The sequence below is a fragment of the Vibrio sinus genome (assembly GCF_023634645.1).
Taxonomy (GTDB): domain Bacteria; phylum Pseudomonadota; class Gammaproteobacteria; order Enterobacterales; family Vibrionaceae; genus Vibrio; species Vibrio sinus.
On sequence record NZ_JAMKMR010000023.1, the window covers coordinates 1 to 57671 of the forward strand.

General features: G+C 43.1%; 56 protein-coding genes and 4 tRNA genes (1 of these 60 running past the window's edge). 36 read left to right on the forward strand and 24 right to left on the reverse strand.

All coding sequences use genetic code 11. The annotated features are described in order from the left end of the window. The 3 genes from sigZ to M9194_RS18375 all read right to left on the reverse strand — a co-directional run. Window positions 1–546, reverse strand: a 546-nt coding sequence (gene sigZ, locus M9194_RS18365) for an RNA polymerase sigma factor SigZ (RefSeq protein ID WP_250614158.1), incomplete at its 3' end; no start/stop codon positions are given. Between the two features lie 128 nt (window positions 547–674). Continuing rightward, entirely contained in the window at window positions 675–1370 is a 696-nt protein-coding gene (locus tag M9194_RS18370) for a glutathione S-transferase family protein (protein WP_250614159.1), read from the reverse strand. Window positions 1371–1695: 325 nt separating this feature from the next. Then, the gene (locus tag M9194_RS18375; RefSeq protein ID WP_250614160.1) at window positions 1696–2022 is read right to left on the reverse strand and encodes a hypothetical protein; all 327 of its coding nucleotides are present in this window, start codon (window positions 2020–2022) and stop codon (window positions 1696–1698) included. Between the two features lie 4 nt (window positions 2023–2026). Here M9194_RS18375 and M9194_RS18380 point away from each other — a divergent pair, with 4 nt between their 5' ends. Continuing rightward, window positions 2027–3199 carry a PrnB family protein gene (locus M9194_RS18380; RefSeq protein WP_250614161.1) on the forward strand — a complete coding sequence of 391 codons (1173 nt, stop codon included), beginning with the start codon at window positions 2027–2029 and terminating at the stop codon, window positions 3197–3199. Window positions 3200–3210: 11 nt separating this feature from the next. Beyond that, entirely contained in the window at window positions 3211–4329 is a 1119-nt protein-coding gene (locus M9194_RS18385) for an aminotransferase class V-fold PLP-dependent enzyme (protein ID WP_250614162.1), read from the forward strand. An 82-nt stretch (window positions 4330–4411) separates the two neighbouring features. Here the strand turns inward: M9194_RS18385 and M9194_RS18390 are convergent, their stop codons facing one another. The 3 genes from M9194_RS18390 to M9194_RS18400 are packed head-to-tail and all read right to left on the reverse strand — an operon-like array spanning window position 4412 to window position 6708. Beyond that, entirely contained in the window at window positions 4412–4732 is a 321-nt protein-coding gene (locus M9194_RS18390) for an HI1450 family dsDNA-mimic protein (RefSeq protein WP_250614163.1), read from the reverse strand. Between the two features lie 4 nt (window positions 4733–4736). Next, window positions 4737–5303 carry an elongation factor P-like protein EfpL gene (gene efpL, locus M9194_RS18395; RefSeq protein WP_250614164.1) on the reverse strand — a complete coding sequence of 189 codons (567 nt, stop codon included), beginning with the start codon at window positions 5301–5303 and terminating at the stop codon, window positions 4737–4739. A gap of 22 nt (window positions 5304–5325) precedes the next feature. Next, entirely contained in the window at window positions 5326–6708 is a 1383-nt protein-coding gene (locus M9194_RS18400; protein WP_250614165.1) for a D-alanyl-D-alanine carboxypeptidase family protein, read from the reverse strand. 360 nt (window positions 6709–7068) lie between these two features. Here M9194_RS18400 and M9194_RS18405 point away from each other — a divergent pair, with 360 nt between their 5' ends. Beyond that, window positions 7069–7836, forward strand: coding sequence for a nucleotidyltransferase domain-containing protein (locus tag M9194_RS18405; RefSeq protein ID WP_250614166.1), 768 nt, complete (start codon window positions 7069–7071; stop codon window positions 7834–7836). Window positions 7837–7840: 4 nt separating this feature from the next. Here the strand turns inward: M9194_RS18405 and M9194_RS18410 are convergent, their stop codons facing one another. From M9194_RS18410 to M9194_RS18420, 3 genes are all read right to left on the reverse strand, one after another. Further along, window positions 7841–10204 carry a DNA polymerase II gene (locus M9194_RS18410; protein WP_250614167.1) on the reverse strand — a complete coding sequence of 788 codons (2364 nt, stop codon included), beginning with the start codon at window positions 10202–10204 and terminating at the stop codon, window positions 7841–7843. 101 nt (window positions 10205–10305) lie between these two features. Beyond that, window positions 10306–12159 (reverse strand): Lnb N-terminal periplasmic domain-containing protein, encoded by a 1854-nt coding sequence (locus M9194_RS18415; protein WP_250614168.1) that lies wholly within the window; start codon window positions 12157–12159, stop codon window positions 10306–10308. 159 nt (window positions 12160–12318) lie between these two features. After that, entirely contained in the window at window positions 12319–12804 is a 486-nt protein-coding gene (locus tag M9194_RS18420) for a DUF3015 domain-containing protein (RefSeq protein WP_250614169.1), read from the reverse strand. A gap of 359 nt (window positions 12805–13163) precedes the next feature. Between M9194_RS18420 and uvrY the strand changes: the two genes are divergently transcribed. From uvrY to M9194_RS18455, 7 genes are all read left to right on the forward strand, one after another. Further along, window positions 13164–13808, forward strand: a complete 645-nt coding sequence (gene uvrY / locus M9194_RS18425) for a UvrY/SirA/GacA family response regulator transcription factor (RefSeq protein WP_250614170.1) — start codon at window positions 13164–13166, stop codon at window positions 13806–13808. 16 nt (window positions 13809–13824) lie between these two features. Further along, entirely contained in the window at window positions 13825–15657 is a 1833-nt protein-coding gene (gene uvrC, locus M9194_RS18430) for an excinuclease ABC subunit UvrC (protein WP_250614171.1), read from the forward strand. A 48-nt stretch (window positions 15658–15705) separates the two neighbouring features. Then, complete coding sequence (pgsA, locus tag M9194_RS18435; RefSeq protein WP_250614172.1) at window positions 15706–16263, forward strand: CDP-diacylglycerol--glycerol-3-phosphate 3-phosphatidyltransferase; 558 nt, start codon at window positions 15706–15708, stop codon at window positions 16261–16263. 238 nt (window positions 16264–16501) lie between these two features. Then, window positions 16502–16575, forward strand: a tRNA-Cys gene (locus M9194_RS18440). 20 nt (window positions 16576–16595) lie between these two features. Next, window positions 16596–16671, forward strand: a tRNA-Gly gene (locus M9194_RS18445). A gap of 78 nt (window positions 16672–16749) precedes the next feature. Then, window positions 16750–16836, forward strand: a tRNA-Leu gene (locus M9194_RS18450). Window positions 16837–16869: 33 nt separating this feature from the next. Then, window positions 16870–16945 (forward strand) — tRNA-Gly (locus M9194_RS18455). A gap of 57 nt (window positions 16946–17002) precedes the next feature. Here M9194_RS18455 and M9194_RS18460 read toward each other — a convergent pair. Then, window positions 17003–18082, reverse strand: coding sequence for a PQQ-dependent sugar dehydrogenase (locus M9194_RS18460; RefSeq protein WP_250614173.1), 1080 nt, complete (start codon window positions 18080–18082; stop codon window positions 17003–17005). A 125-nt stretch (window positions 18083–18207) separates the two neighbouring features. Beyond that, window positions 18208–18723, reverse strand: a complete 516-nt coding sequence (locus tag M9194_RS18465) for a hypothetical protein (protein ID WP_250614174.1) — start codon at window positions 18721–18723, stop codon at window positions 18208–18210. A 201-nt stretch (window positions 18724–18924) separates the two neighbouring features. On the opposite strand from M9194_RS18465, the gene M9194_RS18470 reads away from it, so the two are divergent. The 6 genes from M9194_RS18470 to M9194_RS18495 all read left to right on the forward strand — a co-directional run bounded on the left by M9194_RS18470 (window position 18925) and on the right by M9194_RS18495 (window position 25302). Further along, window positions 18925–19383 (forward strand): helix-turn-helix domain-containing protein, encoded by a 459-nt coding sequence (locus M9194_RS18470; protein ID WP_250614175.1) that lies wholly within the window; start codon window positions 18925–18927, stop codon window positions 19381–19383. A gap of 246 nt (window positions 19384–19629) precedes the next feature. Continuing rightward, window positions 19630–22131, forward strand: coding sequence for an MIX and LysM peptidoglycan-binding domain-containing protein (locus tag M9194_RS18475; protein ID WP_250614215.1), 2502 nt, complete (start codon window positions 19630–19632; stop codon window positions 22129–22131). Continuing rightward, window positions 22124–22537, forward strand: a complete 414-nt coding sequence (locus tag M9194_RS18480; RefSeq protein WP_250614176.1) for a hypothetical protein — start codon at window positions 22124–22126, stop codon at window positions 22535–22537. Before M9194_RS18475 ends, M9194_RS18480 begins: the two co-directional genes overlap by 8 nt. Before the next feature lie 974 nt (window positions 22538–23511). After that, window positions 23512–24105 carry an SMI1/KNR4 family protein gene (locus tag M9194_RS18485; protein WP_250614177.1) on the forward strand — a complete coding sequence of 198 codons (594 nt, stop codon included), beginning with the start codon at window positions 23512–23514 and terminating at the stop codon, window positions 24103–24105. 14 nt (window positions 24106–24119) lie between these two features. After that, window positions 24120–24695 carry an SMI1/KNR4 family protein gene (locus M9194_RS18490; RefSeq protein ID WP_250614178.1) on the forward strand — a complete coding sequence of 192 codons (576 nt, stop codon included), beginning with the start codon at window positions 24120–24122 and terminating at the stop codon, window positions 24693–24695. Between the two features lie 133 nt (window positions 24696–24828). Further along, window positions 24829–25302, forward strand: a complete 474-nt coding sequence (locus M9194_RS18495) for a GNAT family N-acetyltransferase (protein ID WP_250614179.1) — start codon at window positions 24829–24831, stop codon at window positions 25300–25302. A gap of 30 nt (window positions 25303–25332) precedes the next feature. On the opposite strand, the gene M9194_RS18500 is transcribed toward M9194_RS18495, so the two are convergent. Next, complete coding sequence (locus M9194_RS18500; protein ID WP_250614180.1) at window positions 25333–25815, reverse strand: GNAT family N-acetyltransferase; 483 nt, start codon at window positions 25813–25815, stop codon at window positions 25333–25335. A gap of 208 nt (window positions 25816–26023) precedes the next feature. On the opposite strand from M9194_RS18500, the gene pheS reads away from it, so the two are divergent. The 3 genes from pheS to ihfA all read left to right on the forward strand — a co-directional run bounded on the left by pheS (window position 26024) and on the right by ihfA (window position 30223). Further along, entirely contained in the window at window positions 26024–27007 is a 984-nt protein-coding gene (pheS, locus tag M9194_RS18505; RefSeq protein WP_250614181.1) for a phenylalanine--tRNA ligase subunit alpha, read from the forward strand. Window positions 27008–27025: 18 nt separating this feature from the next. After that, the gene (pheT, locus tag M9194_RS18510) at window positions 27026–29428 is read left to right on the forward strand and encodes a phenylalanine--tRNA ligase subunit beta (protein WP_250614182.1); all 2403 of its coding nucleotides are present in this window, start codon (window positions 27026–27028) and stop codon (window positions 29426–29428) included. A gap of 501 nt (window positions 29429–29929) precedes the next feature. Further along, entirely contained in the window at window positions 29930–30223 is a 294-nt protein-coding gene (gene ihfA, locus M9194_RS18515; protein ID WP_250614183.1) for an integration host factor subunit alpha, read from the forward strand. 99 nt (window positions 30224–30322) lie between these two features. On the opposite strand, the gene M9194_RS18520 is transcribed toward ihfA, so the two are convergent. Further along, window positions 30323–31102, reverse strand: coding sequence for a RelA/SpoT domain-containing protein (locus tag M9194_RS18520; RefSeq protein ID WP_250614184.1), 780 nt, complete (start codon window positions 31100–31102; stop codon window positions 30323–30325). 407 nt (window positions 31103–31509) lie between these two features. On the opposite strand from M9194_RS18520, the gene M9194_RS18525 reads away from it, so the two are divergent. Beyond that, entirely contained in the window at window positions 31510–32157 is a 648-nt protein-coding gene (locus M9194_RS18525; protein WP_250614185.1) for a thiopurine S-methyltransferase, read from the forward strand. A 182-nt stretch (window positions 32158–32339) separates the two neighbouring features. After that, entirely contained in the window at window positions 32340–33554 is a 1215-nt protein-coding gene (locus tag M9194_RS18530) for a cyclic di-GMP phosphodiesterase (RefSeq protein ID WP_431769425.1), read from the forward strand. A 27-nt stretch (window positions 33555–33581) separates the two neighbouring features. Here the strand turns inward: M9194_RS18530 and cdd are convergent, their stop codons facing one another. The 4 genes from cdd to sbcB all read right to left on the reverse strand — a co-directional run bounded on the left by cdd (window position 33582) and on the right by sbcB (window position 37231). Then, window positions 33582–34481: a cytidine deaminase gene (gene cdd, locus M9194_RS18535; protein ID WP_250614187.1), complete on the reverse strand. Its 900-nt coding sequence runs from the start codon at window positions 34479–34481 to the stop codon at window positions 33582–33584. A gap of 165 nt (window positions 34482–34646) precedes the next feature. Further along, a complete protein-coding gene (locus M9194_RS18540; protein WP_250614188.1) occupies window positions 34647–35336 on the reverse strand; it encodes a CidB/LrgB family autolysis modulator in 690 nt (229 codons plus the stop codon). Continuing rightward, complete coding sequence (locus tag M9194_RS18545) at window positions 35337–35702, reverse strand: CidA/LrgA family protein (protein ID WP_250614189.1); 366 nt, start codon at window positions 35700–35702, stop codon at window positions 35337–35339. Window positions 35703–35806: 104 nt separating this feature from the next. Continuing rightward, a complete protein-coding gene (gene sbcB / locus M9194_RS18550; RefSeq protein ID WP_250614190.1) occupies window positions 35807–37231 on the reverse strand; it encodes an exodeoxyribonuclease I in 1425 nt (474 codons plus the stop codon). Window positions 37232–37524: 293 nt separating this feature from the next. Between sbcB and M9194_RS18555 the strand changes: the two genes are divergently transcribed. From M9194_RS18555 to M9194_RS18570, 4 genes are all read left to right on the forward strand, one after another. Beyond that, window positions 37525–37890 carry a hypothetical protein gene (locus tag M9194_RS18555; protein ID WP_250614191.1) on the forward strand — a complete coding sequence of 122 codons (366 nt, stop codon included), beginning with the start codon at window positions 37525–37527 and terminating at the stop codon, window positions 37888–37890. A 93-nt stretch (window positions 37891–37983) separates the two neighbouring features. Beyond that, entirely contained in the window at window positions 37984–40080 is a 2097-nt protein-coding gene (locus M9194_RS18560; RefSeq protein WP_250614192.1) for a protein-disulfide reductase DsbD family protein, read from the forward strand. Next, window positions 40080–40577, forward strand: coding sequence for a protein disulfide oxidoreductase (locus tag M9194_RS18565; protein WP_250614193.1), 498 nt, complete (start codon window positions 40080–40082; stop codon window positions 40575–40577). Before M9194_RS18560 ends, M9194_RS18565 begins: the two co-directional genes overlap by 1 nt. Window positions 40578–40590: 13 nt before the next feature. Beyond that, a complete protein-coding gene (locus M9194_RS18570; protein ID WP_250614194.1) occupies window positions 40591–41292 on the forward strand; it encodes a DsbA family protein in 702 nt (233 codons plus the stop codon). Window positions 41293–41360: 68 nt separating this feature from the next. On the opposite strand, the gene M9194_RS18575 is transcribed toward M9194_RS18570, so the two are convergent. Both M9194_RS18575 and M9194_RS18580 read right to left on the reverse strand, forming a co-directional pair. Then, window positions 41361–42731: an L-cystine transporter gene (locus tag M9194_RS18575; RefSeq protein WP_250614195.1), complete on the reverse strand. Its 1371-nt coding sequence runs from the start codon at window positions 42729–42731 to the stop codon at window positions 41361–41363. Window positions 42732–42873: 142 nt separating this feature from the next. After that, a complete protein-coding gene (locus M9194_RS18580; protein WP_250614196.1) occupies window positions 42874–43569 on the reverse strand; it encodes a Rossmann-fold NAD(P)-binding domain-containing protein in 696 nt (231 codons plus the stop codon). Window positions 43570–44080: 511 nt separating this feature from the next. Here M9194_RS18580 and M9194_RS18585 point away from each other — a divergent pair. Both M9194_RS18585 and M9194_RS18590 read left to right on the forward strand, forming a co-directional pair. After that, the gene (locus M9194_RS18585; RefSeq protein WP_250614197.1) at window positions 44081–44851 is read left to right on the forward strand and encodes a class II aldolase/adducin family protein; all 771 of its coding nucleotides are present in this window, start codon (window positions 44081–44083) and stop codon (window positions 44849–44851) included. Between the two features lie 72 nt (window positions 44852–44923). Next, complete coding sequence (locus tag M9194_RS18590; protein ID WP_250614198.1) at window positions 44924–46099, forward strand: mandelate racemase/muconate lactonizing enzyme family protein; 1176 nt, start codon at window positions 44924–44926, stop codon at window positions 46097–46099. Here M9194_RS18590 and M9194_RS18595 read toward each other — a convergent pair whose 3' ends face one another. Beyond that, complete coding sequence (locus M9194_RS18595; RefSeq protein WP_250614199.1) at window positions 46100–46951, reverse strand: amidohydrolase family protein; 852 nt, start codon at window positions 46949–46951, stop codon at window positions 46100–46102. Window positions 46952–46953: 2 nt separating this feature from the next. After that, window positions 46954–47679: an SDR family NAD(P)-dependent oxidoreductase gene (locus M9194_RS18600; protein WP_250614200.1), complete on the reverse strand. Its 726-nt coding sequence runs from the start codon at window positions 47677–47679 to the stop codon at window positions 46954–46956. A 428-nt stretch (window positions 47680–48107) separates the two neighbouring features. Here M9194_RS18600 and M9194_RS18605 point away from each other — a divergent pair, with 428 nt between their 5' ends. From M9194_RS18605 to btuD, 3 genes are all read left to right on the forward strand, one after another. After that, window positions 48108–49136, forward strand: a complete 1029-nt coding sequence (locus tag M9194_RS18605; RefSeq protein ID WP_250614201.1) for a succinylglutamate desuccinylase — start codon at window positions 48108–48110, stop codon at window positions 49134–49136. A gap of 97 nt (window positions 49137–49233) precedes the next feature. After that, window positions 49234–50229 carry a vitamin B12 ABC transporter permease BtuC gene (gene btuC, locus M9194_RS18610; protein ID WP_250614202.1) on the forward strand — a complete coding sequence of 332 codons (996 nt, stop codon included), beginning with the start codon at window positions 49234–49236 and terminating at the stop codon, window positions 50227–50229. Then, the gene (gene btuD / locus M9194_RS18615) at window positions 50216–50971 is read left to right on the forward strand and encodes a vitamin B12 ABC transporter ATP-binding protein BtuD (protein WP_250614203.1); all 756 of its coding nucleotides are present in this window, start codon (window positions 50216–50218) and stop codon (window positions 50969–50971) included. Before btuC ends, btuD begins: the two co-directional genes overlap by 14 nt. Window positions 50972–51207: 236 nt before the next feature. On the opposite strand, the gene M9194_RS18620 is transcribed toward btuD, so the two are convergent. Further along, entirely contained in the window at window positions 51208–51783 is a 576-nt protein-coding gene (locus tag M9194_RS18620; RefSeq protein ID WP_250614204.1) for a nucleoside triphosphate pyrophosphohydrolase family protein, read from the reverse strand. A gap of 200 nt (window positions 51784–51983) precedes the next feature. On the opposite strand from M9194_RS18620, the gene M9194_RS18625 reads away from it, so the two are divergent. Continuing rightward, entirely contained in the window at window positions 51984–53048 is a 1065-nt protein-coding gene (locus M9194_RS18625) for a sensor domain-containing diguanylate cyclase (RefSeq protein ID WP_250614205.1), read from the forward strand. Between the two features lie 88 nt (window positions 53049–53136). Here M9194_RS18625 and M9194_RS18630 read toward each other — a convergent pair whose 3' ends face one another. Further along, on the reverse strand, window positions 53137–53517 hold the full coding sequence (locus M9194_RS18630; protein WP_250614206.1) for a hypothetical protein: 381 nt from the start codon (window positions 53515–53517) through the stop codon (window positions 53137–53139). Window positions 53518–53577: 60 nt separating this feature from the next. Continuing rightward, a complete protein-coding gene (locus M9194_RS18635; RefSeq protein WP_250614207.1) occupies window positions 53578–54567 on the reverse strand; it encodes a sensor domain-containing diguanylate cyclase in 990 nt (329 codons plus the stop codon). Window positions 54568–54794: 227 nt separating this feature from the next. Between M9194_RS18635 and M9194_RS18640 the strand changes: the two genes are divergently transcribed. The 5 genes from M9194_RS18640 to M9194_RS18660 all read left to right on the forward strand — a co-directional run. Then, window positions 54795–55508, forward strand: coding sequence for a helix-turn-helix domain-containing protein (locus tag M9194_RS18640; protein WP_250614208.1), 714 nt, complete (start codon window positions 54795–54797; stop codon window positions 55506–55508). A gap of 98 nt (window positions 55509–55606) precedes the next feature. Next, window positions 55607–56524: a DMT family transporter gene (locus M9194_RS18645; protein WP_250614209.1), complete on the forward strand. Its 918-nt coding sequence runs from the start codon at window positions 55607–55609 to the stop codon at window positions 56522–56524. A 29-nt stretch (window positions 56525–56553) separates the two neighbouring features. After that, window positions 56554–57042, forward strand: coding sequence for a P-loop nucleotide/nucleoside kinase family protein (locus M9194_RS18650; RefSeq protein WP_250614210.1), 489 nt, complete (start codon window positions 56554–56556; stop codon window positions 57040–57042). Between the two features lie 212 nt (window positions 57043–57254). Next, window positions 57255–57608, forward strand: coding sequence for a VOC family protein (locus M9194_RS18655; RefSeq protein WP_250614216.1), 354 nt, complete (start codon window positions 57255–57257; stop codon window positions 57606–57608). Further along, on the forward strand, window positions 57605–57671 hold the start of the coding sequence (locus M9194_RS18660; RefSeq protein ID WP_250614211.1) for an SH3 domain-containing protein. Its footprint extends 278 nt past the window's final position; the window shows 67 of its 345 coding nt (coding positions 1–67); the start codon lies at window positions 57605–57607; its stop codon lies beyond the right edge, outside the window. The genes M9194_RS18655 and M9194_RS18660 overlap by 4 nt, the downstream gene beginning before the upstream one ends.

The window sequence follows — 57671 nt, forward strand, 5'->3', positions numbered from 1 at the left end:
GCAACCAGTGCAATTTTTCCTTTTAGGCTGATAGCTGATAATATTACCGCGTCTATCAATATTATATTCACAACATTGGTTAAATAGTTTGGCCAGCGATTGTCTGCTTTTTTGTACTCGTGACTTAACGGTTGAGTAATTGACGCCTGTCTTTCGGGCATACTCTTTTTGCGAGACACCATCCAATTCTATTGCTGTGAGCAATTGTGCTTGCTCTTTTGGCAGCCTATCAATAAAAGGCCTGACACATTGCGCTATTTCACGCTCAAACTTGTGTTGCTCATTAGGGTTATGTGTCAGCCATACGTCTAATTCGGGAACAGTCGTGGTTTTACGTTTGCGATAGAAATCGATAATGGCGTTGTTAGCGATTTGAAAAAGCCATGATTTGACTTTCTTATGATCTTTTACGCTAGGCAAGTTTTGATAGGATCGAATGAGTATCTCTTGTAACAAATCATCGACATCATCTTGATTTTGAATGTGCTTGCGCAAAAAATTTTTTAGGCTTTGCTGATAGTCAGCCCAGACAATCTCGATATTCATCTAATACTTTCTTCTCTTAGTCTCTCATGACTGAGTAGTTATTCCGGTTTTATACCCAAATGACATTTTGCAGTCACTTGGGTACAAACTAGATTAAATTGGCATCTAGACCAGCGTAAGAATTAACCTTACTCGCAACAGCTGGCTTGGCAACAGGTAGCATCTTTTATGCTGTTGTTATTGGCGATAAAAGTCCCAGTCAGATAGTAAGCACTGAATTTGTCTATAAAGTCATCAGCCACAGACTTCTCGCCAAGCTCTGTTTCCAATAACGCTTCACTCCATGCTTTAACTTTAGGCAAGCCCGTCAAAAAATCACAGCCAGTGCGACTTAGTACCAGATCTGCGCGATATAAGAGCGGTAGCCAAGCGATATCGACTTTTCCAACGTCATCTGAACTAAAATATTGATGCTTTGCAGAAAGTTGCTTTTCTGCTCTTTCAAATGCTTTTCTTAAAGTCGCAAAGCGTGGTTCAAACGTTTCCATCTCTTTAGCACTCATTGCGCCACATTGAGTAAGGTAGTGCTTTGACGCTTGATAACTCCATGAGCGTTCAAACGCCTTTTTCTCGTGCGAGAGACCTTGTTGAAGTGGTCCATAAGCGTCTTCAATATATTCGACAATGGCATCGGACTCAAATAGAGCCATACCTGCTTCTGTAATCAGCACAGGCACTTGCCCATTGGGAGATATAGCGAGGAACCAATCAGGTTTGTTGCTTAAGCTGATGTATTCAATCTGATAGGGGATGTGTTTGGCTTCCAGTGTGGCCGTGACGCGTTGTACAAAAGGACAGATGGTAAAACTTACGACTTTAATCATTATTCGTCTCCAGTTATTTGACTCAACTAATAAGACGGACTCGACATAAAAAAGACGAAATTATTTCATCGGTTCAACCTCCAAAGTTTAAATTTTGATGACCATATACCCAAATTACTTCGAGATGCGAGTTTCAGCGAGATAGATAAGGCTTCAATGCTAGGCAGGGATGTGAGGCATAGTCATTCTACGTCGAGCAGCCCTAACAACGCAGTGAAGCCTTATCTACTCGCCCTTTGGGAGCGGTGTGAGTGGCCCACTTTCGCGTCAAAGGCCTTTGAAATGGAGGGCCATTCCTGCAGACCTTTTCCTTAAATTGGGGCACTCACATCGCTCTGAATCCTGCATCTTGAAGTAACTTGGGTATAAGCAAAATAGTAGGATTAATAGTATTTCGCGTTATGAAAATGTCAGTCACTGTAATCGTGTGTGGTTTTCTCATCAATCTTTTCTCAATAATGTTGTACTTTTTGATGCCGATAAAACATTGCTCGTCGATGAGACGCCACAGAACTGCTTGACTTAATCGCTCGATAAGTTCAACGTTTAATGAGTCGATGATGAGAGATTTGGCTCTCTCAATATACGAGTTTCGGGAAGTTTCTGCCTGAACATAAAAGAAACTTTCCGGCAGAACTAACACTGGGTTCATTGATATGACAGATAACACATGGAAGTTCGACGAGTGGATTAGGAACGAATTTGTTCAGCAAAACAATGAATTGGAGTCGCTGTATTGGCAACAATGTGACAAAGCCAATGTGGAAGGAATAGGTGAAGAGATAAAGGAGTCGTTAGTTCGTGAAGGCAACATATTTATCTCTAAACTTCTTCAGGAAGGTAATACTGATGAGGGTTTTGATGCCGATTTCGATTTACTAGGTAACGTGGGTTTGTTTATGGCCGCATGTCGCCGCCACGAAATCACTGAGCCATCAAGAGAAAAAACATCACCTTTACATGAAGCATCCGCACTCTCAATGCAAATAGGGGCTTCTATTGGTGTAACACCTAGATTTGCCACAGCACATTTGACTACCCATAACTTTGCAGTAAACGGCCAATATAAACGTTTTACTGATCTTAAAGCGGAAAAGTTGTTTGTTGATTACAACACACGAGGGATTTTAGCGTACAAACGCGCGGCAGATGCTTTATTAAAAATCAAACCTTTGGGGCTTTCGCATCCCATCACGGCGGATTTATTAAAAGTGGCCTATCAGGCTTTATCCGACGTCTATCATTCCAATCAAATTTTGTTTTCTGAATTGGAAGCCGACGCCTTTTTTTATCAAGTACGACCATACTACAAGCCTTATCGAGTTGGGCTACATGTTTATCGCGGTGCGAATGCGGGTGACTTTGCTGGTATCAATGTGATCGATCTTTTGTTGGGACTTTGCCTAGCTAACGAGTCGTCATACTCGCAGCTTCTAGTTGATAAGTTCCTGTATATGATGCCTGAAGATCAAAAAATCCTTCGTGATTGCATGCGTATGACTTCATTTATGGATGAGTTTCTTCAAGCTCGTGATGCGTATGTTAAAGAAGCTTGGTATCAAGAGCACCTCGCCTTGTTTTTGGATGTCTGTGAGATGCATGGGAAAACAGCCGTACAACATCATAACCAGCTGGTTGAAAAATATATTGCCAATCCTGCAAATAATCTGAATGACGTCCATATGGATAAGTTAACAGCGAGTGGCCCTCCATTGCCAGTTTTACTCGGAGCATTGGAAAAGCTGAGAGATAAGAGGAACGCCGCTGAGCGCAAAGACATATTGACTCGATTCTCTGATATTCAGCAGCTACGAAGCTCACTTAACTAAGGAGAATGGCCATGCGCTCCGTACTGACCAAAAACGATTTCCATTGCCCAAACGGGTCTTACCTATTAAGCCATTCGGTTGGGCGACCGTTTAAGTCGCTGGCAGAAAACGTCCAAAATAGCTTCTACGGTCCATGGGAGGGTAGGGGGGCGGAGCCTTGGGGCGCATGGTTAGATGCTATTTCTGACTTTCGTTCCGAGTTAGCAACATTGTTTTCTGGAGATATCAGAGATTTTTGTCCTCAAATTAACCTGTCTTCCTCGCTCACAAAATTAGTCCAATCACACGAGCGTCTCGCTCGCAAGCCCACGATTTTGATGAGTGAGTATGATTTTCCGAGTATGGGATTTGTACTCGATAGAGCCCCTTTGGATGGAGCAACAATCAAGTATATCCCAGAGGAGCGTGACATTACCGATCCCAATGTTTGGCAAGAATACTTGTGTTCTGGCATTGATCTTGTTTTTGTTAGCCACGTTTATTCGAACACAGGACAAAAGGCTCCTGTCTCTCATATTATTAATCAGGCGAGAGAACTTAATATCATTTCTGTGGTTGATGTTGCGCAGTCTGCCGGAGTCATTAATGTTAATTTGAATGAATTGAGGCCTGATTTTCTGATTGGATCTTGCGTTAAGTGGCTGTGTGGGGGGCCTGGTGCCGGGTATTTATGGGTGAACCCGGATATCCTAAGTGAGTGTCAGCCAAAAGATGTAGGGTGGTTTAGTCATGAGAATCCTTTTGAGTTTGATCTTCATGACTTTCGTTATCATGATTCGGCGTTAAGGTTTTGGGGAGGGACCCCTTCGGTTACGCCCTATGCGATAGCGTCGCACAGTATTCGTCAATTCAACAAAGCCAATGTTCATCATGTGATTAAGCACAATGATGATTTGGTCGATTATCTTATCAACCAGATTGGTGATGTAGTGATTTCACCTCACGAAGTGGAAAGACGGAGCGGCACCGCAATCATTTCCTTGGACCATAACCCAAATCTTTTAGAAAGCCTAAAATCGAACCATATTTGGGTTGATCAACGAAGTTTAGGATTACGGGTTTCCCCCCATATATACAATACCAAGCAAGATATCGATCTTTTTGTGAAGCACTGTATGGAGGTGCGTTAGGAGAAGAGTAGAGTCGGCAGGAAATATAACGCCCAAGTAAAAATGCCAGCCTTTTAAGGCTGGCATTAAGCTAAGAATAGGCTTAACTTCGTTTCCAAAGTATATGGCAGAACTTATGTTCGGGATCTCTGCTGACAAGTAAACGAGCGTACACATCATCGAGGACATCATCATCTTCGTTAACGAGACCGACGCGAACTTCGGCATACACCTCTTTATCAACATCAAAGCCAACATGCTTTGCCCAATCATCGCCTGTTTCGACGAGCTCCGCAGCACCTCTGTCTTCAAACTGAGCGGTAAAGATCAATACGTCTGCGGCTTCCAAGTTATCGGGCGCCATTTCCAAAAAGATATCGTATGCGGTTTCGATAGCATCGTCGTAGGACATCAGTTCAGTCATAGTGTTACGCTCGGTTCATGTATTTACGTTCAGATGTGTTGATAACGACTCTGTCACCCGTTGCAATGTACTCAGGTACTTGTACCGTCAGGCCTGTTGCAAAACGAGCTGGCTTCGTTCTCGCTGACGCTGAAGCCCCTTTGATTGAAGGATCGGTTTCTTCAATCACAAGTTCAACTGAAGCAGGAAGCTCTAGTGCTGCTGCTTTGTCGTTCACTAGAACTACTTGTAGCCCTTGAGTATCTTCACTGATAAACAGGAGCTCGTCAGAGATTTCGTCTTGCTTGAAGGTATATTGTGAGTAATCTTCATTGTCCATGAAGATATACTCATCACCGTCAATATAAGAAAACGTCACTTTACGCTTATGCATATCGACAGTGTCTAACATGTCATCAGACTTAAAGCGCTCGTCAACTTTTCCACCCGTTGCAAGGTCGGTAAATCGAAAACGATAGATGGTTGAAGCACCTCTAGCGCTGGGCTTGGTGACCTCAATATCTTTGACCATTAGGATTTTGCCGTTAAGCTCAACGGCAAACCCCTTCTTAATTTCACTCGCCTTTGGCATTTATAATTTCCTAACTATTTGATTACAGGTGATATGATGCAAACAATTTATGGAAATATAAAGTAATGCTAGCAATAATGCGAGTAAACCAGCTGCCTTCATCAACTTTGTTTAGTGCGACAAGCGGCTCAGTTTGAATCACTTTACCTTGATAGCTGACGGACATTTCACCAAGCTTTTCACCTTTGCTTACTGGCGCTTTGATATCAGCGTCGTAAGTGATCTTGCTTTCCAGTTCTTTCTCGTTAACACCAGATGGCAATACAAGCGTTAGGTTTTTGTCTAAGCCAACAGCGACGTTATCTTGCTGTCCACCCCATACTTTTTGATCGGAGATTTTCTGATCTGCTTGATACATAGTGTCTTGTTTGAAGAAGCGGAAGCCATAGGTCAGTAAGGCTTTACTTTCTGCTGCGACATCGTTGAGTGATTTAGTACCAAGAACGACAGCGACAAGCTTCATTGGGTTACCAGGCATTGCTGCAGAGCTCACCAGTGAGTAACCAGCCGCTTTTGTGCTACCGGTTTTCATGCCAGTTGCGTACTTATACGTGAACAACAAACGGTTGAAGTTTGGTTGGCGAATATGGTTGTATTCGAATTCTTTTTGACCGTACCAGTGGAAATATTGCGGGAAGTCATTCATCACGTGCTGGCCTAGGACACCTAGGTCATACGCTGTTGAGAAATGTGCTGGCGCAGGTAATCCCATTACTGTGGTGAAATGGGTATTGTGCATTTTCAGTTGTACAGCGGTCGCGTTCATCATAGAGACGAATGACGATTGAGATCCTGCTACGTAGTTGGCTAGAGTGACAGCTGCGTCATTACCAGACTCAACAATCACACCTTGGATAAGGTCTTTCACAGTAACGAATGAACCAGGTTTCAAGAACATTCTTGAACCACCTGTGTGCCATGCCACTTGAGGGACTTCCACTTTTGAATCAAGTGAAATGGAGCCATCAGCCAACTTCTGCTCGACGATATAAAGCAGCATTAATTTGGTTGTACTCGCTGGCGCCATACGTTTGTTTGCATCATGTGAAGCGATCACTTGGCCTGTGGACGCATCAAAAAGAATATACGACTCAGCTTTTATGTTTGGCAGGAAAGTGCCTTCTTGCTTCCACTTCTGTGCTAAGGCTTCCGGTACGCCGTTTACACCACCGGCTTCTTCTGGTGCTTTTGGAACCTGAATACTTTCTGGGACGTTTTTCTGAACATCGATTGCCCCATAGCTATTTAGCGGCGCTTTTGCATCTTTATACTGAGTAGCCGCAAAGTAGTTGCTATCAGGTTGAGCGAGGTCTGCTGTGTCATTCGCTGGCGCTGCAAAAGCAACATTCGTCGAAAGAAGGGCTGCGATTGTTGCAGCTAAAGAGAGCTGTTTTATTTTAATCATACGAGTTTTAATTTTTACAGTTGTTGGCTAGGTCAACAGACCCTAAGGCATTACGATTTTGGGCCACTAAATTCAAGTTCAAAAAACATGCTAATCAGGTTTTCAGAATCTTTCCGGCTGGAATGCTACTCTATTCTGGCAAAGAACACTATTTTCAATCTGACAGTAACTGGTACGATCTTTAGTGTGCTTCCATCATAAGTCTATATTATTCAGTTAGTTAATTTGAACTTGAATAATGTAAATTGACACATATTTGACAGAGCTATGGGTAGACGTATCAGGATTTTCTTGAATCCTCCTAGACTCTAAGCGAATATGGATAAAGTGTCTTCAATATCAATTGACTAGCAAACATCAATGCCGCTATCCACGTTAGACCCAAATGAGCCATACCAACTGGAATACCAACCTGTAGTCGCTGATCTTAAAAAATGTTTAGTGAGTGGAGTAGGGAGCAACCTCCATAGCTTGTACATCTACGGAAGTGTTGCGCAAAAGTGCGCTAAGCCAAACCAATCCAATATTGATGTGATTGTCATTACTCATCGACCAGTAGATGAGAACTGGTCAACGATATTTAATACCATTAAGTGGCGTTTCCAAAAAGAGTTTCCTTTTATCACGGAAGTCAGTTTGAAAAAGGCTTTGGCTCATGAGGTGGCGAGCTTAGAGAGCCTGTTTTCTTGGGGGTTTATGCTAAAACACTTGTCAGTCTGCATTCATGGTGAGGATTTATCAGAGTGCTTTGGTGAGTATGTACCAAGTTGGGAAATCGCCAAATATTGGAATATGGATATTGAAGAGTGGTTAACTTTGTATCGGCAGCGCATTGTCACGACCGAGAACAAAGAAGCCTTGGTAAAAGTTCAGCAGGCGATAGCCAAAAAGCTATTGAGGGCGAGCTACACATTAGTTATGCATAAAGATAAGCAATGGTTTGATGACCCTCAGCTGTGTGGTCAACATTTCCTTAACTATCATCCGGATAAGAAAGTGGATATTGAACGTCTTGGCATTTTGCTGTCTGGGCGACTGATCGCAAAACGTTCGGTAGTGGGCATTCTTGACAGTTATGGTAGTTGGTTAGTTAAGCAGTATAAAAAGACCGAATTCAAGATTGGGTAATGTTTTAAAATAGCCCAAGTTGTGGTGCACATAAGGTATCAAAATCTAGCCCAATAAAGGGGAGAATGGCGTCGCCAATAGGCTTTAACTGCTTGTCAATGTAATGCTGATAGTCGATTGGGCTTTTTACATACTCTTGTGGCTCCGGGCCATTGACCGTGATGACATATTCTATCACTCCTTTATTTTGGTACTGTAGGGGCCTGCCTAATTGCGCATTGATTTCGTCCGCCATTCTCGCCGCTCGAACCTGAGGGGGGATATTTTTTTGGTATTCGTGAAGTTTCCGTCTTAGTCTTTTTCGATACACAAGCTCCGTATCGAATACGCCATCTTTAGTTTGTTCGACGAAATGCCGAACGTAATCTTCCGGCGGTTTATCGTGAAAAATGAGATCATAAAGTCGTTGCTGAAACCGTTGTGAGAGGGGAGTCCAATCGGTGCGTGCACTTTCTAGTCCTTTAAAAATGATCGTTTCGTTTGTGCCCTCACCAATTAAACCGGCGTAGCGTTTTTTAGAGCCTGTTTCAGAGCCACGTATGGTCGGCATAAGAAACTTCCTATAATGGGTTTCGTATTCCACTTCTAGGTATGAGGTTAGGCCAAATTCGTTGAGCAGGTGTTCTTTCCACCATTGATTAATGTGAGTGACTAACTCGGTACCAATTTTGTCTGCATTTTGTTTGGAATAAGTGCCGTTAAGTGAGATAAACGTCGAATCAGTATCGCCATAGATGACTTGATAGCCTTTATTCTCCACCAACACTTTGGTTTGTTTCATGATTTCGTGGCCGCGCATCGTGATGCTAGAGGCAAGACGAGTATCGAAAAAGCGACAACCTGACGATCCCAACACACCATAAAACGAGTTCATTATGATTTTTATCGCTTGGGAGAACGCTTGCTCATTGTTTTGTTTAGCGACATCTCTTGCTTGCCACAAATGCTCAATCATCGCTGGCAAAAAGTGTTTCTCTCGGTGGAATTGCCCACCGCGAAATCCTGCCACCGCTTGTGTTGACTCTTTGCCTACTTCCAGCTTTAACCCTTCAATCATTCCCATAGGGTCAATTAGAAACGTTCGAATAATGGAAGGGTAAAGGCTTTTGAAATCTAACACCAACACCGAGCCGTAGAGATCTGGAATCGAATCCATGACATAACCACCTGGACTCGCCAACCAGTTTTCTGAATGCAAGTTCGGTGCGACATACCCTGCTCGATGCAGCTGAGGCAAATATAAATTGGTAAAGGCCGCCACCGAGCCACCAATTCTATCCAGTGCTAATCCAGTGAGGCGGGAGCGCTCAATCAGAAAGTCCAGTAGATGAGTATGTTTAAAGATTCGGCTAACCAGAGCGCAATCTTGCAGGTTGTATTTCGCCAGCGCTGGTTTGTCTTTCTTAAACATGAAATTAATTTCATCCATTCGGCTGTGTACGTTATGGATGGCTTTTCCTTCACCCAGTAATGTTTGAGAGACCGACTCTAACGACCAAGAAGGAAAACTGAACGTTGCGGTTTTCAGTCCATCGATACCGTCAATCACCACGCGCCCGGGAATATTAACAAAGGATTGCTGCGATTGTTTGGCGGTGCGAAATGAACTCGCTTGGCTTGCTCGTCCAAGATGAAGAGGGCGGTTGTGGAATTCAGCACGTCGGTGGAGGAGCTTAAAGTCGAAATCGATAACGCTCCAGCCAATAATCACATCGGGATCAAAGGTGGCAAACCACTCACACAATGCGCTGAGCAACGCGTTTTCATCCTTCACCCACTGGATGGCTGTTTCAGCGGGCTCGTTTTCACCAATCATTATGACCCGGCTATCCATCGGGCTATCCAGCCCTATCGAATACAGCACTCCCTTTTCAGAGCACTCTATATCGAGTGACACGACCTTCAGCTCTGGTATGTAGTTGCCTGGGCGACATTTAACTTGGGTGTATTGTCTGTATGATGTGTGATTCGACTCTACACCAATAAATTCGATGCTGCCTTTGAGGTAGCGTTCCATCAAATAACGTTCAGTAAGCTTGATATCAGATTCTAGTACCAGAATGTTTGCAGCACTGAGTCGTTCGGATATTAGCTGTGACGTTCTGATTGTTGGGCTATAGCAGGCCGCCACTGGTTGATCGTCAAAGGTTGTAAGGTCGAGCGAAGAAAACGTTACCAATAAGTTGGATGAGGAGGCAATGCGAGTCGCCGCATCTATGTCTTCCGCAAGAATGAAAAAAACGGGCTTCTCTTTATCTATGGTAAGTTTGGCAGGGCCTGACTCTGTGGACGCCCAAATGTCGATTTGGGTCATCCCAGATCGATCTTTTGTCGAGCAGGAGAGAATAAAACCTTGAGTGACTGACAATTCGTTTACCTATTCGATTAAAGCAATTTGGTTATATGAGGGGGCATACCTCAAAGTAGTCAGGTCACTTGGGTATAACTCTCCTGAAATTCTAGCAAAAGTTAGTAATAAAAATAAGCCGTCACTTTAGAAGTGACATTTTCGCCATTCCAATGCTGATACTCTGCTTGGCTTCGTATTGCCCAAGATGAATTGATTGACCAGTTCCAACTGGCGCTAAACGTAACATTTTGATCTGCAGCGCTATCTATCAAAAATAGATATTGGCCTTGTAGACCCACTCGGTGGTTGCCAACTAATTGGTATAGAAGGCCAGCTTCCACACCAACACCTGGCGTGAAATCGTAGTCGGTAAGTTGACCATGACTTGCCTCAACGGATAGTAGCGAATAGAAATGCGCGCCGTCAGATTTTCCCCAAGCTTTTCCGACGCCTCCTTGACCAAACCATCGACTGGCCTCCTTGTTGTCGTCAGGACGTCTATCAAAACCGGTTCGAATATTCCACGCAAAACTATCATACGTACGGTTGCTAGGTGCTAAGGCCATGGCATCGATAAAGTAAAAGTGCTCTAGGCGTGTATTGTTATCTTTGTTTGTACTGACTTGCGTATCTAAGAAACTGATTTTTGCGCCAGGAATAAAACCTGCTTGGGAGTCGAGCAGATCGTGGTACGCGATACGGCTTTCGACGCTTACTCTCGAAGAGTAGTTCTCATTGTGTAAATAACTCAATCCAAGTCGCGCAGATCCGTGTCCTTGTTCTGGGGAAACACTAGGTTCTGGGACAGGCGTAAATGGTGAATCAACATTTAACTGGCTACGTTGGTACAAAAGGTTGGTAAGACGCTTTGCCGTTGGGTCTCGTTCACGCTGGCCATCGTATAGATCAAAATTGAGCCACTCATAAGCAAACTCCAGCACTGCCGCATTGTCGGATTCACTGAGCTGATCACGTAGTGGGTAGTTTTCTTCCTTAGTGTAAGCAGCAACCAAAAACAGCTCACTGTCGATTTCGTTGGACTGGTGTAATAAACGCGTGCCAAAAGCAGGGCGGTATGTCGGTTTGGATAGGAGATGGTTATTGTTTAATGTTGCCACTGTGTCAGACGGGATGGCGTGCATTGGGAAATCGGCAATGAGAGATAAATCTTCGTTTGCGAGTTCTATCAAGGCCAACAGCTGATAAGAGCAGTTTTCATCCAGGAAATAGTAATCGAACTCGGCATGTTGTAGCTCCCACAAATGTAGAAGGATATTGTTGACCTCATCTGGGGAAAGCTTGAGTTTGTATTCCCAAATATCACGCGATTCAATGTCATTGTATTCGCGCACTTTTCGATAATAGGGCATCAAAGTGAATCGTCCCGGGTAACTACCAATAAGCCCCTTTAGCGCGTATAAGGCAGCGTTGTCATCTGTATCTGGCTCTGCGGCAAAATTAATAGCAAACGCCACCAGTTCTTTATGCCGCGTTTGTTCTTTTGCATCCACGCGCAACAAGGTGTGTCCAAACATGGAAGAAGGGTTGTTCATATAGGCGGTTGGAAAGACGAGCGTCATTCCCATTGGGTCAATGACCTTGCGCCACTGCTCAAGATCAGAGCAGTTCAGTTGTGCGCTTCGTCCTCGTTTTTTTTCAAGCCAAGTGAATCTAGCGGGATAGCGGCAACGCATTTCATTTGCGTATTGTTTATCCTCGCTATAAAGCGCTGAAATCGTGGCAACTAATTCTGCTTTGGGTGTGTTTCGGCCATCAGGAGATAAGAAAAATTCCTCTGAAACAATATTGCTTTTTATTCCGCCCAAAAGCTTATCTTGATAGTGACCGAGCTTAAGCCAATATGAATCGTTCGATAGCTTATCGACATCGAGTTTTGGGGTTGTAGCGTAACTAAAAGGTGAGAAAAGCAACAAACCCATGATGTAAACGATACTAACTTTGTAAAACGTCATAGATATCTACAGCACATAACGTTAATTGAGAGGTATATCCAACTCGACACATTTCTGTCTGGAGGTGGAAATGGAGTGTTTTACGTAAAGACAAGTAGCGATGTACTTCAAATGTTCGCCGCACCGCTACCTATTTACGTTTTTGGTTTAGTAAAGATGCTAAATGGTATATTGCGCTAGCGTTTCATCCTTAGCTAACAACGTGTTTAGGTTTGAAAACACTTCGCTAGATGTGACATTTTCAGACTCGAATACGTCAGCAAAGTGTTGTTGTGTCATTTGATTGAAGGCTTTTTTATCCTCAGGTTGTATACCCCATACTTCAGATAATGTTGCCAGTGTTTCCCCATCCCCTTTCGCGATATCACGCGCCAAGTTATCCATATTGCCATCAATAAACATGGCTACTTTTTGCGAAGAAGTAACTGGACCATGTCCATCACAGCCTAGTGTTCCGAAGGTAATACCGAACGTTTGGTTACCAGAGGTGCCATTGGTAGTAGCGCCGAGAACTTTAGAGACTTTGCCTTTTTCGCCGTCGAAAATCATGGTTCCTAGTCCACAACCAATATCTGGATCGGCAAATGCGAAATTAGATAATGGGAGAGCGGTTGCAAGGATCGCCGTCGCCAGGACTTTTTTCATAATATTTCCTTATATTGATAGTTTTTTAATTAATAAAAAGTGAGAACCGATATCCGTACAACATTTCCCACAAAATAATTACTAGTCGTATTTTTGCGCAATATCAATTGAGTAGAGACATTTATTGAGTAAAAGTGATCTGCATGGAAAACTGGGTAAACCCAAGTAAGATCAATAAAGTTGGTTATATTTCCAGCTAAGTTACAGAAGTCGTAAATAAGTACTTGCTAAAGTTTGCGTTTCGGCACATATTCAGTGTAAGTAATTTAAATTTAGATGAGTTAAACTAGCAGCAATGTTGCTGACCACCTTGATGTGAAGGTGGGTGTTGAGCCAAATGAAAACGTGGAGATACAAGTTTGATTAGTGTTTTCCTTGTAGATGATCACGAGCTGGTTCGCACAGGGATACGACGTATAATTGAAGACGTCCGTGGAATGAACGTAGCAGAGGAAGCTGAAAGCGGTGAAGATGCAGTAAAATGGTGTCGCAACAATCATGTCGATGTCATTTTAATGGATATGAATATGCCGGGAATTGGTGGGCTGGAAGCCACAAAAAAGATCTTGCGATTCAATCCTGATATCAAAATCATCGTTTTAACTGTTCATACGGAAAATCCGTTTCCAACTAAAGTGATGCAAGCTGGGGCAGCTGGCTACTTAACGAAAGGTGCAGGACCAGACGAAATGGTCAATGCGATTCGTGTAGTGCACAGTGGGCAGAGGTATATTTCGCCAGAAATCGCGCAGCAAATGGCGCTAAGTCAGTTTAGCTCCAATGCAGAGAATCCATTTGCGGATTTGTCTGAGCGCGAACTTCAGATAATGATGATGATAACAAAAGGGCAAAAAGTAACGGATATATCCGAACAACTGAACTTAAGCCCTAAAACCGTCAATAGTTATCGCTACAGGTTGTTTAATAAACTGGATATAAGTGGTGACGTAGAGTTAACGCACTTGGCGATTCGTCATGGCATGCTCGATACAGAATCACTGTAGTTAAAGATAGACCTTAGTGAATACACCTTTCGATTCAACCTCTTTTTTAAAATCAGTCACGAGTCAGCCAGGCGTATACAGAATGTATAACGCAGAGGCTGACGTGATCTATGTCGGTAAAGCCAAAGATCTCAAAAAACGTTTATCTAGCTATTTCCGAAGCAAAATCGATAGTGAAAAAACCAAAGCCTTAGTCAGTCATATCGATAAAATTGATGTCACTGTCACGCATACAGAAACCGAGGCTTTGATTCTTGAGCACAACTATATTAAGCAGTATCAGCCCAAATATAATGTGTTGCTTAGGGACGATAAATCCTATCCGTATATTTTTTTGAGTAAGCAAAAGCATCCCCGTTTGTCTTTGCATCGCGGTGCAAAACGCAAAAAAGGAGAGTACTACGGTCCTTACCCAAACTCTGGAGCAGTGCGTGAAACACTCCATCTTTTGCAGAAAATTTTTCCTGTTCGTCAATGTGAAGATACGGTCTACAGTAACCGAACACGGCCTTGTTTGATGTATCAAATAGGGCGCTGTGCTGGCCCTTGTGCGCCCGGTATTATTGGGCTCGAGGCTTATCAAGAACTGGTTGAATTGGTGCGGTTGTTTTTGCAAGGCAAGGATAACCAAGTGCTAGAGTCTCTTGTGGCTAAGATGGAATCTGCCAGCAAGGCGCTCAAGTTTGAAGATGCGGCGAAGTTTCGCGATCAAATTCAAGCGATTCGCCGAGTGCAAGAGCAACAGTTTGTCTCTGAAGATACCTCTGATGATATGGATGTGTTGGGCTTTGCTCATGAAAATGGTATTGCCTGTATTCACATTTTAATGATTCGACAAGGCAAGATACTGGGAAGTCGCAGTCATTTTCCCAAAATACCAAGAAATACTAGCCGCGAAGAAGTCTTTTACAGCTTCTTGAGTCAGTACTATCTCAGCCACCAAGAAGGACGGACGATTCCATTTAGGGTGATTTTGAACAAAGGGTTGCTTGAAGACGTGAGACCTATCCAGGATGCGTTGACAGAGCTTGCAGGCCGACTAGTGCATTTTCACTTAGAGCCTAAAGGAAGCCGTGGAAAATACCTTAAACTTTCCAACACTAATGCGTTGACTGCCATTACCAGTAAAATCAACCATAAGATGACAATTTCACAACGCGTGAAAGAGCTACGCAGTTTGCTGGGGCTATCCAATATTGATCGAATGGAATGTTTTGATATCTCCCATACTATGGGCGAACAAACGATAGCTTCTTGTGTGGTGTTCAACCAAGAAGGCCCGGTTAAGCAAGAGTATCGTCGATATAATATTGCTGGCATCACTAAGGGTGATGATTATGCAGCAATGGCACAAGTCCTAGAGCGTCGTTATTCAAAACAATTAGATGTCGACAAAATCCCCGATATTATTTTCATCGATGGCGGTAAAGGCCAGTTAAATCGAGCGATTGATGTCATTTCTAAATACTGGTCAGATTGGCCAAAGCGGCCTCAATTGATCGGTATAGCGAAAGGAGTGACTCGCAAGCCTGGCTTAGAAACCTTGATTACCCAAGTTGGTGACGAGTTTAATCTGCCAAGTGACGCGCCTGCTTTACACCTGATTCAGCATATACGAGATGAGAGCCATAACCATGCTATTTCGGGTCACAGAGCCAAAAGAGCAAAAATTAAGAAAACCAGTGCTTTGGAAGGCATAGAAGGGGTTGGCCCTAAACGTCGTCAAGCGTTATTGAAATATATGGGCGGGCTGCAAGAGCTAAAAAGAGCGACTGTAGAAGAATTAGCCAAAGTGCCCGGTATAAGTCACTCTTTAGCTGAAAATATCTATCAAGCATTGAAACAATAAGTAAAATGCCGCAACATTAACGCGCAATCTATCAGAGCCTAAAAATATATGCGTCTTAACATTCCAAACATTCTATCTCTACTACGCCTTTTCCTTATTCCGGTTTTTGTTGTCGCTTTCTATCTTCCATATAGTTGGGGGCCATTTTTGGCGGCGATGATCTTTTGGGTAGCAGGATTTACCGATTGGTTAGATGGAATGTTAGCTCGAAAGTTAGGGCAGATGTCACGGTTTGGTGCCTTTATTGACCCAGTTGCAGACAAGGTCTTGGTGGCTTCAGCGCTGATACTAATCACCGAGCACTATCACACTATTTGGATTACGATTCCTGCCGTTACTATGATTGCTCGAGAAATTATTATTTCTGCACTACGAGAGTGGATGGCGGAGATTGGTAAAAGAGCCAGTGTTGCGGTTTCTTGGATTGGCAAGTGGAAAACGTTAAGCCAAATGTTCGCCATTTGGGTATTGGTGTGGCGCTACGATAACTGGATGATTTGGCTGGGCTATATCGCGTTGTATTTGGCTACCTTTTTGACATATTGGTCGATGGCTCAGTATTTGCTCGCTGCAAAAGATGACTTGCTTAGTGAAGAGCACCAGTAGTCTTAGTTGTTAGATTGTTCGTAAGCAATTAAATGAAGTTATTTACTCAAATACGTAAGGATTCTTGGTAGAAAAATAGTCAATTTATTCGTTTTTGAGCGTAAAGTAGTCAAACGATTCAAAAATTTAAAATTACTGTTGACTCAATCGTACGAATCCGTAGAATGCATTTCCGTACTCGAGAGGGACGAAAGAAAAGTTAGCCCCAAAGGTTAACAAGTTTCCTATTGAAAACAATGGCGCGTTGGCAGAGTGGCTATGCAGCGGATTGCAAATCCGTGGACCTCGGTTCGACTCCGGGACGCGCCTCCATTCTCATTAAGAGAATCGATGCGACACTAGCTCAGTTGGTAGAGCGCAACCTTGCCAAGGTTGAGGTCACGAGTTCGAACCTCGTGTGTCGCTCCAAGTTTTAATAATGTGGCAATGCGACATTATAAAGATGGTGTCTGACAATATCGTTGGAAGCATCGCAAAGAATTGCGTGCCCTGGTGGTGGAATTGGTAGACACAAGGGATTTAAAATCCCTCGGCGTTCGCGCTGTGCCGGTTCAAGTCCGGCCCGGGGCACCATCTACAAATGTTGTTACTCTAGTAACAACACATGCGACACTAGCTCAGTTGGTAGAGCGCAACCTTGCCAAGGTTGAGGTCACGAGTTCGAACCTCGTGTGTCGCTCCAAATAGAAAACCCCGAACTTTTGTTCGGGGTTTTTGCTTTCTATACCCAAATTCCTGTTTAATCTCGTTGTAACTGATAAATATTGCCGTTGTCGGTACTAAAGTAGATGCTTTGGTCATTTGCGATGACAAGATCTCTAATGCGCTCACCAAAATTCTCCAAGATCCTTTCTTCATGATTGGCTTTGTTCTCACTATTGATCGAGACAACGTTGATATGTTGTAGTTTGAGAGCGCCAGCCAGTAATTTCCCTTTTAATTCGGGGTATTTTTCACCGCGATACAGAATTAAACTGCTCGGTGCTATTGAGGGTATATACACTTTAATCGGCGGCTCTATCCCTTCCATCTCTGTTGCTGAGCCTACATCGATAGGGCCCCAGTATTCTTGCCCATACGAGACGATTGGCCAGCCGTAATTGGCCCCTTTCTTGATCAAGTTAATCTCATCACCACCTCGAGGGCCATGCTCAATCGCCCATAGATTGTTGGTCTTCAAATCAAAAAATATCCCTTGTGGGTTCCTGTGCCCAATGCTCCAAATCTCGTCAGCGAACTCAGGTTTTGTTTCAGAAGGGTTGTGAGTGGCCGCTTGACCTTGTGGGGTTAATCTTAGAATCGCACCAGAATGGGTTTGGGTATTTTGACCGTTACTGCGTTCTCCTCTATCACCAATTGTCATAAATATATATTGCCCAGAAAAGGCCAATCGACTGCCGAAGTGGCGGCCAGTGTCAGACACCGAATTGGTGACAAGTAAATCTTTCCAATCTTGAAGCTTGTTATCTTTATACATGGCTGTAGCTAGCGTGGTCGCTGCACCGTTTGGCGTATTTTTACTGTAGGTTATATAGACTCTATTTTTATCGAACGGTGAAACGGCTATATCCATTAGCCCGCCTTGACCCGCCGCGAAAACATCACTGGGTGCACGAGCCGCTAACGTATGTTGACCAGTTGCAATATCGAGCAAGCGTATATCACCATTTCGTTCAGTGACTAACATCTTGCTGGGAGAAACGAAAGTGATACCCCAAGGCACAGCAAAGCCTGATGCGATTTTCTTAGCGAAGTAGTGATCTGCCCACACTGAGTATGACAGCAAGCTTGCGATAACAGCTAGCACCCATTTACACATGAACCTATCCTTGTTTACTTATCTACTCATGTTCATTATGTCTGGTGAAATGGGTTCTCGCTTGGTTTCGTCGTAAATTCTTACACAATGCCACAGTCAGTATCACTGATCTTGCGATATGTCGTTTACTTCTCTGATACCTGATTGTTGTTGGTGCTAATGCAAAAGTGTTTGGTTGACCATGCCAATATATAGGTGTAGTAACCATGTCGGCCCACACAATATCCGGCTAATAAACCTGTAAAGGCAATGACAACGGTTTCAAAATATGCAGCATGTGAAATGGCTAAGTGTGCACCTAACGAATAACCTACGGCATACTTAAATAAAAAGATGAACACCAAGTACAACACCATTTCTGGCTCTTTTGGAATGCCAATGGTCATACGTTGCCGATTAATTCTGACATCTTTGTTTCGCACATTGAGATAACCGAAACTCGCACCGACCAAAAATAGAACAACAAATTGGGCCATACTCGCTGCCGCTGACAAGGGTAGAGTCGTAACAGCAAAGTATAATACGACAGCTGGTATCAGAAGCAGTTTCCTTATGGTAACCTCTCTTGGCCGTAAGTAGTTGGTTGCAAAGTAGGTGAGTACTGGTACCGCAATGATGACTTCGGTAGGAACGTGAATCATAATGAGTTTCCTGGTCAATTAATTTGATTGCGACATTACCGATACGCCTTGGATATTGCCATGTCACAAAGGCGGCACTAGTCTGACAGTAAGGCGACAGTTGTTAAATATCAATGAGATAGCTGCATGCTCCTTCGTACTTCTATACTTAAAGGCACTCGTGTTTTTATTATTTTTTAGCTTTCGTTAGTGTAATTTGAGATGAGTAGTAACAAAAAAGAGTTGGAAATTTTAGCTGAAAATGTCAAAAGCCATCGCCTTAAACGAGCTTGGACGCAAGAACACTTAGCTGAGATATGTGCATTGAACGTTAGAACGATTCAACGAGTGGAAAAACTGGGCCAAGCGAGCTTAGAAACAAAAAAGGCGTTAGCGAGTGCATTCAATATCCCGGTAGACATATTGTCAAAAAAAGAGCAGTTGGAGTCGCATTCGGAGGTCTCCCCAAATAACAACAAGAAAAGTTTTTTGAAATCCAGACTCCACAGTTTTGCGAAAAATTTATGTACTTTAATTCTTGCTTCTTTCGGTGTGTACATGGTCAACACGGTATTCTACCCGGGTCAGGATTGGCAATATCATTGGATCGCCGTATGGGGAGTCGCGATTTTGGTGATAGAAGCTCGCGCCTTTATCTTGCATAAGTTTAATTTGCAGTAAAAAAGCCTGCTCTATATAGACCAGTTTAGCCATCACTTTTTATCATGTAAAAAATAAAAACTGCTTATGATATAAATAAAAGTAATGCGCATAAATCCGTGAATCAGATTCACACTTTGAAAACTTAGTGAGCTAAGGGCCATCCAAAACAAACTTTAAATCAGCTAATTAGATACAATCCACTCTGTTTTCTTTCGTGGGCGGAGATCTAGAGTGGGTTACAAGAGTGTACGATTAGCCGAATTAATGGCGGATGAGTTCGGTCAAGTGGAAGGTGATTTCGATAGGTTAGATGAGCGTTCTTTGAGCTCTGCCATTCCACAAGGCATGAGTTTTCAACACTTCATGGAAAAACTAAAAAGTGGCGAACTGGCTTTACTGACCGATACCCCCTCTAGCCCTGTCATGAATCGTGATGCGATGAGTCAATCATGGAACTTGTCGATTGAAGGGCAAGAAGCCCTCTCACCAGAAGCGAAACGTGCATTTCTTGCCAGAAGTCAGATGTTTGGCACTGCTAGTGGAAGCTCTATAAATCATAGCGCGGCTTATGCGCCGAAACTCGAAGAAGCCTACACCCCAGAGCCAGTAAAGCCTGATACCTCCGATAGCCCACCTAAGCTTAAATACGAATATTGCTTCGAAATTGCTTGCTCTGATGAGACGTTTAAAAGAAGAGTTGGGTGTTCATTTCAGATCGCCAAGACGAAACAGGAAGCGCTAGTAGAACGTTGGCAGACAGCACCGACAGACCATGGAACAAAGTACACCGCGCAGTTGGCATTCAATGAGCCTAAAAAGCTAGTTGCAAGAGTTGCTTCCAGCGCTATGGGGATTAGTGTTCCCGAAAGTGTTCAAGTCAACCCAATTGGGTCCGGTGTTATCCGCGAAGCCTTTATTCCTGTCGTTCCTTCAGTTCAATTAGGTGAACGGTTAGGCCTACCTACTGAGGGTTACTATTACCATTTTTACAGTGGAAGGTTAATTCAAGAGTACAAGCTATTAGGCAACAAAAAGTGGGCTTTCTATGCCACACGTTCTACCCATGAACAGCTCGACGATGAACAAGGTTACAACACTTGCCAAAGCGCCATTTTGCTCTTTTGGAAGTTGGGCGGTAAGGAAATTGTAGATCAAAACTTAGTATACCTTGAGAAGCAAATCACCCGAGAGGAGTTAGATAATTTAAGTGAGGAATGGCTATCAGAAAATGGTGTTCAACTCGATATCCATGCGTTACTTAACGCCCCTAAACAGCCAGTCTTGGAACGATCACAAGTTCAGCAAACCCAAAATGTTGAAGAAAAAAGCAAGCCTGAAACACATACCGTTAAGATAGATCCGAAAACTAGCCAACGCGAAACTTGGAGCGCAATCGCAGAGCTTCATAACTTATCAGCGAAACAATTGTTGGAATATAACCCGCATTACAATGACGATCCGATGTCACTAAAAGTAAATGATATTTTGGCAATACAAAAGCCTGTTGAACATAACACAATAGAGCGAGTTGAACGTGACTTCCCGCCCATAGAGCCTGAAACCTATAATCATGCCGCGAACTCTCACTATACGTATACAGGTGATTTTCAAGGAACATCCATCACACCCATCAACAGCCAAGGAATGCTAACCAATGACTTAACCGTGGTTAACTTGGCCTCAATTTCTCCCCAAGATGTTGACGATGTGTATCTTGTATTCGCTGATAAAGAAATGAGCATAGAAGATTTTGCACAAGAAACCTATTTGTCGACAGACAAAATAATCGTCGAGCATGTTTTATCGTCGAACCCTCACCTTAAACGTAGTTTTAGCCAGATCATTGAAGGTATGCCACTTGTTGTCTCTCCTTGGGTTGAAAAGCACCCGGAAGAAGAGTCTGCCGTGAGACAAGCCAATGAACTTATGGACGAGTTTCTAAAACTCTCCAGTGAAGAGAAAAAATGGTTTGCTAAACACCATGAGACGGCAACCAATGCTTTGCTTATGTCGGCCACATCAGGACTGGATATCTATCAAGGCACTGCAACTTCAAATGAGTTGAGTGAGTTCAACCTCAATCATGTTATTGCCGGTGCGGGTGCTGTGGTGGCAGGAGCGCAAGTTCAAGGGGATAAAATAAGCAAGCGAATGAAATCATTTGCTGAATACTCACGCTACATTGCAGAGAAGACCAAAGGTTTGTCTGGGCAGGCTCTTTATTCGAACCCCGATTACAAAGCATGGAGAAAAGAATCGAGAGCGTTTCAAAGCGAGATGAAGTCAATCCTTTCTGAGGTTGGAAAACCCGGTTACATCAAGAACATTCAAGCAAAACGCATCAACAACTATCTCAATGTTGGCAAGCGTCAGTTATATCGTGCTAAAGACTTCTCTAAAGCTGTATCGGGCATTGAGATGACTGCACTATATAAGCAGGCTATGTCGTTTAGTAAAATGACCACGACAACAAGCTGGTTGGTTGTCGGTGTTGGCTTATATGGAAATGCGAAAGATATTTATCAAACTTGTGATATGAACGGAGTAATAAGTGAAGCATGTGGTCGCTCAACAACTAGGAATGTCATCTCTGGTGGAATAAATGCGGCGGCTGGATATGCTATAGGCTACGGTTTGAGCCTGATACCAGTCACTGGAGGCTTATCCATTGTTTTGGTTGGTGCTGGAGCATTTTTGTGGGGAATGCAAGGAAGCGAAATGTCTAATCAAATTGGTTCTACTATAGAGGAGCTATTCTTTGATTGATGTAGTTACTAAATATGCTGCGCTTACTGCCGGAATTTGCGTAATTCCGTTTTTTATAACAAATGCTTACTTAACTATTAAGCTAAGACCAAGAAAATATGAATTAATGCAATTAATTCATCAAAGTGCTCCTAAGAAGTTTAAGAGTAGGGCTTTATTGCTTATGGAAGCACATATGTCTTGGGTTGCTGGTAGTGCTTGTAGCTATATATGGTTTGTGTACCCAATGTTGCGATACGCATGGGGTATCCCCGCAGCAGACATATCGAAGTGGCAAACAGCTATTAAAAATGCAATTGGTTCAAGTTATACCCTCTACTGGCTATCCACAATGTTGCTCAATTTAATTTTTGCTTCTCTGGCCGTGTTTATCGTTAACGAATACGTTATTGGTAAGCTTGTATGATTCTGAAAGCTAACTGCATCTGTGAGTGAAGTGACTGAAGCGGCTTTATGTATATTTTTACCAACGATTTTTCCATGGCTCGTTCTGCTCATTTATTTATCGATAAAGCTTAGGTCGAAGAAATATACACTTATAGATAACATTTCAGATTGCGCCCCGACTCGATTTCGTGAGCGCTCAAAAATGATGATGGAAAGTAATCTCTCCTGGCTTGCGGCAAGCTGTTTCGCCTTCGAATGGCTTGGGTATGCCATGCTCAGGTACGCTTGGAAAGTTCCTCATTCAGATATATGCCTCTGGAAAATGAACATCAAATCTCTTTTGGGTAAAGACTTTCCGCTGTACTTCATCATGGCATGTTTAATGAACGTATCTCTAACAAGCCTGTCAATCGTGCTAGTAAGCCTACCTTTTACCGGAAAGTGAAATGAAGTGCAAAAGCGGAGGACCTTTTTCTTGATTGAAATGCTCATTAAGTTTGGGTTTGTTTTGTTCTTGCCTAGTGTTTTTCCTTGGATGGTTATATGTGTGTATCTATCGGTAAAGTACAGACGGCAGAAGTGCCAAATGATAACCGCCATATCGGAAAGTGCCCCTGATAAATTCCAAGAGAGGGCTAGGCTGCTTATGGAAAGTAATGCATCATGGGTGTTCGCTAGCTCTGCAAGCCATATATGGTATGGATACCTTATGTTACGGTTTGGTTGGCGAATACCTAAACATGAAATCCAACAGTGGCATATCAGCATAAAATCAATTTATGGCTCAGATTATCGTATATACCGACTTTCAACTATTTTAGCAAACGCATGGTTTACGGGGCTGGTAGCTTTGATATCTATCGCTTTTCAAGACTAGTGCTGTGATAAAGCGTTCTTTAATGGCCTGCAAAACATTAAACATTTGGTGTGTGTCCGAATAATTTGTACCATCGCACGGTGCGCATTGTATGATGTTTTAAAAAGGGTATAAGAATGAAAGCTATGTTTGATAAGTTAGCTAAACTGGGTATCGAGACTTTGAACCAAGATGTTATCGACACCAACGAACGTGTACCAGTTTTCATTGAAGATTTGGCTTTACCAGACGACTACTTGAGCTATTTGAAAACTTATCCTCGAACTAGCTGGTTTAAAAAAGAAATAAAGTTTGTGGGAGAGCAACATTCACCAACTTCAGGGAATGGAGAAGAAATACTAGAGTTGTTATTCGCCTCAAATAATGGTTCCAGTTACGATATTATCGAATTGAGAGAGTGCTATGCTGAGCAAGTACCTTCTAATTACCTTATTATTGGTGAAGTTACTGGTGGCAACTTTATCTGTATGAAATTAGGTGAAATTACAGAAATAGCTGTATGGGATAAAACCATCCCCGATAGCTTTAGTAACTCCCTGTTTAAGGTATCTGGCTCATTTACTGAATTTATTGATGTGTTAGTAGAAGTTAACAACCAAGGTTGTGAAGAACAAGATAATAGAAAACTGATTAGTTTTAATACCTCACCAGAACTTGATGCGCTAGCTGAAGCATTTAAAAAAAAGCATAATATTAATCAGTCGTCGTAGAGGTTTGTAATTTAATGAGTAGTCTTAACAAACTTGAAAATCTGGGTATATTTCACCGAAATATAAATAGGTCAAATCAAAAACACCAAACGTTGACACGATTGCAAGGTCTACCTTTACCTAAAGCTTATGCAGAGTTTCTAGCTCGCTACCCTGACACCTGCTTTTTCGATAAAGAAATAGGTTTTGTCGGTGAAGAACATACCCCTTTTTCATCAAGTGGTCTTGAGCATTTAGATGTCTTGTACTCGTCTAGTGATGATACATATAGCGATATTATTGATGTTAGAGCCCTCTACTTAGATGAAATCCCGTCATATTATCTCGTGATAGGAGAGGTCACAGGTGGAAATTTAATATGTCTCAACCTTAAAACAGGTGAGGTCACTATCTGGGATAAAACGGTACCAGATTTATTTTCTAACAGTATTTTTAAAGTAGCTGACTCTTTTAGTGAATTTCTTGAGCTTTTAAAAGAAGTTGTAGAAGGTGATGAGCTTGAATCAAAAACAAAAGTCGTTAGTTTTAATCCTTCAGAAGAACTTGACGCTATGATGGGAGATTACAAAAAGAAACATAACCTAGAATAAAATTAAGAGGACATACACCAAAGGGATTGCATATGTCATGTTTGTCCGAATAATTCCGTTACTTTTAGAACACCCATCAGGAGTGTAAACTCATGTACCTAAGTGTTACGTGAGTCGATGGTTTAGAGGTACGATGGTAGAAATTGAGAAGTTAGTAGATTCACATGTTGAAGCTGTTAAAAATATTAGGTTGGCCGATGAACAAGTGAAGTTTGCAGGCACTCCTGAGGAGTTTTTGCGAGATGGCAGTGACGTAGTACATTTGCATGTTATTAAATCGAATGGCACGGTCGTAGGATTCTTTAAGCTGGATTTAGCTTACTCTTCAAGTTATAGCTTTTGCCCAGAAGGTAGTATCGGTTTAAGAGCATTTGCTCTTGATATAAACCAACAAGGCAAAGGAATTGGTACAGAAGCCGTAAAAACACTCTTTTCTTACCTGAAAACGAACTATCCCATTTATGACTCAGTATACCTCACCGTTAACTGTAGAAACCCTAAAGCGATTGCTTGCTATCAAAAGGGCGGGTTTGAAGATACGCAAGACACGTATCTTGGCGGCGATGTGGGGCCACAGAGCATCATGCGTGGAAAAATAGCTGTATAAGTTTAAAGGGATATCGAAAGCACCAGTCACTTATATGTCTTTAATCATCCAGACATCACATTTGTTGTGAATCGTCCCTTCAATGGGCTTTTCTAAGTGGGTAAAGCCAAGCGATTCGTACATTGCGATTGCACCCTCCATGTTTGAAAGTGTATCGAGATAGCATTGCTTGTATCCTTTCGATGTTGCATATTCTAGGCAACGTAATGTAAGGGCTTTTCCGGCTCCGAGGCCTCGAGCATCCGGTAAGAGAAACAGCTTTTTAAGCTCACAAATTTTTTGCTTAGAATTAAAAGGCGCGATTCCACAGCCACCCACGACAACGCCGTCACGTAATACCAGAATATACAAACTGTCTTTATCGTCTGTGTAGTGTTGGCTCATTTCAAGCACTTCAGGATCACCAGGTCCAAAGCCTTCTCCAACAGCCCCAAATTCTTCGCCTACTTTTTGGATGATTTGGCGAATGTCTTGGTCATACTCAGCGGTAATGTTTTTGTACTCGATTTTCATGTTATTTCATTAGGTTATTATCGAACTTTAGGAATATAAATCATCATAATTAAATGGCAATGGTTATTTCACTAAACTGACATGGTTTAAGCCTTAATTCTATTTGGCTTTACCCCTTTGTTTCGCTACTATGTACAGCTATTTAATGAAGCCAAAAATGAAGTAGGGGAAACCTTACGGATACTGCCGACAGGTAGATGAGGAAATAATGCAACATCTAGAAGAGATCATTGCTAACGCGGGCGCTGCAATAGAAGCTGCAGACTCGCTTGTCGCACTTGATGAAGTGCGAGTTCAGTATCTTGGTAAAAAAGGTGAGCTAACCGCTCAGCTTCAAAGCCTTGGAAAACTACCACCAGAAGAGCGCCGCACCGCTGGTCAAGAAATCAATAAAGCAAAGGGCGTGGTGCAACAATCTATTGCAGCACGTAAAGACGCGCTTCAGCGCGCTGAGCTGCAAGCAAAACTGGCTGAAGAAACCATTGACGTCACTTTACCTGGCCGACGTATGGAAAATGGCGGACTTCACCCGGTCACACGCACGGTAGAGCGTATTGAGCAATTTTTTGGTGAGCTTGGCTTTAATGTTGAATCTGGTCCTGAAATTGAAGATGCGTTTCACAATTTCGATGCTTTAAATATTGCGGAAGACCATCCAGCTCGTACTGACCATGATACTTTCTTCTTTAACCCCGATTTGATGTTGCGTACGCACACATCTGGGGTACAAATCCGCACTATGGAAAATGGTAAACCACCATTTCGTTTTATCGCACCTGGCCGTGTATATCGTAACGATTACGATCAAACTCACACACCAATGTTCCACCAAGTTGAGGGTATGCTGGTTGACGAAAATGTTAACTTCGCTCAGCTCAAAGGAATATTGCATGATTTCTTATGCAACTTCTTTGAAGAAGAAGTTGAAGTACGTTTCCGTCCTTCATATTTCCCATTTACTGAGCCTTCTGCCGAAGTGGACGTTAAGGGCAAAAACGGCAAATGGCTTGAAGTTTTAGGTTGTGGCATGGTTCACCCTAACGTATTGAAAGCGGTGGGTATCGACTCAGAAAAATACTCTGGTTTTGCATTCGGCATGGGTGTGGAACGCTTGACCATGTTGCGTTACGGCGTTAACGATCTACGTGCATTCTTCGAGAATGACCTACGTTTCTTAAAACAGTTCAAGTAATCCAGAGGTTTAATCACAATGAAATTCAGCGAATCATGGCTTCGTGAGTGGGTTAACCCATCGGTTACTACAGACGAGCTCACTCACCAAATTACAATGGCCGGTTTAGAGGTCGATGACGTTTTACCTGTTGCTGGTGAATTTACTGGCGTAAAAGTCGGGCAAGTTGTCGAATGCGCACAACATCCAGATGCCGATAAACTGCGTGTTACGAAAGTAGACGTAGGTGAATCTGAATTACTTGATATTGTTTGTGGAGCACCGAACTGTCGCGAAGGCTTAAAAGTGGCTGTTGCGACGGTTGGAGCAGTACTTCCTGGCGATTTCAAGATCAAAAAAGCCAAGTTGCGTGGCCAACCATCACACGGAATGCTGTGCTCTTTCACAGAGCTAGGTATTGATGTGGAATCTGACGGTATCCTAGAGCTGCCATCTGACGCTGTTGTTGGTACTGACTTCCGTCAGCTGCTTGAGCTCGATGACGTTACCGTAGACGTTGATCTTACCGCAAACCGAGCAGACTGCTTTAGCATTCGCGGCTTAGCACGTGAAGCGGGCGTACTCAACCGCGCTGATGTTACTCACCCTGATGTGGCACCTGTGGCTCCAGAAATTGACGACACAGTTTCTATTGACGTGAAGGCGACAGAAGCTTGCCCAAGATACTTGGGCCGTGTAGTGAAAAACGTCAATGTGAAAGCTCAAACACCATTGTGGATGCAAGAAAAACTTCGCCGCTGTGGTATTCGCTCAATTGATCCTGTTGTCGACATCACAAACTATGTTCTTCTAGAGCAAGGTCAACCAATGCACGCTTTCGATCTGGATAAGATTCAAGGCGGTATTGTTGTTCGAATGGCGGAACAAGGTGAAAAGTTAACCTTGTTAGATGGAAGTGAAGCTGAACTAAATAGCGACACGCTCGTTGTTGCTGATCACCAAGCGCCTCTTGCGATTGCTGGTATATTTGGTGGAGAAAGCTCTGGGGTTAATACCGAGACAAAAGATGTCCTACTTGAGTGCGCATTTTTCTCGCCAGATCATATTCGAGGCAGAGCGCGTAGCTACGGTCTACATACTGAATCGTCTATGCGTTTTGAGCGCGGTGTGGATTATGCTTTGCAAACCAGCGCCATGGAACGTGCGACACAGCTTTTGGTTGAAATCTGCGGTGGCCAAGTCGCTCCAGTTGTTACTGCAGAATCCGAAGCGGATTTACCAAAAGCAAATACTGTATCACTACGCCGTTCAGCGCTGGACAATCTATTAGGTCATCACATTGCTGACCAAGATGTGGTAGAAATCTTGCGAAGATTAGGGCTAACAGTTGAGTCCAATGAACTTGGTTGGACTGCGGTAGCACCTACATGGCGTTTTGATATTGCTATTGAGGAAGATCTGATTGAGGAAGTTGGCCGAATTTATGGCTATAACAATATCCCTAATCAATCTCCTTCTGCAGCGTTAAAAATGCGTGATCACGAGGAAGCAAAACTACCGTTAAAGCGTGTACGTGATTTGCTTGTTGATCGTGGTTACCATGAAGCGATTACGTATAGCTTTGTTGAGCCCGAGCAACAAAAGCTGTTCGTTCCAGATGTAGAGCCACTGGTCTTGCCATTCCCAATTTCTGCGGACATGTCAGCGATGCGTCTTGGCTTAACTCAAGGGCTGCTCAACACCGTAGTACACAACCAGAAACGTCAACAACCAAGAGTTCGCTTGTTTGAGTTTGGCCTTCGTTTTATTCCATCTGAATCGGCAGAGAATGGCATGCGTCAAGAGCCGATGCTGGCAGGTGTGATTGCCGGTTCAAGAAATGAAGAGCATTGGGATATTGCTACGTCAACCGTCGACTTTTTCGATCTGAAAGGTGACTTAGAAGCAGTGTTAGAGCTAAGTGCAAATCAACAAGCCTTTAGCTTTAAGCCACTTGCTGGTGAAAGTGACAAGCATCCAGCGTTGCACCCAGGCCAGTCTGCTCTCATAGTCGCTGATGGTAAAGAAATTGGCGTGATTGGCACGGTGCATCCGGAGCTTGAACGTAAACTCGGCCTAAATGGTCGTACTATTGTGTTTGAGATCGAATGGGATGCGATTAACCGTCGTGTCATTCCTGAAGCGGTGAAAGTCTCTAAGTTCCCTGCAAACCGACGTGATATAGCTCTTGTTGTTGATGAAAACATCAATTCTGATGACGTGGTCAAAGCTTGTCTTGAGAGTGGTGGAGAATGGCTAGTTGATGCCAAACTGTTTGATGTGTATGTCGGCAAGGGAGTCGAGCACGGTAAGAAGAGTTTAGCCATCGCCCTGACGCTGCAATCTGTAGAGCGCACATTAGAAGATGCGGATATCAGCACTTGTGTTGACGCAATTGTCGCAACGGCAAGCGATAAATTTGCTGCTAGTCTTCGCGACTAATATTGAAAAACGCGCATTTTATTGCGTATGGCCCTATCCAATGTGATAGGGCTTTTTATTTTGACGCTTATTTTAATCGCATCAAATTCCTGTCTGTACGATCTGAGAAGTTTAGTGCGCAATGACAGAGTTTGCATATAATTTATGTAAATAAACTGTTTAATTTAAGTGTATGATTTATATAATTATAAAAATTGACAAAATCTTACCAATTTAAGTAACTTAGCCAATCACTCTAACTTAATTAAATTAATTAGTGCATTATTCTGTTATTGTGTTTTTTGTTAGTATTATATCAGAATAATATCTAATTTTGATGGTATTGTATCTGATTGATTTCGCTTGCAAATCTGTAATTGACAAAGAAAAAAGTTGGCGAAAATCATAAGGTTGACTTACACTTTTCAAGGTAAAGCCTATATGTTGTTGATTGGCTAAGCGAAATGCTATGGCGCAGCCGTTTAGGCTAGCAATGTTAAACACAGTTTTGAGGAAAGTTTTATGGCGCTCACAAAGGCCGAATTGGCTGAAAACCTGTTTGAGAAGCTTGGATACAGTAAACGGGATGCCAAGGAAACGGTTGAAGTGTTCTTTGAAGAAATTCGCAAAGCACTCGAAAGTGGCGAACAGGTAAAACTGTCAGGTTTTGGCAACTTTGATCTTCGCGATAAAAATGAACGACCTGGTCGAAACCCGAAAACAGGTGAAGACATTCCAATTACTGCTCGACGAGTTGTGACGTTCCGTCCTGGGCAAAAGTTGAAAGCTCGGGTCGAGAATATCAAAGCAGATTAAAGAGTTGTCTCCAGTAAGGTAAGATTCGGCGGTGAGTCCTTTCACCTCCGTATTTTATTTTAACTTGCCACTATTTGTTGTCTCGTATGGGGCTTGTCCCTATGCAGCTTGGATATGTGTCGTTATATAGGGTTGCCACGCTTGTTGGTATAACTCTTTAGATACCTTTCGAATATTTGCAATTTGCGCGCTTTCTAGCTCAGTTAGAGGGCGCTCTTGTTCGTTTGCTCTACGTTCAATACGCTGTATTTGCTCGTAAAGATCATGCTCGGGCCCACTTTTTACATTAGCAATGGCTTTCAAGTGCAGCTGTACTTCGGCGACAAGCCCGGAGTTTGGTAGTTGAACCAGTAGGTTTAAGTCACGATAGCCGGATTTCTGTGGGTTTTTAAAGCGGTTTTTCACTTTCACGACCGTTGTTTCTCTACTTAACACTTCATAAGCTTCTACTAAGCTAGGAACATCATCGGCAACGATGGTTGCTCTTGCTAGGTCAGTAATTCTCTCTGGTTGGCCATTTAACTCATATTGAATTTTGTGTTGCGCACGTTGTTTTGACTTGGTACCTGAAAATATAGATTCGGTGCCAGTAAGTAGGGCTGCACTCGCACAGATTATTTCCAACTCTTTCTGAGCACTATCAGCTAGTGAGTATAATTGGTCGAAGTCATTGTATGGTTGAAGCGGGGTCTGCTCTGTGTTTTGAATGCCATATAGACCACTGAGACAATGTTTGAATCTTTTGGAGCAAACTTCGTTTTGTTGCTGGCTAGGGAGCCTAGTTTGCTCGTTGTTTGATGAGGTTGGAGTCGCAGCAAATGCAGACGTGCGGCTCAAAAGAAGCAGCATGATCGCTGTAGTACGGAAAATAAAACTCATTCACTCTCCTAAATATTCGCAGTGTTGAATAAAAATGGGAAACAAAAAGTCTTTCAGCACAAACAAATACAAGAGTTAGCAACTCTTATCTGGGGTGAGAAAGCCGCAAATTCAATGGCTTCACGGCTATGAAATGCGAAAGTTTGCGTGCGATCACATGTTTCGGGCGCTTAGCTTGTCGAGATTTCTCAACCCACGCTTAGAAGTATATTCATTCATTATTAATGGAAAATGAACGGATGGGTTTTTCTAGTGTAACAACTTGTAAGGCTGCTATGCCTCTTGTCCCTGCCTTGTGCGCTGCCTTCTTTATCTCGCGAAACTCGCATCTTAAAGTGACTTAGGCATAAGACTTCTGTAGTCTTAGCGCTTCAATTAGGCATAAGCGATGTGGAAGACGTGACTCTATGAAGGATCCAGAATTTTGGCACAATAAATGGGCGTCCAATAAAATTGGATTTCACTTGAACGAGGTAAATCCTTTATTAATTGAATATTGGAATAAAACCCAACCAGCGTTGACTGATAGGGTATTTGTTCCCCTGTGTGGGAAAACTGAGGATCTGGTCTGGTTAGCTCAACGTCACGAGAGTGTACAGGGCGTAGAATTGAGCCAAATCGCGGTGCGTTCGTTTTTTGCTGAGCACTTTTATACGCCAACAGTGATACCCGTGAACGGGCAACATGAGCTTTATCAGTTTGATGAGTTGTCTATTTACACTGGAGATTTCTTCACGGCCCCACTTGAGCAAGTTGATATAGTGTACGATAGAGCGGCACTAATCGCGTTACCTGAAACGATGAGACAAGCCTATGTAGAAAGGCTCCTTTCTCTACTTACTGCTGGTGGGCGGATTTTGTTAGTGACACTTGATTATTGTCAACATGAGATGGCTGGCCCTCCTTTTAGTGTTTCATCGTTAGAAGTTGAGCGTCTGTTTAAAGAGCATAAAGTCACGCAGTTGCATCGAGATGAAGCGGATGAGACTCATCCTAAAATATATAAAAAAGGGCTAAGTCGATTTGCCGAAGAAGTGTGGCTGATCGAAACCTAAAGCCATAGATTATTAACGATGGGGCAACACAAAGTGAGCGTATTTTTATATGCATGTGAAAGAGTAACAATGTTGCCCCTATCATAATTTATTTGATATTTATATCATTAAAAGTTGATTTATATATTTCATTAATGTAATACTCTTGTTCGCAGAGAGAGCGAGGTATTGATTAAATGCAGGTGGATTTTGGTACATCAAAATCGATAAGGATATCTGTAAAAAATCTAAGTGTAGGGATGTACGTTACGGCAATTGAAGAGAATGGCAGTATTAGCCTCTCTAATGCTGGTCGAGTTCATTGTCCCACCTCCATTCAAAAACTCATCGACAATGGAATTCAATTTGCCTGGGTAGACAAAAAACGCTCTTGCCACTCGTGCGAGTTCATTTCCCATGACATTCAACTCATCCCCCCAGCTGACCGAGACCGCCCAAGCCTTCAAGAAATTCGTGAAAAAAGAAAACTAGCTACGCGCGATGCGCAGCAGAAAAAAGCGAAAGTACTGGTTGATCAAGCTACCCATATCGCTAAAAAGCTGTTCGCAAATACCTTTGAGCGTCGGACAACATTCGTCGAAGATATCAATACCTGGGCTGAGAAGATAGTGAACCTTGCATTGGTTGATACTGACGCCATTCACTGTGTAACGGCACTGAGAAATAAGGACAGCTACTTGCTCGAGCACTCAGTGAACGTGGCTTGCCTTTTGGTCAGTTTTGGTAAGCACTTGCAGTTGGATCCGAAAATGCTTAGGGAACTCGCTATTGGCGGGATTATCCATGATATCGGCAAAATTAAGGTGGATAGCCAGGTCTTAAATAAACCAGGTAAGCTCACCGAGGAAGAGTATGAGCAGATAAAAATGCATCAAATCTACGCCAGAGATATCGTTAAGAAATTAGAGGGCATAAGCTTTGCCGCTCGCGACGTGTGCCTATACCACCATGAAAAGCTCGATGGGTCGGGTTACCCAAATGGTTTAACAGGTACGCAGATCCCAGTACATAGCCGGATGAGCACTATTGTTGATATATACGATGCATTGACGGCAGATCGCTGTTACAAAGAAGGGATGAGCTCTGCGGACGCATTTAAAATTTTGCTTGAAATGACGCCTGATAAATTAGATCGTGAGCTCGTCTATAAGTTTATAAACTGTATTGGTATCTACCCAGTGGGCTCGATAGTTGAGCTATCTGATGGTCGAGTTGGGATAGTGTGGCAGAGAAATGAAACCAACCCTCTTGAGCCGCAAATCAAGTGCGTGTATTCACGTAAATATCGACATTTTATCGATGTAAGTTATATCAATCTAAGTCAGCTTGACGTGTCTATTGTTGGCGCTATTGCACCTTCTGAGCTGGAAGTAGACATATCACCTTACTATGACTAACACAGTAAGGTGACAGTTAATCAGTGGCTACGCTTCTGTAATGGCGATGTAGGAGACGGGTACATCCGGGTTTAGTGCATCCAGTGTCGCTTGAGTATCAGCAAGGTGACTCGACGTTGCGCTGGCCATTTCAATTAGGGCGGCTGATTGAATTTGTGAGAATGCTTTACCGGCCATGCGCATTTGAATCAACGCGACTTGTAGTGGTGGTAGGCTAGGGTTAAAGGCAGCATTTTCAGCATAAGCACCGTTGTACACGTCGCCATCTTGTAGCTTTAAAGCGACCCCGCTGAAGTTACCTGAATACGGAGCGTGACTTTTATTTAGTGCTGCTAATGCCTGTAACTCAATCGGGTCATCATTATCGGCTAATTTTTTGCCGTGGTCCAAATCACCCATCAACCCCACCTTAACATCAAGATCCTCTGGACCAAATGAATCGGGTAGGTAGTCTTCCAGATATTTTTCATCTCTTTCAGGGAGTTGAATCTTCAGCTGTTTTGCCGTTGTCGTTTCCCGCATGAATTGGCGACAGTGTCCACAAGGGCTGTAGTTAACAGTGACGTCCTTAATCCCTTCTTCACCTTTCATCCACGCATGGCTTATCGCACATTGCTCGGCATGGATGGACTGTCCTAACTGGGTTCCAAGAAACTCGATATTGGCACCGAAATAAAGTGTGCCAGACAGCCCCCTTGCGATGGCACCGACATAAAACTTAGAAATGGGTGCATAAGAGTAGGCAGCTGCAATGGGAAGTAGAGCGACCCTTAAATCTTGGTCCTTAAGCGTGGAATCTGATAAAAGCTGATCATATTGCTGCTTTGAAATGGTGCCTGTAAAACCGTCATTTAATATGATGGAAGACAATTGTGATTTTATCTGTGCCGGGATGTGTTCTAATGCTTCTTGCAGTTGCCTGTTCATTTCGAATCCTTGGACGTTGATGGAGCTTTAGTTTATTCACTTACAAAATCAATAAAGTGATGTGGATCACAAAATAAAATGCAATAAAAATATTGTTTTCACTTTTATAGTGAGCTCACACATTTTCTTGCCAAAACTAACTGGACTATCAATGTTCACAGGTCATCAAGCATACATGTATTGTTGAAAGCTGATGGCTATAGAAAAGAAGGTGGGTGCAAGAATTGAGGTAATGATGCCACATATGACCAGAGCTAAAGAGCTATATGCGGCATCATTTGGTGTCTTCTCTGCGGCTGTGGCTGTTCCCAAAGCATGAGATACGGTGCCCATGGTTAATCCTCTGGCAATTGGATGCGTAACATTAAAGAGAGTATATAAAGGATACGCAATGATGGAGCCAACCAAACCGACAATAAGTACAAATATCGCTGTAATAGCGGGCTCACCACCTAAATGACTCGAGATCACCATGGCAATTGGTGTAGTGACTGATTTAGCTACAATGCTAGCCAGTAAAGTGGGATTAGCTTGAAAGTATGCGGCAATTATTGTCGCAGACAGCATCGACATGGTGCTACCAATCGTGCAGGTTAAAAGAATGATTTTCCAGTTTTTACGAATTTGCGGTAATTGCTCATAGAGAGGATAAGCCAAAGCGACGACCGCTGGTTGCAGTAGGTCCGTGACAAATTTGTTCTCAGCATAATACTGTTCAAAAGAGATATTGAGTGACATCAGAATGATGATGATGACGGCAACACTCACCAACAATGGGTTAAGGAAAGGAGAGCGAACCTTATGGCTTAGCCCTCGTGCGGCCAAAAAGGCGATAACAGTGACGACGAACCACATTTACTTTGCCCCCTTTTTTAGATACCGATCTAAGCCAATACTTAAGGTTACTAGAACAATAAGCGTTCCCCCCACAGTGCTAGCTAAAATAGGTAACGCGCTGTCGATTAACACATCGAAATGCTGCATTAGCCCTACACTAATTGGCACAAACAGGAATACCATATATCGGATAAACAGACTCGCGCCAGGTTGAACCCACCGGATGGGTATAGCGTTAACTGCCAACAACGCGAATAGAAGCAGCATGCCAAAAATACTACCAGGAATGGAAACCCCAAGCAGGGACTGAATATATTTGCCTATGAATAAACATAGATAAATCAAGGCAATCGAAATGAGGTAGTGAGATATCTTTTTGAACATTGCTACGTTATAACATGGGAATAAGTGACTTGAATATAAATCTATGCCCAAGCCATTTGAATTGCTTGGGCATAGAGTGTTAGGCAATAAAACAACTCAACGCGCTATGAGGTCAATTGTTCTACGTATTGGTATACGGACTTTAAAATTGCCATTTTTGACTCATCGTGTTCATGATCATGCGCAAGATTTTCTAAGTTAATCATGTAGTCTTGCAGATTGTTTTCAAAATATTCTCTGCAATGATGTGACCATTTAGATTGCTCTTCAATACTAAGGCTCCAGTTGTAATGTCTTGCACGATAGTTAAACAATAGTGGCGAAATCCGAGGATCTTTAAATGAGAGACCCAGTGCAGATAGGTTGTTCGGTTCGGTGGAGCGTATCACTTCCATTGAGGCTCTATCTGCAGGAGAGAAGAAACCATCGTAGAGCTGGGTATCGACGTCGTCGGATTTTTCAAACTGTCGTTCCTGTGAAAATACCTCGGTGAGCTTTTGTCTTATTTCAGGGTGCTGGCGAATGAGAGATAAATTATTCAGGCAACTTTCTCTATCAATATTGATGGATTTTGCGTTCTCTGCGGTTAATGTTTTTGCTGGTGCGAGAATAGGGCATTTATTGAGGTGAACTAATTTTACGGGAATAGGGTGCTCGTTTTCCTCGAGGTCGTCGTGCTTGGTGTAAAGTCGCTCTAAAAGTTGCTCAGTATTTAATTCGATCAATGGAGTGATATTTTTTGCAAGATCAACGACGATCACCGCGTTTTTGTTTGATGGATGCCAAGTGATAGGGGCTATCCAGGATGTGTACTGACAGTCACGCCCAAGCATACCAGAGACGTGCATAAGTGGTGTCATATTTACCACGTCGATAAGCTCATTCAGTTTCTTTTTATGACGCATCTGTAAAAAGTAGTCGAACAATTTCGGCTGCGCCTGCTTGACCTTTTTAGCTAACTCGATTGTCGCAATCACGTCCGCCATCGCGTCGTGAGCATTACTGTGCTCTATTCCATTCGCGACAGACAAGTGCTCTAGCTTAAAGCTAGGGTAACCTTCGTCATTTTCTGGCCAGTTTATTCCGTCTGGTCTAAGCGCATGGCAGGCTCTCATCACATCCAGTAAATCCCAGCGCGAATTACCGTTTTGCCAACTCCACGCATAAGGGTCGATAAAATTTCGATAGCAGGTATAGCGAGTGACTTCATCGTCAAAGCGGATGTTGTTGTAACCGAGGCTTGTGGTGTTCGGTTTAGCGAATTCGGCATGAATTCTTTCGATAAACTCTGGTTCAGGTAAACCTTTTGCCTGTGCTAGCTGAGGTCGAATACCAGTAATTAATGCTGCTTCTGGCGAGGGCAGGTAATCTTGCGGTAACTGGCAGTATAGGACAATTGGATCGCCAATAATGTTGAAGTCTTCATCTGTACGAATTCCGGCGAACTGACTGGGTCGGTCTTTAGCTGGATTGGTTCCCCACGTTTCGTAGTCAAAAAAGAAAAATGTGGGGTTATCTAAGTTGTTCATTGTATTACTGGCCTGTTGGTGATTCTTCGAATTTAGCCTTGCAGATAAGCAGGAAATGTATCCGTGGGGGAAAGTATCTGATAATCAACCTGAACAATGCAAGGTAAATCCTCTATGAGAGTCGAATCGAGCTAGTAGCTACACGAAGTTGATGTCACCATATCAACAGTACGTCCTGATAAAATTTATTACAAATGAAAGTTGTATAGTAAAGCCTTGGCACTAAACTAATATTCACTTTCTCCTCATACCTATAATAGGTTGTTTTAAGTACACCGGATGTAGCAGAGCTGATGATCAAGCGTTTAAAATCTGCAGCAATGGCGAGAATCACCTTACTTTTGGTTGGGTGGGTTTTTGCTATTTGCTTTTTGCAGAATACCAGCCTCATCAGCATGTGCACATTCAAACAATCTGCCTTGAATGAGAACCTAAAGCTAAAGGATGACGGCACAGATCTTCAAGAACAATGTGATTTAACTGAAAAACTACTATGTAGTGCAAAGGTTAACCTTGATAACACCATGGTGCCCATGTTTTGGGTATTTGTGATAATTGTGGCTTGGCTGGTCCAAGTGCGTCCAGAAGCTTCTTCTTTTACCGAACCGATAGTCCCCAAATCTAGGGTTCACGTCACATTGTGCATTTTCAGAGAATAAACTCCCTCATGTGTAGCTGATTTTGATCAGAGAAAACTTTACGCCTGCTATATCAACCACTTATCTAAAGTGGTGACTATTATGGAAATACACATGAGAAATTTATTAAAAGGAAGGGTGCTTAGTGCGTTCTCACTTTTGTTTGCACTGAGTGCCTTACTACTTACATTTCGAGTATCTGCTGAAGTAGATACTGGCTGGATGACTAAACCTGAGCATCCACCACTTAAAACTCGTTTCGTTATTACTGGTCAGGCTGATGCCACCAGTAAAACCGTTGAAGGTTTTCTTGAAGTTAAGCTGGATAAGGATTGGAAAACTTATTGGCGTAGTCCGGGTGAAGGTGGAATCGCTCCTACCATTGATTGGAGTCATTCCGCTAATCTTGAAAACGTGGAATGGCACTGGCCGTATCCAGAGCAGTTTAGTCTGCTTGGAATCAACACGCTGGGTTATAAGGAAAACATCGTGATTCCTATGACTCTTCACATCAAGGACTTTGCCCAACCAGTAGTATTGGATGCCAAGCTGACTATGTCATCTTGTACTATGATCTGTGTACTCACAGATTACCCATTCTCACTGACTTTCACACCAAGTAAGTTGAACATCAATCAAGATTCACTTTATAAGCATGCTCAAGCGATCAGTCAGGTGCCTAAGCCTTCGCCTTTGTTGTCGGATGCTCAAGCTATATGGGATTCGGATGCGAATGTTTTGCAAATTCAGATGACTAAAGCCATGGGCTGGCAGAATCCGGAGTTCATCGTGGATGGTCGCTCCGATGAATCGAAAGAATACAGTTATGCACTGACTGGATACAGGGTTAACGAAGATACGGTCACTGCCACGTTTGATGTCTCGAGCTGGCTAGGTGATATCAACTTTGATCAGCAGAGCGTGTTTGTCACAGTTCGAGATAACAGTTTTCTTGCGGAGCAGGATATCTCAGTATCAAAGGGGATTGTCGCCAAGACAGCTCTTATACAAGTGATAGGTTTTGCCTTGTTAGGGGGATTGATTCTCAACATCATGCCGTGTGTTTTACCAGTATTGGGTATGAAGCTTAGCAGTGTTTTGGCTGTTCAAGGTGTGGCGCGGCGTCAGATTCGCTGGCAATTTTTGGCGTCTTCTGCCGGGATCCTCACATCATTTTGGTTGCTAGCCGCGTTTCTATTGATACTTCAGTTGACTGGAAGTGCGGTGGGGTGGGGTATCCAGTTTCAAAGCGGGTGGTTCATTGCCATTATGGTGCTGGTTACTGGTCTATTCGGGGCCAATATGTTGGGCTTATTTGAGATCCGTCTCCCCTCAAGCCTGAACACTTGGGTAGCGTCAAAGGGCGATAACTCCTATGTCGGGCATTTTACTCAAGGTATGTTTGCTACGTTACTTGCCACACCATGTTCTGCTCCGTTTTTAGGTACGGCGGTGGCTTTTGCTTTGGCCGCACCGTCAATGGAATTGTTTGCAATTTTTACCGCGTTAGCGATAGGTATGGCACTTCCTTGGCTAGTTGTTGCGTTCTTCCCTAGTATTGCAAAAGTACTACCAAAGCCTGGTGCTTGGATGAATAAGCTCAAGCTCTTGTTTGGTGTCATGATGACAGCGACCAGTATCTGGTTGTTGTCGTTACTCAATAACCATATTCCTCCGTTCTGGACGTTACTCATTGCTTTGACAGCCTTTATCCTAATCCTTATCCGCGTTAAGAAAATCTATGGTGATAAGGCCTTGGCCATTTCTGGTGGTGGGGCGGTGCTATTAATTTCGGGTGGTTTTGTCTTAGCAAGTATGACGACTGAACATTGGGCAACACCGTTACCTAATGATTTGCATTGGCAGCCTTTGGCTAATGAGCGGATCAATCAGGCCGTCGCACAAGGGCAAACGGTATTTGTCAATGTGACGGCAGATTGGTGTGTGACCTGTAAAGCCAATAAAATTGGCGTCATTCTTCAGGACCCAGTTTACACGGTGTTGAAGGGCCCATCTGTCACGTTGATTGAAGGCGATTGGACACATCCCGATGGTGCAGTGAGCGATTATCTTCGTGCCAATGGACGGTTTGGTGTGCCGTTTAACATTGTTTATGGACCCGAGGCTCCTGAAGGGATTCCTCTTCCTGTCATCTTAACCAGTGATGCAGTGATGGAGGCGATAACAAAGGCTAGTGGAGGGAATCAATAGTGAAACGCTCAGCACGTTACTGGATAAGAGAGATCCTCATTCTCGCGATATTGGCCATCGTGATTACCAGTGCAATGGATTGGTTTCGTAGCCAGGATCTTCCGTCTGAAAGTGCGCCCGCTTTGTCTGGTGTGACGTTGGATGGGAAAACAGTCGATGTGATTGCTATGAGCCATGACAAGCCAGTAGTGGTCTATTTTTGGGCAACGTGGTGTCCTGCTTGTAAATTTGTCAGCCCGACGATTGACTGGCTGAGTCAGTTCTATCCTGTCATCGGTGTGGCGGGCTCTTCGGGAAACTCTGGCCGAGTTCGCCAGTACATGCAGGCTCACGAGTACCAATTTGACAACATTAATGATGAAAGAGGGGAGATATTCCATCGCTGGAGTATTTCCGTGACGCCAACCATTTTCATCATCAAAGACGGTAAGGTCGCAAGCGCCACTTCAGGTATTACCACCCCACCGGGGCTATTAGTAAGACTTTGGATAAATTAAAAGGAACGATAAAGTGATTAAGAAATTAATAATTGCATTGCTGATGAGCGTTATGATGTTACCACCTTTGGCATACGCTCAAAATCAGGATGACAAAATCAATGAAATTGTTGAGATGCTCAAAGCCAATCCGAGTGTGGTTGATGGGCTCTATGAAAGTTTGGCCATCTACGTTAAACAACAGCAGCAGTTTGATCAGTTGCTATCGAGTAGTCAAGCGTACATAAACGATCCTAAGCACACCTCGATGGGTTCAGCTGACGCTGAAGTCACGTTGGTAAATGTGACTGATTATAGTTGCCCTTACTGTAAGAAGTTAGATCTTGAATTACAAAAACTGGTAAAAGCGTATCCGCAGATCAAAGTTGTTAATCTGTATGTCCCGTTAAAAGAAGGCATTTCCGTCACTAACTCGGCGGGTTATGCCCTAAATGTGTGGCAACAGGCGCGTGCTAAGTACCCACAAGTTCATCAGCTATTGGTGGCGAAACCGGGGACTCACAATTCGGCTTCACTCGCTAAAATTGCTAAGAAGACGGGCACTGAACAGTACTTAAACAACCCCGCAGACATTGAAAAACAGCTAGAAAACAACTTCGCGTTATTCAATGGTTTTGGCCTACGTGGGACTCCTGCATTGATTGTGGGCAAGGACGTGATACCGGGTTATGTTCCCTACGATAAACTAGAAGAAATCGTCGAAAAACACTTGTAATGAAAAAGAAACACTCCCTCATCATGAGGGAGTGTTTCATTAGATGTATGATACGGGCAGGTAGTTCTTTACACTTTGATTTCTTCTGGTTGGGAAGTCTCCCCACGTTTTAGCAAGCGACTAGTGATGGTCCCCGCTGTCATCGCTCCGGACACATTTAACGCTGTACGCGCCATATCAATCAGAGGCTCAATAGAAATCAATAGTGCTGCAATAGTGACTGGCAACCCCATCGCAGGTAATACGATCAACGCGGCAAATGTGGCACCACCACCAACGCCAGCAATACCAAAAGAGCTAATTGTCACCATAGCAATCAATGAAATGATGAAGTGGCCATTCATAGGGTCTATTCCTACGGTGGGCGCAACCATCACTGCTAACATCGCCGGGTAAATACCTGCACAACCGTTTTGCCCGATAGTGGCACCAAACGACGCTGAAAGGTTAGCGATTGCTGGTGGAACATTCAGCTTGGAAATTTGGGTTTCAACATTTAACGGAATGGTGGCAGCGGAACTTCTGGATGTAAACGCAAATGTCAACACAGGCCAGATCTTCTTAAAGTATTGTCTTGGGCTAACGCCAACGAAAGAGAGTAGAAGACCATGAACAAGAAACATTAGAATGATGGCGGTATAAGACGCTACGATAAAGCCAATTAAATTTAAGATATCCGCTAAGCTTGAGGAAGCAACCACCTTCGCCATTAGCGCGGCGATACCATAAGGTGTTAGCGCCATAATCATTTTTACCAGCCTCATAACAATGGCTTGGCATGAGTCAACGGCTTGTTTGATGGGGGCTTCTAGTTCTTCTTTTTCCATCGTGACTTTTCTAGCGGCGATGCCAACAAGCACACCGAAGATGACTATTGCGATGATGGATGTTGAGCGAGAACCGGTTAGATCAGCAAATGGGTTAGTCGGAATAAAGCTAACCAACATTTCTGGAATAGATAGGTTGCTGACACTTTGTAAACGGTTTTCCAACACAGTCGCACGTGCGGCTTCTCTTGCCCCCTCTGTTAATCCAGCGGCAGATAGACCGAATAGGTGGGTAATTATGATGCCTATTAGTGCTGCAATCGCAGTGGTTAGGAGCAGCACAGATATGGTGAGACCTGAAATCTTTCCTAGCGAGCCGCCTTTATCGAGTTTCATGACCGCCGAGATCATGGAGACGAGTACGAGCGGCATGATAACCATTTTTAACAAGGCGACATAGCCATTGCCAATGATGTTGGTCCACTCGAGAACCGTTTTTATCTCGGGATTTGTGCCGCCAAGAATGAGGTGCAAGCCCAGGCCAAACGCACTACCTAGTACCAATCCAAAAAGTACCAATCGAGAGAGCGAGTTGCTTTTTCGTTGCAAGTTAAAGAGAAAAGTGAGAATACAAAGAAATACGACAATAGCCGTAATAAAGCTCAGGGACATAGGTTATTTCCTTATGATTTCGATGTCTATGTCAACAATAGGGGTGCCAACATATAGGAGTTTGTAAACTGCCCTAAATAAAATAAAGGAATAACTTATAAATTAAAACCATATGAACTTAGTAGATTATCTAAAGTCGAATCTACTGATAGTTGTATTTGTGAAGTAGCGTCAAAATATCCACGGTATTGAGAATAGATATTTTCTGATTACTGGGTTCAAGCAAACTAAACAACATAGCCAAAGCGACTTTTCTCGCCTCTATTGGGACAAGATTGCGTAGAGAACCGAGCATAACAGGACTCAAGACGTTAAGCGCATGTTGGGTGAGCGCTTCACCTGTTCGGGGCTTATCACGTAGTCCAAGCAGCGGACCAGGTCTGACGAAAACCAGACGCTCAAACTTCATGCGTGACAATGTCACTTCCATATTGCCCTTACACCTTAGATAGTGAGAGAGTGACGTGCTGGAAGCCCCCAAGCTTGATACGACGGAAAGGTGAGTTACGCCGATAACTTTCATGGTTCTGGCCACATCACACACCAAGTCGTAGTCAATTTTTTTCAGCTCAGCGGATGAGCCCGCTTGTTGTTTGGTTGTGCCTAAACATATGAATCCATATCTAGGAGAAGGCTTATCTTCATCCCATTCATGGATTTGCAGTTGTTCATTTTGTATCGTTTCTAACTTAGTATGAAAATACGGTAGGGGTTGTCTTGTTAAGGCGTAGATACGCGTAATTGGACCATCTTCCAACATCTCTTTGAGTAATTCCGTACCGACCAAGCCAGAGGCACCTGCCAATATGGTGATGATCTGGGAATTATCTGAGTCCATGGAGATTACCAAGTGTTGCTTTGCTATGTGGATTCGATAAGTAGGTATTCGTCATCGGTAGCTACTTGGCACACTACTGAGAGCAAATTCATCAAACAGTAGTGTAGCCAGCCTGATTAACGTTTAAGTGGAGATGACGTTATGTCATCGATAGAGGTACTCGTTTTTGTTTTTTAGCGCTGTCACCTTTCGATGTGCGCTGCCTTTTTGCATTTTGATTGGCAAACATAGAAACTCCTTCTCTTGGTTGCTCCTAAAAACCATCAGCATAATTAATGCTGCATTGTTCGTGCCACTCTGTGAGCGAAAAGTAAAATTCTCCTATATGAGTCTATTAGTATAGCTAAAATTTACCAATGCAACTGAATCTGTACATTTATCGAATGTGTTTGGTTTGTAGTGCTTTATCTTAAGAGCAAAATACTTATTGGTAATTCAGTTCGGTTGCTTTATTGATTCGTAGGGATTTAGTAAAGTGTCAAACAGCATTTATGTTTAAGGAAGCGAGCCAATGTACGACATTCCACAAGTAAATTTAAAAGGCCGAGTTTCAGATATTGAATGGCAAACACGAGTAGAGCTAGCCGCTGCGTATCGTTTGTTTGTTATGCATGGATGGGACGATTTAATTCACACTCATATTTCTGCACGTATCCCGGGAACGGAAGATTTATTAATCAACGCATTTGGGCTGGCTTTTGATGAGGTGACCGCATCGAATCTAGTAAAAATAGACATCGATGGGAATGTTGTCGATCCGGAATGTCCGTTTACCATTAACCCGGCGGGCTTTACCATTCATAGTGCGGTTCATGAAGCACGGCCTGAAGATCAATGCGCGTTACATGTCCATAGCGACGCAACGGTTGCTATCGCCAGTTTAAAAGAAGGATTGCTGCCTTTAAGCCAGTATTCAATGTTTGCTTTAGCATCCTTGAGCTATCACGATTATGAAGGTTTGGCTGTTAATCATGAAGAAAAGCTGCGGTTGCAAGAAGACTTAGGTAACACAAACTTTATGTTGCTTAGAAACCATGGTGCACTCACTATGGGTAAAACCATTGGTGACGCTTTCATGCATATGTATGATTTAACTCGCGCTTGCCAAATACAGCTGCAAATTCAGGCCACAGGTCAAGAGGTCAACTATGTTGATCAAGCGATAGTCGATGGCATTAAAGCACAGGCCAATATTGTTCACTCCGGAAAAACCGGTGGACAGACAGCTTGGCCTGCCATGATGAGAAGCGTTAAACGTCTTTACCCAGACTTTGATCAATAGACTTCGAACGAAATTTAGCCTCAAAAGGTCAACACGCCCTAATAAACAACTAAAAAATAGGTAAGCCTCACAATGAAAATTACTGAGATTGAGATTTTTGATATTCACTGCCCGAAGCGTCCGCCTTGGAACCCAGTATTTGTCCGCATCCATACGGATGAAGGAATAACGGGTGTTGGAGAAGCTGGGCTTGCTTATGACTGGGGCCATAGCGCGGCAGCGGCAATGATCAAAGAAATTGCAGAAGCGGTACTGATCGGTTTTAACCCCTTTAACACAGAGCTGCTTTGGTCGAGAATGCTAAGAGAAAGCTTTTGGGGCTTAGGTGGTGGGCCAGTTTTATATTCAGCAATGAGTGCTATTGATACCGCACTTTGGGACATCAAAGGTAAAGCGTTAGGGCTACCTGTTTACCAACTACTAGGTGGAAAAACGAACGATAAACTTCGCACTTATGCGAGCCAGTTACAGTTTGACTGGGACAAAGAATGTAAAAAGCTTATCGAGCCAGAAGAATACGCAGAGGCAGCGTTGAAAGCGGTTGCGGAAGGTTATGATGCGGTGAAAGTTGACCCGATTGTTTACGATAAAAACGGTGAGTCTTCGTTCGATAGAACCAAGCTGTTTACTCAACCTCAGATGAGACTATTTGGTAACCGCTTGAGAGCGATTCGCGATGCGGTTGGCCCTGATGTGGACATTATTTTTGAATCTCATTCGTTAATGGGTGCGGCCTCTGCTATTCAGATGGGAGAGGTGATTGAGGAAGTCGGCTGCATGATGTATGAAGAGCCCGTTAACTACCTTAACTCAGCGATCCATAAGAAGGTGTCAGATAACGTTAACGTGCCGATCGCAGGTGGTGAACGTCTATACCACAGATGGGACGCTCGCCCATATTTTGAAGATCAAAGTATCGATGTGCTGCAACCTGATGTGGGTCTTTGTGGTGGTTTTACTGAAGCGAAAAAAGTGTGTGACTATGCTGATGTCTACGATATTCGCGTTCAAGCGCACGTATGTGGTGGTCCTGTCGCAACTGCGGCGTCACTGCATTTAGAAACGGCGATACCAAACTTTTTGATTCATGAGCATCATACTTATGCGATTAAAGAGTGGAATAGAGAGCTGTGTATCCAAGATCCACAGCCCGAAAACGGCTTCTTCCAAGCTCCAGATACTCCAGGAATCGGTATCGAGCTTAACGATGAAGTAGTTAAACGCTCTCCTCACGTGAGTGTGAAGTAACTAAAACCGATACCACTTCAAGGCGTTGTCATAAAACAGCGCCTTATTTTTTTCTGCAAGTCTTGACTGATATTCCGTCCATAGTTGTTGGTATGGCTTGGATAATAGACACAATGGGAAGTTACTCCCGAGCATCACTCTGTCCTCTCCAAAGCTCTCAACGCAAAAATCAATCACTGAAGCGACCCAGTTGATATCATAATCACGGCGACTCATTTCCCAGCCAGAGCACTTTATTGCGCACTCGGAGTATCGAGCAAGTAAGGATAGATTCTCGCACCAAGTGTCCCATTCAGGGCTGGTTGTTGAAGGTGGGAACCCAGCATGATTAATCAGAATTTTTAGCCCAGCTAAAGACGGCAGCTGGGCATTGAGTTCTTCAATGGCAGCACTATCTGTCATGTACATTTGCAGCTCAAAAGACAGCCCGAATTTAGCGAGCTGTCTTAAGTTCATGGTTACATTCTCATTGCAAAGTAACGCCAAAGCTTGCTCATCAAAGATGTGCCTGACACCAACGACAGATGGCAATCCTGTTAGCTTTTCTAAGTCACGCTGAAACGTTTTAGGCGGTATGGTTAAATCTACCGCGGCTACTGAACGAAAGGGGAGTTGGCAATGTTTTTCTAGCCACTCTACTTCTCTCCAACTACGAGTATTATCGTAGCCAGCCTCAATATGAACATAACCCGCCAACTCGTCATTATTGCCTAGTTGCAAATCCTTTTCATGATAGTTTCGATAGAGTTTTGCTTTATCTGACCAAAACGGAGGATTGCCCGGCTTAAGCCAGTGGTAATCTCCACTTTCGATATCGAATAGGTGCAGGTGGGTATCGATGAATTTATGCATATTTAGCCTGTTGTGTAGCCACCATCAATGACCTGTAAGCTACCAGTAATGAATGTCGCTTTGTCACTGGCTAGAAACAGTGCATATTCCGCCACTTCTTCAGCTTGTCCAATTCTTCCGAGCGGTTGTAGCTCTGCCTCACTGGCGTGCACCTCGTTGATGTCTGCACCAGATTTTCGGCAGTAATTTTCTATTGCGGTGTGGTAGAGAGGCGTTTCAATTGTGCCTGGGCAAATGGCATTAGCGCGGATATTGTATTTGGCATAGTCAATCGCTGTCGTTTTAGCGATAGAAGCTAGCGCTGTTTTACTTAGGTTATAGGCAAAGGAATTTGGTTTGGCCACAAGTGCTTGTTCAGACGAAAGAATAATAATAGAGCCCGATTTTTGACGCTTCATCGCTGGTAAAACGGCTTGAACTGCCGAGTAGGTGCCTTTGACGTTAATATCGAAGACACGTAGGAAATCGGCCTCACTTGTGTCTTCAATCGTGGCGGAATAATGTATACCAGCGCTTGTAATGAGCACATCGATTTGATGATGTTCGGATATTTGTTGAATCTGCTCTTGGACGGCTTGGTGATCCGTGATATCGCATTGGTGATACTCACCATGCTCACCTTCTTTAAGGTCTAAATTGAATACGGCATAGTTGTTTTGTTCAAATAGTGCCGCGATGGCAAGACCAATACCAGAGCTTCCCCCAGTGACAATACAAGTTTTTTTCATATTTTTCGAAAGGCTGATTGAGGTGGCATGATCATAACCCAAGTTGATGTGTTGTGATACGGCATCAAACGAAAAACAGCGATATACAAACAACTGAGTATATGAAAGATAAGATTGTTGAGTGTTTTTCTTGATTAAAGCTAGCTATAAATAGGGCCAATCAATTTATCGGGTTTTGTGGGCACACGTTTGCGTATAACAAAGTGGTAATCGAACAATAATTAATCTTAAAGGATACGAAACCTTAAGTATCTGCGACGAGTAGGGTGACAACGCATCTTGAGTTAGTTTAAAGTTGCCTTAGAGTCGTGTTTACTACGAGTATGATTTACATGTATCAAATATCAGCGATTGATAAGTGCGATCTCCTTTGTATTAATCGAAGTGTCAATTCATTAACATACCCCTGTGCAATAAAGGAGTAGCGCATGACTAAGCCTCTGTTTAAAAAATCTTTTCTGTTCGATTCATTGGACTTAACACAAGAAGTTGTGCCTCAAGTGCTCGAGCTACCCACTGGTGTAATGTTAAAAGTACTTCAACGTGGAGTGTTGGAAGTGACGCCAGCTCAAACCGATGAAAGTACTAAACATATGGTCATTTCTTGTGGTGTTCATGGTGATGAGACGGCACCAATGGAGTTGGTCGACCAGATGATCAACGATGTGATGGAGGGTACATTACCCATACAAGAGCGATGCTTGTTTATTATTGCGCATCCAGAATCCACCAATATCCACAAAAGGTTTGTTGAGGAAAACCTTAATCGACTGTTTGATGATAAAGAAACGCCCGTGACAAAAGAAAGCGTGATCGCGGAGAATCTTAAGCGCTTGGTTGACCAATTCTTTCAAAACACCCAAGAATCTCAGCGTTGGCACTTAGACTTGCATTGTGCCATCCGATTATCTAAACATTATTCTTTTGCTGTTAGTCCAAAGTCACGTCATCCCGTGCGCAGCAAAGAACTGGTCGAGTTTATAGAAAATGCTCATGTCGAAGCGATACTGTTGTCCAACGCGCCTTCGGGCACATTTAGTTGGTTTAGTGCGGAAAACTACGCGGCACAAGCTGTGACTATGGAGCTTGGGCGTGTGGCGAGAATTGGTGAAAACGATCTGAAAAGATTGTCTGTATTCGACGTGGCATTACGCAATTTAGTGGCAAGACGTCAATCTGAACACGAAGCGCAAAAGCCTATTATTTACCGAGTCAGCCGTACTGTAGTTCGTTTGAATGAAGATTTTGATTTTCTGTTTTCAGATGACGTGGAAAACTTTACTGCTTTTAAGCACGGTGAGGTATTTGGGCATGATGGAGATAAGCCATTGATGGCAAAGAATGAAGGTGAGGCCATAGTATTCCCTAACCGTCATGTTGCCGTTGGGCAACGTGCAGCCTTAATGGTATGCGCGGTTAAAACACGATATGAAAATGATCAGTTAGTCTACGATTAACCCCAGATTGACTCATTTAAAGTAGTACTACTCAATATCATGGCTTAACGTTATAGTTAAGCCATTGTCATTTCTAATATTCAGTTATCACTTGCTCATGGATTTCAGTCAGCTTATCAAGCAAAAAGCCAATCGTTGGCACAAAGTCATAGGGCTTTTGATCGTTTTGCTTATCGTGGTCAGTATTGCTTATATATCGATTGGGCAGATATTCATTTTTCCTTTTAGTCACCTAAATGGCATCGATAAAACTCTACTCCTTGAACTAAGACTTCCTCGCTTAGTTGCAACAATACTTATCGGCGCAGCGTTAGCCGTTTCTGGCGCGGTGCTTCAAGTATTACTCGGCAATGTTTTGGCCGAGCCTGGCGTTCTTGGTATCTCTGGTGGAGCCAGTCTCATGATGGTTATCGTGCTATTTTTCTTGCCCTTTTGGGCAACTCCGCTCGGGTTTACGTTATCAGCGATTTTGGGTGCGCTGATTTTTACCAGCATACTCGTTTTTATGGCGAAAATGATGCGATTTACGACCGCCAGATTATTGCTGGTGGGCGTGGCGCTGGGAATTTTGACCAGTGCAGTGATTACATGGGCGTTTTATTTTAGCGATAATATGAGCCTGCGGCAGTTACTCTTCTGGCTGATGGGAAGCGTTTCAGGCATGACGTGGAATCAGCTTGCACTTGGTGTCGTCATGCTTCCATTTATTATCTGGCTTTGCTTACAAGGAAATGTGCTCGATCGATTAATGCTAGGAGAAATTCACGCTACCCAACTAGGGGTGAACGTCCACACCGTGAGATGGAAATTGATAATGTCCATTTCTATTATCGTTGGTGGGGCAGTCGCTTTAGGTGGTGTGATAGGGTTTGTTGGGCTCGTTGTACCACACTTGGTTCGCCTAGCTTTGGGGACAGAGAATAAATACTTGTTACCCACCTCTGCTATTTCAGGTGGGTTATTGTTAGTGATCGCCGATCTTATTGCGCGAACATCAATTGGGGCAGGAGAGCTGCCGCTTGGTGTGGTGACCACCACTTTGGGCTCGCCCGTTTTTATTTGGATGTTGATAAAAAACTATGATTCGAATTGATGGCGTGAGCGTTGGCTCAAGACTGCTTCCTCTCTCTTTTGAATGCGGGAGAGGAGAAATCGTACATTTAATTGGGCCAAATGGTAGCGGAAAAAGTACGTTATTATCCGCTATTGCAGGTACTGAAGATTATTCTGGCCATGTTTTCATCGGTGATGTAGACAGTAAAGGTTATTCACTGGAGGACTTAGCAATGGTAAGAGCCTACCTTAGCCAAAGTGAAAAGCCAGCATTTAACTTGCCTGTATTCCAGTATTTATCGCTTTCAATTCCCACAAAACATAACGTGTCCGTAGACCAGCTCAACAACGCTGTTGCAGAGCTGAGCCAAGAAGTTCAAATCCAAGATAAGTTGCACCGTCCCATTCATCAACTCTCCGGTGGTGAATGGCAACGAGTTCGGCTTGCGGGAATTTGCCTCCAAGTGTGGCCCACGATAAACCCAATGGCCAAATTGTTATTGCTTGATGAGCCAGCGGCCTCACTGGATATAGGGCAAGAAAAGTTGCTGTATCAACTAATCCGAAAAGTTGCCGATCAAGGTATTGTTATCTTAATGGCTAATCATGATTTGAATCGAAGCCTGAAACATGCCGATAAGGCCGTTTTATTAGAGCAAGGTGTGATGGTCAAGTTTGGTGAGGTTGAAGATATTATTACTGAAGAGCATATTCGCCGTGTGTTTTGCACAGATGTGAAGTTAGAAATGATTCGTGGATCTAACGTATTGATTTTTGATTGATTTTGGTGCGATGTGCACCAATGTTGGTATTTATTCACTGTGATAGATATCACGCGAAGAAATTATATTTCAATATAAAACAAATGGTTAAGAGTATGGCTGCAAGGTGGCATGGGAATTGTAACTGCTACCCTTGTACATTCTCGTTCTAGTTAGACTTTATGTCCTTTAAGTTCTAACAAAATTTCGCCACCTTGTTGTTTTAAGGTGGCTTTTTTTATTTTACGCTATGTGCCTTAAGCTGTCAGCGGAGAGAGATCGGCTGGACGGTAGTAAACAGATTTAAGTACTTTACCTTGGCGAATGGTTTTACCTTCACTAATAAAGTCTTCAGCACATTTTGCAATGATGTATTCGCCTTTTTGTACTGACATGAGCTTTACGCCTTGTTTAGCGTAGTGCGCTTTGGTTTCCGCGTATTCTTTTTCGTCTCGGCATACTTTACTCATGTTGCTCGAGTGGACTTCATTCCAGCATGGAAGAAAATCGATAGCCAAGTTGTCTGCGACGTTGAGAAGTAAATCAATTAGGTAATTAACCGATAAGTTGTCTTGGATGTTTTGGTGACCAAGGTGAACTAGGCGGCCCATTAAAACGTAAACGGTATCGATGATAGCATCGGCACGCTCAGTTTTATCTGGAGCTTCTGCAAGTTCTGTCAGCTCTTCAATGGCGAGTGATGTATGTAGTGTATCGGCTTTATCATCTAGGCTATTTGGTTCGTTGACAGGAAGATCAAACGTACTGCGGAACTCCAAAATGTCTTGGTATAAATGATTGAAAATTTCTGGTGTGAGTTTGGATAATCGCATTATTTGGGCCCAATAATAAAAAAACGCGTTGATTTTAACAAAGCCTCATTGCGCATGCCACATATTGGCATTCAAATCACTTGATTTCCCGCACGATTTCAAAGGCGTGAGACTAAGTTCATTGATATAAGGCGATGACTAGTCTTTAATATCAGTAGTTGAATAATAATTACAAGTGGGCATTCGTCTTTAGGGGATTTATGGCAGTCATCAACGAAAGTGAAGAGCTAATCCGAAGAATCTACCAGATCACCAATGATTACCAAAAAGGATTTGATATTCAAATAAGCCAGTTGCTCATCTTAGGTTTGGAGCGGTTCAACCTCGATATCGGAATTTTGTCTAAAATAGAAGGTAATACCTATACGGTTCTTAACTGCGTGACGCCAGAAGAAGTCGATGTCAATTCAGGCGACACTTTCGACTATGACGCTACCTATTGCGAGATTACCTGCAATACTTTTGGCCCTGTAGCGATTGAGCATATGGGGAAAAACAATCAATACGCCTCGCACCCAGCTTATGCCGCATTTGGACTAGAAGCCTACATAGGGATTCCAATTTTTGTTGATGATGAACTCTTTGGCACATTAAATTTTTCTTCTGCAAAACCCTATGATAGAAAATTCGAAAGTACAGATATTGATGCATTAAAACTCATGGCATCATGGGTTGAAGTCGAGATGATTCGTAGAAAACAAGAAGAACAACTGCAAATATTAAATCAAAAACTGAAATTTCAAGCGCTTAATGACCCATTAACCAAAATCCCTAATCGCCGTTGTATGTTCAAAACCTTACCATCTGATATTGATAGGATGAAATCTTCTGCCGGAAAGGGGACGTTGGCGCTGGTAGATATTGACCACTTTAAGTTGGTTAACGATACGCACGGTCACCAAGTCGGCGATCATGTTTTAGTACAAATTGCTGATGCATTAAAAGACGTAGTCGGCTCGACCGAATATCTAGCGCGGTTTGGTGGTGAAGAATTCGTTGTCTGGTTGCCCGACAGAGAAATAGGTGAGCGCAATCTTGTTTTAAAGCAGGTTCATGAGTGCGCAAGAGAAGTTAAAGTGGAAGGCAAACCCATCACAGTTTCAGTGGGCGCGTGTCACTTTGCATTTGATGCAGTTAACGAGGCTTCCGGAGAGAAAATTTTAGACGAATTCATTTCACTAGCCGACGAGTGCCTTTATGAAGCGAAAAGCCAAGGGCGAAACTGCATTGTTGCCAAGGAGTTTGGCACTGTAAACGTGCTCTAGGTAATTCTCCTTTTCTATGCTCCAATTCAACAAGCGACAGATTGAAGCTAAGCTCTTCAATCTGTAGTTTGTTGTTGTGGCAGGGTAACTATTTATTTGTAGGAGCTTGGCTTTGGCATGTTTGTTCATCATAGTCCAAAACGGTGCCACCAATACCTGCAAACTGCATTCTGACAACCATACCTTCTTTCACAAATTGGCGTAGCTGTACACAAGCCGCATCATAGCTAAACTTCATGATGGATGCTGTATTCCAACGATAGTCTTCGCCTGCTACGGTTTCATTGTAATAAATCACACCATTGTCTAGTATTTTTAGGTGCTTAATACCCGTTAGTTCTTTTTTCGCTGTCTCGATAGTTTGTGTCGAGGCCGTTGTTTTGATGCTAGCTGGGTTTAGTGCTTGGCAGCCAGCCAGAGCGATAGCAGATACAGCAAGTAGCCATTTAATTTTCAATGAAGTTTTCATCAGTTTTATTAATTGTGTATTAGAATTGGCCGGGACTATAAAAGAATTCGTAACTAGCGTCTACCAATCTTCCAAGTTGCCCAACGATACGGTATTTTTCCCCAGTCTTTTCGATTCATACATGGCGTTGTCCGCCACACTGATCATTTGATTAAGAAGGTATAGAATGTTGAGATCATGGCCTTGATGATTTACGGCCTCTGGGATAGACATAGAGACCAGCCCAATACTGACCGTGATCCCCCCTGCATGACCAAAACTATCTTGAACTGCTCGACGTATTCTTTCTGCCGCGCATTTGGCTTGCTCTTCATCGGTATCAAGCATCACGATAACGAACTCATCACCACCTAATCGAGCGACTTTATCGGTGGCTCTTTGGGTTGCCTGTAAGCAGTTGGCAATCGAAACTAGGTAGTCGTCGCCAATCAGGTGGCCATATTTATCGTTGATGCCTTTGAAGTTATCGATGTCGAGAAAAGCAATACTCAGCGGCAACTCCTGACGTTGGCATATTAGAACATACTCTTCAAACCTTCGCATGAGCCCATCTCGATTCAGCACGCCAGTCAAAGGGTCTTCTAAGTTTAAACGGGCTAGCCGTTCGTTGGTTTCTCTAAGTTGTTGCTCTATTTTCTTAAAAGCGGTGACATCAACGTAGGAGCCGAGCATTCGTGTTACCTTGCCATGTTCATTACGAATCCCTATCCCGCGACATCGAGTCCAAACCGTTGAGCCATCTTTATGCAGGTATCGCACAACGTGATCGTAAGGATGGTTGGGGTCTTCACTGTGTGACTGAAAGGCCTCCACAATACGTTCTACATCATCCGGGTGGAATAGTTCTCGCCATTTTTCTGCAAGGTATGGGTGTTCATCGGGGCCATACCCAAGTCGCTCCCACCACTCAGGGCTCACCCATTCAGTGTCTTGTTCGGTATCCCAATACCATATCCCATCTAGAGATGAAGTATACAAAAGCTCAAATATCTTGTGATCACTCGATATCAGGTCATATAGCTCAATTTTTAAGTCTTCTGCGTCATCCATGAATGCCTCCCAATACAATTGTCATCGTTACTTATGAAGGTAAGCAATAACATTAATAATAGGATCTAGTTATTTATTTTTTATAATTATTAAATTTTATCTTAGGGATAAGATCTTAAAGGGACAGTCGCTTTAAGTGCCTCCATTCCTTGTTTGTGCAGTGTCTTCACCGGGGTATACTCTGTTTATCTATATGAAACGTGTACTAGTTTATTAGCAAAACAGATATGAGAAACAGTATCAGTATTCGAGGTTATACCAAGCAATTACAGAGTCATTTGCATGAGGATTACCACCAACTGGTGATGCCAATTCAAGGCAATATTTTGATTGAGATGCCAAAATTTGTTGGAAAAGTCACGGTTGGGGAGTGCGTAGTGATTCCTAGTGGCACCGAGCATGGATTTAAAGCAGATGAAATAGCACGTTTTATTGTCGCAGATTTGGACGTGTTGCCTGCTCACTTTTTCACGGGCCAATTGGCTGTATTTTCAGTTACGCCACCGTTGTTAAGCTATATACATTTCATCGAAAAGCAATTGCAGCACCAAGTCGATAATGGGTTGGAAAGCTCGATTCTGAATGTGTTCTCGATGCTTTTGGAGCAGCAAACCCATGCTAAACCTATTGACGCGAGGCTCCGAGCAGTACAAAGTCATATTGCTGAAAATATAGATAAGGTTTTGACGATAAACGAATTGGCGAAGATATCTTGTTTAAGTGCTACTCAGTTTAAAAAGCGGTTTAAAGAAAGCATTGGCGTTACCACATTGCAGTACATCACTGAGCAGAGAATGGAGAAAGCTAAAGCGTTGCTCACGCATACCGATCTACCCGTTCAATTGATTGCTGAGCGAGTGGGTTACAGTGATTTGTCTGCGTTCAGTCGTCGTTTTTCAAAATATTTTGGTTTATCTCCATGCAAGTTAACCCGCCAATAACGTCTGTTTAGACAATTGTTGCGTCTTTTCTGCAAAGTATTTGGTTGTTAATCTTCGTATTATTTTCTCTATTAAAAGTCATTGTAGAGAATTAAGTCATGTCATCTGTCGCGATTCAATCGACAAGCCAATATCAAATTGGTGTGCTGGCAATTTTATTTGCTTCCTTGTTGTGGGGAAGTACAGGCACTGCCGCAAGCTTCGCACACCAAACCAGCCCATTGGCCATTGGCGCTTTTGCTATGGGGGTTGGTGGTGTTCTTCAGGCTTTGTTATCTTGGCGTAGTATACGCCATCATTTCAATCAGATAATGGCCGTTAAGCCAGTATTAGCGATAAGTAGTGTTGCATTAGCCGTCTATCCTTTGGCTTTCTATACCTCGATGAAACTATCTGGCGTTGTGGTTGGAACAGTACTCTCAATTGCCAGTGCGCCTTTCTTTACCGTTGTTATTGAGTGTCTTTTTAGCAAAAGTAAAAGGGTCTCTGTTCAGTGGTTGGTAAGTTTCGCGTTTGGCGTTATGGGCATCATGATTCTGGTAATGGCGAAATCGGGTGGTACTGTTGAATCGGATCAAACGTCCTACCTATTTGGCATTGTCTTAGGATTAGTCGCGGGATTAAGCTACGCTATCTACTCCTGGGTTGCCAAATGGATGATTGATGATGGTATTCAATCGCAAGCGGTGTTAGGAAGCATTTTTTTTGGTGGAGCATTACTGTTATTGCCTAGTTTAGCTTTTACCGGAGATCATCTTTTTTCAGGTGTCACGAATGCTATGGTTTCGATCTATATGGCAATCATTCCAATGTGTTTAGGCTATCTCGCATATGGGTATGGATTAAGGTATGTTGATGTCAGCAGCGCTACTCTTCTCACTCTATTCGAGCCAGTGGTAGCGGCGGTGTTAGCTGTTTGGATTGTAGGTGAGAAGATTACAGTATCTGGCTGGATTGGTATTGGATTGATTAGTGTGTGCCTGATTCTTCAAACCCTAGATAAAGATTTGAGCTAGCAGGACATGAAAGGTTTTATGGAGGTATTATGAAAGGCGTAGGTAAGTTAACGTTTTTTTGCGGGAAAATGGGGGCGGGGAAAACGACAAAGTCTCAGCTGCTATCGCAAGAGACAAGTGCGGTCTTGATCTCAGAAGACGATTGGTTGACCACTTTGTACCCAGACCAGATCAAGACATTTGATGATTATTTGTTGTATTCCGCTAGGCTAAAACCTTTAGTCAGAAGCCATGTGCAAAATATTCTACAGACAGGAACAGATGTAGTTTTGGACTATCCAGCGAACACAGCCAAACAACGAAAATGGTTTATGGAACTTTCTAGCGAGGTTGGTGCTGCGCATGAGTTGATGTTCTTGGAGCGAACGGACGAGCAGTGCTTAACGCATATTGCGAAACGCAGGGTGGAACAACCACACAGAGCGCAATTTGATTGTGAGGACGTGTTTCACATGGTGACCCAATACTTTGAGCCACCAATAGAAAGTGAAAACCTAACTATTGTTTATTGCGACTGAGTCATTACCAACTGTCGGAAGACAATAAAGTTTGATCAGTTACAATAAAGCTTATCCATTTTTTAGGCGTGTTAGAACGTCAAACTAACACGCTTATGCCCCATTTCTAGCTAGCTTCAAAGTACAGCACACTTCTGCATCGAGTCAGTTGCCCTATATTTCTCAATCAATATATGGTGGCAATATGTTAGGAGATTTGATCAGATAAGATGATGAAGCCAACAACCGTTCTCATTCATGTGCCAGATGTAAAAGTAGGCCTAGATTGGTATCAGAAAGCTTTTCCAATGGCTATTCCTGTTTTCTTGAAAGAATTCAATTTTACCCTTCTTAAAGTAGGTGATTTTACTCTTGAATTAGTTCATGCTGACGAGAAAGTAAGCGCTGGAAAAAGTGGTACTGTGCTTTATTGGTCTGTAGAAAACCTAGCGGTTGTACTAGAGCACTTTGTCTCAGTAGGAGCGAAGTTGTACCGAGGGCCAATGCAAATAGAAAATGGACTAGCAATGTGCCAAGTAGAAGATCCATTTGGTAATTTGATTGGCTTGCGAGGGAGATACGGATGACGAAGCTTATCGCAATAACTGGGCATAAATCGAACTACCCAAATCCAATAGAGTTTTTCAAAG

What these genes read in the sequence shown, in the direction of transcription:
- M9194_RS18370 (WP_250614159.1), bottom strand. Translation starts at nt 1,370, where the DNA reads ATGATTAAAGTCGTAAGTTTTACCATCTGTCCTTTTGTACAACGCGTC.
- M9194_RS18375 (WP_250614160.1), bottom strand. Translation starts at nt 2,022, where the DNA reads ATGAACCCAGTGTTAGTTCTGCCGGAAAGTTTCTTTTATGTTCAGGCA.
- M9194_RS18380 (WP_250614161.1), top strand. Translation starts at nt 2,027, where the DNA reads ATGACAGATAACACATGGAAGTTCGACGAGTGGATTAGGAACGAATTT.
- M9194_RS18385 (WP_250614162.1), top strand. Translation starts at nt 3,211, where the DNA reads ATGCGCTCCGTACTGACCAAAAACGATTTCCATTGCCCAAACGGGTCT.
- M9194_RS18390 (WP_250614163.1), bottom strand. Translation starts at nt 4,732, where the DNA reads ATGACTGAACTGATGTCCTACGACGATGCTATCGAAACCGCATACGAT.
- efpL (WP_250614164.1), bottom strand. Translation starts at nt 5,303, where the DNA reads ATGCCAAAGGCGAGTGAAATTAAGAAGGGGTTTGCCGTTGAGCTTAAC.
- M9194_RS18400 (WP_250614165.1), bottom strand. Translation starts at nt 6,708, where the DNA reads ATGATTAAAATAAAACAGCTCTCTTTAGCTGCAACAATCGCAGCCCTT.
- M9194_RS18405 (WP_250614166.1), top strand. Translation starts at nt 7,069, where the DNA reads ATGCCGCTATCCACGTTAGACCCAAATGAGCCATACCAACTGGAATAC.
- M9194_RS18415 (WP_250614168.1), bottom strand. Translation starts at nt 12,159, where the DNA reads ATGACGTTTTACAAAGTTAGTATCGTTTACATCATGGGTTTGTTGCTT.
- M9194_RS18420 (WP_250614169.1), bottom strand. Translation starts at nt 12,804, where the DNA reads ATGAAAAAAGTCCTGGCGACGGCGATCCTTGCAACCGCTCTCCCATTA.
- pgsA (WP_250614172.1), top strand. Translation starts at nt 15,706, where the DNA reads ATGCGTCTTAACATTCCAAACATTCTATCTCTACTACGCCTTTTCCTT.
- M9194_RS18460 (WP_250614173.1), bottom strand. Translation starts at nt 18,082, where the DNA reads ATGTGTAAATGGGTGCTAGCTGTTATCGCAAGCTTGCTGTCATACTCA.
- M9194_RS18465 (WP_250614174.1), bottom strand. Translation starts at nt 18,723, where the DNA reads ATGATTCACGTTCCTACCGAAGTCATCATTGCGGTACCAGTACTCACC.
- M9194_RS18470 (WP_250614175.1), top strand. Translation starts at nt 18,925, where the DNA reads ATGAGTAGTAACAAAAAAGAGTTGGAAATTTTAGCTGAAAATGTCAAA.
- M9194_RS18475 (WP_250614215.1), top strand. Translation starts at nt 19,630, where the DNA reads ATGGCGGATGAGTTCGGTCAAGTGGAAGGTGATTTCGATAGGTTAGAT.
- M9194_RS18485 (WP_250614177.1), top strand. Translation starts at nt 23,512, where the DNA reads ATGAAAGCTATGTTTGATAAGTTAGCTAAACTGGGTATCGAGACTTTG.
- M9194_RS18490 (WP_250614178.1), top strand. Translation starts at nt 24,120, where the DNA reads ATGAGTAGTCTTAACAAACTTGAAAATCTGGGTATATTTCACCGAAAT.
- M9194_RS18495 (WP_250614179.1), top strand. Translation starts at nt 24,829, where the DNA reads ATGGTAGAAATTGAGAAGTTAGTAGATTCACATGTTGAAGCTGTTAAA.
- M9194_RS18500 (WP_250614180.1), bottom strand. Translation starts at nt 25,815, where the DNA reads ATGAAAATCGAGTACAAAAACATTACCGCTGAGTATGACCAAGACATT.
- pheS (WP_250614181.1), top strand. Translation starts at nt 26,024, where the DNA reads ATGCAACATCTAGAAGAGATCATTGCTAACGCGGGCGCTGCAATAGAA.
- pheT (WP_250614182.1), top strand. Translation starts at nt 27,026, where the DNA reads ATGAAATTCAGCGAATCATGGCTTCGTGAGTGGGTTAACCCATCGGTT.
- ihfA (WP_250614183.1), top strand. Translation starts at nt 29,930, where the DNA reads ATGGCGCTCACAAAGGCCGAATTGGCTGAAAACCTGTTTGAGAAGCTT.
- M9194_RS18520 (WP_250614184.1), bottom strand. Translation starts at nt 31,102, where the DNA reads ATGAGTTTTATTTTCCGTACTACAGCGATCATGCTGCTTCTTTTGAGC.
- M9194_RS18525 (WP_250614185.1), top strand. Translation starts at nt 31,510, where the DNA reads ATGAAGGATCCAGAATTTTGGCACAATAAATGGGCGTCCAATAAAATT.
- cdd (WP_250614187.1), bottom strand. Translation starts at nt 34,481, where the DNA reads ATGAACAGGCAACTGCAAGAAGCATTAGAACACATCCCGGCACAGATA.
- M9194_RS18540 (WP_250614188.1), bottom strand. Translation starts at nt 35,336, where the DNA reads ATGTGGTTCGTCGTCACTGTTATCGCCTTTTTGGCCGCACGAGGGCTA.
- M9194_RS18545 (WP_250614189.1), bottom strand. Translation starts at nt 35,702, where the DNA reads ATGTTCAAAAAGATATCTCACTACCTCATTTCGATTGCCTTGATTTAT.
- sbcB (WP_250614190.1), bottom strand. Translation starts at nt 37,231, where the DNA reads ATGAACAACTTAGATAACCCCACATTTTTCTTTTTTGACTACGAAACG.
- M9194_RS18555 (WP_250614191.1), top strand. Translation starts at nt 37,525, where the DNA reads ATGATCAAGCGTTTAAAATCTGCAGCAATGGCGAGAATCACCTTACTT.
- M9194_RS18560 (WP_250614192.1), top strand. Translation starts at nt 37,984, where the DNA reads ATGAGAAATTTATTAAAAGGAAGGGTGCTTAGTGCGTTCTCACTTTTG.
- M9194_RS18575 (WP_250614195.1), bottom strand. Translation starts at nt 42,731, where the DNA reads ATGTCCCTGAGCTTTATTACGGCTATTGTCGTATTTCTTTGTATTCTC.
- M9194_RS18580 (WP_250614196.1), bottom strand. Translation starts at nt 43,569, where the DNA reads ATGGACTCAGATAATTCCCAGATCATCACCATATTGGCAGGTGCCTCT.
- M9194_RS18585 (WP_250614197.1), top strand. Translation starts at nt 44,081, where the DNA reads ATGTACGACATTCCACAAGTAAATTTAAAAGGCCGAGTTTCAGATATT.
- M9194_RS18590 (WP_250614198.1), top strand. Translation starts at nt 44,924, where the DNA reads ATGAAAATTACTGAGATTGAGATTTTTGATATTCACTGCCCGAAGCGT.
- M9194_RS18595 (WP_250614199.1), bottom strand. Translation starts at nt 46,951, where the DNA reads ATGCATAAATTCATCGATACCCACCTGCACCTATTCGATATCGAAAGT.
- M9194_RS18600 (WP_250614200.1), bottom strand. Translation starts at nt 47,679, where the DNA reads ATGAAAAAAACTTGTATTGTCACTGGGGGAAGCTCTGGTATTGGTCTT.
- M9194_RS18605 (WP_250614201.1), top strand. Translation starts at nt 48,108, where the DNA reads ATGACTAAGCCTCTGTTTAAAAAATCTTTTCTGTTCGATTCATTGGAC.
- btuC (WP_250614202.1), top strand. Translation starts at nt 49,234, where the DNA reads ATGGATTTCAGTCAGCTTATCAAGCAAAAAGCCAATCGTTGGCACAAA.
- btuD (WP_250614203.1), top strand. Translation starts at nt 50,216, where the DNA reads ATGATTCGAATTGATGGCGTGAGCGTTGGCTCAAGACTGCTTCCTCTC.
- M9194_RS18620 (WP_250614204.1), bottom strand. Translation starts at nt 51,783, where the DNA reads ATGCGATTATCCAAACTCACACCAGAAATTTTCAATCATTTATACCAA.
- M9194_RS18625 (WP_250614205.1), top strand. Translation starts at nt 51,984, where the DNA reads ATGGCAGTCATCAACGAAAGTGAAGAGCTAATCCGAAGAATCTACCAG.
- M9194_RS18630 (WP_250614206.1), bottom strand. Translation starts at nt 53,517, where the DNA reads ATGAAAACTTCATTGAAAATTAAATGGCTACTTGCTGTATCTGCTATC.
- M9194_RS18635 (WP_250614207.1), bottom strand. Translation starts at nt 54,567, where the DNA reads ATGGATGACGCAGAAGACTTAAAAATTGAGCTATATGACCTGATATCG.
- M9194_RS18640 (WP_250614208.1), top strand. Translation starts at nt 54,795, where the DNA reads ATGAGAAACAGTATCAGTATTCGAGGTTATACCAAGCAATTACAGAGT.
- M9194_RS18645 (WP_250614209.1), top strand. Translation starts at nt 55,607, where the DNA reads ATGTCATCTGTCGCGATTCAATCGACAAGCCAATATCAAATTGGTGTG.
- M9194_RS18650 (WP_250614210.1), top strand. Translation starts at nt 56,554, where the DNA reads ATGAAAGGCGTAGGTAAGTTAACGTTTTTTTGCGGGAAAATGGGGGCG.
- M9194_RS18655 (WP_250614216.1), top strand. Translation starts at nt 57,255, where the DNA reads ATGAAGCCAACAACCGTTCTCATTCATGTGCCAGATGTAAAAGTAGGC.